Origin of the sequence: Sporosarcina obsidiansis, from assembly GCF_009651005.1 — a bacterium.
GTDB classification, from domain to species: domain Bacteria; phylum Bacillota; class Bacilli; order Bacillales_A; family Planococcaceae; genus Sporosarcina; species Sporosarcina obsidiansis.
This window is the reverse complement of the sequence record NZ_WHVW01000017.1, coordinates 1-57,671: the sequence shown is the minus strand read 5'-3', so window position 1 is coordinate 57,671 and position 57,671 is coordinate 1. Positions and strand designations below refer to the sequence as shown.

General features: G+C 41.3%; 56 protein-coding genes and 2 pseudogenes (1 of these 58 running past the window's edge). 21 read left to right on the top strand and 37 right to left on the bottom strand.

The features are described 5' to 3' along the window. The 7 genes from GD002_RS13385 to GD002_RS13355 form a co-directional block, all read right to left on the bottom strand. Positions 1-14, bottom strand: the beginning of a protein-coding gene (locus GD002_RS13385) for an ABC transporter ATP-binding protein (RefSeq protein ID WP_153732862.1). 766 nt of this gene lie to the left of the window's left edge; the window shows 14 of its 780 coding nt (coding positions 1-14); the start codon lies at positions 12-14; its stop codon lies off the left edge, out of view. Positions 15-19: 5 nt separating this feature from the next. After that, positions 20-838: an ABC transporter permease gene (locus GD002_RS13380; RefSeq protein ID WP_153732861.1), complete on the bottom strand. Its 819-nt coding sequence runs from the start codon at positions 836-838 to the stop codon at positions 20-22. A gap of 351 nt (positions 839-1,189) precedes the next feature. Further along, complete coding sequence (locus GD002_RS13375; protein ID WP_153732860.1) at positions 1,190-2,122, bottom strand: aminopeptidase; 933 nt, start codon at positions 2,120-2,122, stop codon at positions 1,190-1,192. A gap of 34 nt (positions 2,123-2,156) precedes the next feature. Continuing rightward, positions 2,157-2,822, bottom strand: coding sequence for an AroM family protein (locus tag GD002_RS13370; protein WP_153732859.1), 666 nt, complete (start codon positions 2,820-2,822; stop codon positions 2,157-2,159). Beyond that, the gene (locus GD002_RS13365; RefSeq protein WP_153732858.1) at positions 2,819-3,982 is read right to left on the bottom strand and encodes an amidohydrolase family protein; all 1,164 of its coding nucleotides are present in this window, start codon (positions 3,980-3,982) and stop codon (positions 2,819-2,821) included. Before GD002_RS13365 ends, GD002_RS13370 begins: the two co-directional genes overlap by 4 nt. After that, positions 3,982-5,073: an amidohydrolase family protein gene (locus GD002_RS13360; protein WP_194841606.1), complete on the bottom strand. Its 1,092-nt coding sequence runs from the start codon at positions 5,071-5,073 to the stop codon at positions 3,982-3,984. The genes GD002_RS13365 and GD002_RS13360 overlap by 1 nt, the downstream gene beginning before the upstream one ends. A gap of 78 nt (positions 5,074-5,151) precedes the next feature. Beyond that, positions 5,152-6,759: an ABC transporter substrate-binding protein gene (locus GD002_RS13355; RefSeq protein ID WP_153732856.1), complete on the bottom strand. Its 1,608-nt coding sequence runs from the start codon at positions 6,757-6,759 to the stop codon at positions 5,152-5,154. A 247-nt stretch (positions 6,760-7,006) separates the two neighbouring features. On the opposite strand from GD002_RS13355, the gene GD002_RS13350 reads away from it, so the two are divergent. The 8 genes from GD002_RS13350 (at position 7,007) to GD002_RS13315 (ending at position 14,718) form a co-directional block, all read left to right on the top strand. Continuing rightward, on the top strand, positions 7,007-7,972 hold the full coding sequence (locus tag GD002_RS13350) for an ABC transporter permease (protein WP_153732855.1): 966 nt from the start codon (positions 7,007-7,009) through the stop codon (positions 7,970-7,972). Beyond that, positions 7,972-8,871, top strand: coding sequence for an ABC transporter permease (locus GD002_RS13345; protein ID WP_228548386.1), 900 nt, complete (start codon positions 7,972-7,974; stop codon positions 8,869-8,871). The genes GD002_RS13350 and GD002_RS13345 overlap by 1 nt, the downstream gene beginning before the upstream one ends. Before the next feature lie 18 nt (positions 8,872-8,889). Then, positions 8,890-9,903, top strand: coding sequence for an ABC transporter ATP-binding protein (locus GD002_RS13340; protein WP_153732854.1), 1,014 nt, complete (start codon positions 8,890-8,892; stop codon positions 9,901-9,903). Beyond that, the gene (locus GD002_RS13335; RefSeq protein ID WP_153732853.1) at positions 9,896-10,864 is read left to right on the top strand and encodes an ABC transporter ATP-binding protein; all 969 of its coding nucleotides are present in this window, start codon (positions 9,896-9,898) and stop codon (positions 10,862-10,864) included. The genes GD002_RS13340 and GD002_RS13335 overlap by 8 nt, the downstream gene beginning before the upstream one ends. A 17-nt stretch (positions 10,865-10,881) precedes the next feature. Continuing rightward, positions 10,882-11,832 (top strand): DUF1177 domain-containing protein, encoded by a 951-nt coding sequence (locus GD002_RS13330; protein ID WP_153732852.1) that lies wholly within the window; start codon positions 10,882-10,884, stop codon positions 11,830-11,832. After that, complete coding sequence (locus tag GD002_RS13325; RefSeq protein WP_153732851.1) at positions 11,829-13,097, top strand: M20 family metallopeptidase; 1,269 nt, start codon at positions 11,829-11,831, stop codon at positions 13,095-13,097. Before GD002_RS13330 ends, GD002_RS13325 begins: the two co-directional genes overlap by 4 nt. 53 nt (positions 13,098-13,150) lie before the next feature. Next, on the top strand, positions 13,151-13,906 hold the full coding sequence (locus GD002_RS13320; protein WP_153732850.1) for an IclR family transcriptional regulator: 756 nt from the start codon (positions 13,151-13,153) through the stop codon (positions 13,904-13,906). Between the two features lie 104 nt (positions 13,907-14,010). Continuing rightward, positions 14,011-14,718, top strand: a complete 708-nt coding sequence (locus GD002_RS13315) for a hypothetical protein (RefSeq protein ID WP_153732849.1) — start codon at positions 14,011-14,013, stop codon at positions 14,716-14,718. A gap of 42 nt (positions 14,719-14,760) precedes the next feature. On the opposite strand, the gene GD002_RS13310 is transcribed toward GD002_RS13315, so the two are convergent. Together GD002_RS13310 and GD002_RS13305 are read right to left on the bottom strand one after the other, a co-directional pair. Further along, positions 14,761-15,039 carry a hypothetical protein gene (locus GD002_RS13310; RefSeq protein ID WP_228548385.1) on the bottom strand — a complete coding sequence of 93 codons (279 nt, stop codon included), beginning with the start codon at positions 15,037-15,039 and terminating at the stop codon, positions 14,761-14,763. Between the two features lie 192 nt (positions 15,040-15,231). Further along, positions 15,232-16,311, bottom strand: a complete 1,080-nt coding sequence (locus GD002_RS13305; protein ID WP_153732847.1) for an AI-2E family transporter — start codon at positions 16,309-16,311, stop codon at positions 15,232-15,234. 365 nt (positions 16,312-16,676) lie between these two features. Between GD002_RS13305 and GD002_RS13300 the strand changes: the two genes are divergently transcribed. Beyond that, positions 16,677-18,326, top strand: coding sequence for an SLC13 family permease (locus GD002_RS13300; RefSeq protein WP_153732846.1), 1,650 nt, complete (start codon positions 16,677-16,679; stop codon positions 18,324-18,326). Positions 18,327-18,372: 46 nt separating this feature from the next. Here the strand turns inward: GD002_RS13300 and GD002_RS13295 are convergent, their stop codons facing one another. Then, positions 18,373-19,572, bottom strand: a complete 1,200-nt coding sequence (locus GD002_RS13295; protein ID WP_228548384.1) for an MFS transporter — start codon at positions 19,570-19,572, stop codon at positions 18,373-18,375. Between the two features lie 166 nt (positions 19,573-19,738). On the opposite strand from GD002_RS13295, the gene GD002_RS18070 reads away from it, so the two are divergent. Continuing rightward, entirely contained in the window at positions 19,739-19,861 is a 123-nt protein-coding gene (locus GD002_RS18070; protein WP_255425163.1) for a hypothetical protein, read from the top strand. Positions 19,862-19,944: 83 nt separating this feature from the next. Here the strand turns inward: GD002_RS18070 and GD002_RS13290 are convergent, their stop codons facing one another. Further along, a complete protein-coding gene (locus GD002_RS13290; protein WP_194841605.1) occupies positions 19,945-21,681 on the bottom strand; it encodes a methyl-accepting chemotaxis protein in 1,737 nt (578 codons plus the stop codon). Positions 21,682-21,873: 192 nt separating this feature from the next. Between GD002_RS13290 and GD002_RS13285 the strand changes: the two genes are divergently transcribed. After that, the gene (locus GD002_RS13285) at positions 21,874-22,689 is read left to right on the top strand and encodes a flagellin N-terminal helical domain-containing protein (RefSeq protein WP_153732843.1); all 816 of its coding nucleotides are present in this window, start codon (positions 21,874-21,876) and stop codon (positions 22,687-22,689) included. A 66-nt stretch (positions 22,690-22,755) separates the two neighbouring features. Further along, on the top strand, positions 22,756-22,968 hold the full coding sequence (locus GD002_RS13280; protein ID WP_153732842.1) for a CsbD family protein: 213 nt from the start codon (positions 22,756-22,758) through the stop codon (positions 22,966-22,968). A 91-nt stretch (positions 22,969-23,059) separates the two neighbouring features. Here GD002_RS13280 and GD002_RS13275 read toward each other — a convergent pair whose 3' ends face one another. Continuing rightward, a complete protein-coding gene (locus tag GD002_RS13275) occupies positions 23,060-23,533 on the bottom strand; it encodes a general stress protein (protein ID WP_194841604.1) in 474 nt (157 codons plus the stop codon). Between the two features lie 135 nt (positions 23,534-23,668). Here GD002_RS13275 and GD002_RS13270 point away from each other — a divergent pair, with 135 nt between their 5' ends. The 3 genes from GD002_RS13270 to GD002_RS13260 all read left to right on the top strand — a co-directional run bounded on the left by GD002_RS13270 (position 23,669) and on the right by GD002_RS13260 (position 25,319). Further along, the gene (locus GD002_RS13270) at positions 23,669-23,995 is read left to right on the top strand and encodes a DUF3243 domain-containing protein (protein ID WP_153732840.1); all 327 of its coding nucleotides are present in this window, start codon (positions 23,669-23,671) and stop codon (positions 23,993-23,995) included. A 16-nt stretch (positions 23,996-24,011) separates the two neighbouring features. After that, the gene (locus tag GD002_RS13265) at positions 24,012-24,251 is read left to right on the top strand and encodes a hypothetical protein (protein WP_228548383.1); all 240 of its coding nucleotides are present in this window, start codon (positions 24,012-24,014) and stop codon (positions 24,249-24,251) included. 162 nt (positions 24,252-24,413) lie between these two features. Beyond that, positions 24,414-25,319, top strand: a complete 906-nt coding sequence (locus tag GD002_RS13260; protein ID WP_153732839.1) for an EamA family transporter — start codon at positions 24,414-24,416, stop codon at positions 25,317-25,319. A 50-nt stretch (positions 25,320-25,369) separates the two neighbouring features. Here the strand turns inward: GD002_RS13260 and GD002_RS13255 are convergent, their stop codons facing one another. From GD002_RS13255 to GD002_RS13210, 10 genes are all read right to left on the bottom strand, one after another. Beyond that, positions 25,370-26,410: a DUF4179 domain-containing protein gene (locus tag GD002_RS13255; RefSeq protein WP_194841603.1), complete on the bottom strand. Its 1,041-nt coding sequence runs from the start codon at positions 26,408-26,410 to the stop codon at positions 25,370-25,372. Then, positions 26,407-26,976, bottom strand: coding sequence for a sigma-70 family RNA polymerase sigma factor (locus GD002_RS13250; RefSeq protein ID WP_153732837.1), 570 nt, complete (start codon positions 26,974-26,976; stop codon positions 26,407-26,409). Before GD002_RS13250 ends, GD002_RS13255 begins: the two co-directional genes overlap by 4 nt. A 129-nt stretch (positions 26,977-27,105) precedes the next feature. Beyond that, positions 27,106-28,290, bottom strand: a complete 1,185-nt coding sequence (locus GD002_RS13245; RefSeq protein ID WP_153732836.1) for an MFS transporter — start codon at positions 28,288-28,290, stop codon at positions 27,106-27,108. Continuing rightward, positions 28,283-28,702 carry a MarR family winged helix-turn-helix transcriptional regulator gene (locus GD002_RS13240; protein ID WP_153732835.1) on the bottom strand — a complete coding sequence of 140 codons (420 nt, stop codon included), beginning with the start codon at positions 28,700-28,702 and terminating at the stop codon, positions 28,283-28,285. Before GD002_RS13240 ends, GD002_RS13245 begins: the two co-directional genes overlap by 8 nt. A gap of 388 nt (positions 28,703-29,090) precedes the next feature. Further along, complete coding sequence (locus GD002_RS13235) at positions 29,091-29,633, bottom strand: hypothetical protein (RefSeq protein ID WP_153732834.1); 543 nt, start codon at positions 29,631-29,633, stop codon at positions 29,091-29,093. After that, positions 29,626-30,510 carry a hypothetical protein gene (locus tag GD002_RS13230; protein WP_153732833.1) on the bottom strand — a complete coding sequence of 295 codons (885 nt, stop codon included), beginning with the start codon at positions 30,508-30,510 and terminating at the stop codon, positions 29,626-29,628. The genes GD002_RS13235 and GD002_RS13230 overlap by 8 nt, the downstream gene beginning before the upstream one ends. Before the next feature lie 12 nt (positions 30,511-30,522). Further along, entirely contained in the window at positions 30,523-31,152 is a 630-nt protein-coding gene (locus tag GD002_RS13225; RefSeq protein WP_153732832.1) for an alpha/beta hydrolase, read from the bottom strand. 130 nt (positions 31,153-31,282) lie between these two features. Then, positions 31,283-32,254: a c-type cytochrome gene (locus GD002_RS13220; RefSeq protein WP_153732831.1), complete on the bottom strand. Its 972-nt coding sequence runs from the start codon at positions 32,252-32,254 to the stop codon at positions 31,283-31,285. Between the two features lie 217 nt (positions 32,255-32,471). Further along, on the bottom strand, positions 32,472-33,149 hold the full coding sequence (locus tag GD002_RS13215; protein WP_153732830.1) for an ABC transporter ATP-binding protein: 678 nt from the start codon (positions 33,147-33,149) through the stop codon (positions 32,472-32,474). A gap of 1 nt (position 33,150) precedes the next feature. Continuing rightward, complete coding sequence (locus tag GD002_RS13210) at positions 33,151-34,182, bottom strand: ABC transporter permease (RefSeq protein ID WP_153732829.1); 1,032 nt, start codon at positions 34,180-34,182, stop codon at positions 33,151-33,153. A 264-nt stretch (positions 34,183-34,446) separates the two neighbouring features. Between GD002_RS13210 and GD002_RS13205 the strand changes: the two genes are divergently transcribed. The 3 genes from GD002_RS13205 (at position 34,447) to GD002_RS13195 (ending at position 37,273) form a co-directional block, all read left to right on the top strand. Then, entirely contained in the window at positions 34,447-35,397 is a 951-nt protein-coding gene (locus GD002_RS13205; protein ID WP_153732828.1) for an ABC transporter ATP-binding protein, read from the top strand. Continuing rightward, positions 35,390-36,907, top strand: a complete 1,518-nt coding sequence (locus GD002_RS13200) for an ABC transporter permease/substrate-binding protein (protein ID WP_153732827.1) — start codon at positions 35,390-35,392, stop codon at positions 36,905-36,907. The genes GD002_RS13205 and GD002_RS13200 overlap by 8 nt, the downstream gene beginning before the upstream one ends. A gap of 165 nt (positions 36,908-37,072) precedes the next feature. Continuing rightward, complete coding sequence (locus GD002_RS13195; RefSeq protein ID WP_153732826.1) at positions 37,073-37,273, top strand: KGG domain-containing protein; 201 nt, start codon at positions 37,073-37,075, stop codon at positions 37,271-37,273. Positions 37,274-37,406: 133 nt separating this feature from the next. Here the strand turns inward: GD002_RS13195 and GD002_RS13190 are convergent, their stop codons facing one another. The 3 genes from GD002_RS13190 to GD002_RS13180 all read right to left on the bottom strand — a co-directional run bounded on the left by GD002_RS13190 (position 37,407) and on the right by GD002_RS13180 (position 40,922). Then, the gene (locus GD002_RS13190) at positions 37,407-38,639 is read right to left on the bottom strand and encodes an acyl-CoA dehydrogenase family protein (protein ID WP_228548382.1); all 1,233 of its coding nucleotides are present in this window, start codon (positions 38,637-38,639) and stop codon (positions 37,407-37,409) included. A 287-nt stretch (positions 38,640-38,926) separates the two neighbouring features. Further along, positions 38,927-39,652: a LytR/AlgR family response regulator transcription factor gene (locus GD002_RS13185; RefSeq protein WP_153732825.1), complete on the bottom strand. Its 726-nt coding sequence runs from the start codon at positions 39,650-39,652 to the stop codon at positions 38,927-38,929. Beyond that, a complete protein-coding gene (locus tag GD002_RS13180) occupies positions 39,633-40,922 on the bottom strand; it encodes a sensor histidine kinase (protein WP_153732824.1) in 1,290 nt (429 codons plus the stop codon). Before GD002_RS13180 ends, GD002_RS13185 begins: the two co-directional genes overlap by 20 nt. 169 nt (positions 40,923-41,091) lie before the next feature. Here GD002_RS13180 and ccsB point away from each other — a divergent pair, with 169 nt between their 5' ends. Continuing rightward, positions 41,092-42,264 (top strand): c-type cytochrome biogenesis protein CcsB, encoded by a 1,173-nt coding sequence (gene ccsB, locus GD002_RS13175; RefSeq protein ID WP_153732823.1) that lies wholly within the window; start codon positions 41,092-41,094, stop codon positions 42,262-42,264. Between the two features lie 106 nt (positions 42,265-42,370). Here ccsB and GD002_RS13170 read toward each other — a convergent pair whose 3' ends face one another. Continuing rightward, positions 42,371-43,963 carry a DUF4179 domain-containing protein gene (locus tag GD002_RS13170; protein ID WP_153732881.1) on the bottom strand — a complete coding sequence of 531 codons (1,593 nt, stop codon included), beginning with the start codon at positions 43,961-43,963 and terminating at the stop codon, positions 42,371-42,373. Beyond that, the gene (locus GD002_RS13165) at positions 43,941-44,507 is read right to left on the bottom strand and encodes an RNA polymerase sigma factor (protein ID WP_228548381.1); all 567 of its coding nucleotides are present in this window, start codon (positions 44,505-44,507) and stop codon (positions 43,941-43,943) included. The genes GD002_RS13170 and GD002_RS13165 overlap by 23 nt, the downstream gene beginning before the upstream one ends. A gap of 269 nt (positions 44,508-44,776) precedes the next feature. Here GD002_RS13165 and GD002_RS13160 point away from each other — a divergent pair, with 269 nt between their 5' ends. Next, positions 44,777-45,379, top strand: a complete 603-nt coding sequence (locus GD002_RS13160; RefSeq protein ID WP_153732821.1) for a hypothetical protein — start codon at positions 44,777-44,779, stop codon at positions 45,377-45,379. A 364-nt stretch (positions 45,380-45,743) separates the two neighbouring features. Here the strand turns inward: GD002_RS13160 and GD002_RS13155 are convergent, their stop codons facing one another. Then, positions 45,744-46,181: a GatB/YqeY domain-containing protein gene (locus GD002_RS13155; protein ID WP_153732820.1), complete on the bottom strand. Its 438-nt coding sequence runs from the start codon at positions 46,179-46,181 to the stop codon at positions 45,744-45,746. 230 nt (positions 46,182-46,411) lie between these two features. Between GD002_RS13155 and GD002_RS13150 the strand changes: the two genes are divergently transcribed. Continuing rightward, positions 46,412-48,604, top strand: a complete 2,193-nt coding sequence (locus tag GD002_RS13150; RefSeq protein WP_153732819.1) for a DNA topoisomerase III — start codon at positions 46,412-46,414, stop codon at positions 48,602-48,604. A gap of 231 nt (positions 48,605-48,835) precedes the next feature. Here GD002_RS13150 and proS read toward each other — a convergent pair whose 3' ends face one another. The 9 genes and pseudogenes from proS to GD002_RS13100 form a co-directional block, all read right to left on the bottom strand. Further along, on the bottom strand, positions 48,836-50,272 hold the full coding sequence (proS, locus tag GD002_RS13145) for a proline--tRNA ligase (protein WP_153732818.1): 1,437 nt from the start codon (positions 50,270-50,272) through the stop codon (positions 48,836-48,838). Positions 50,273-50,475: 203 nt separating this feature from the next. After that, positions 50,476-51,762 carry a cation:dicarboxylate symporter family transporter gene (locus GD002_RS13140; protein ID WP_153732817.1) on the bottom strand — a complete coding sequence of 429 codons (1,287 nt, stop codon included), beginning with the start codon at positions 51,760-51,762 and terminating at the stop codon, positions 50,476-50,478. A gap of 90 nt (positions 51,763-51,852) precedes the next feature. Further along, positions 51,853-52,740 carry a response regulator gene (locus GD002_RS13135; RefSeq protein WP_153732816.1) on the bottom strand — a complete coding sequence of 296 codons (888 nt, stop codon included), beginning with the start codon at positions 52,738-52,740 and terminating at the stop codon, positions 51,853-51,855. Then, positions 52,737-54,011, bottom strand: a complete 1,275-nt coding sequence (locus GD002_RS13130; protein WP_228548380.1) for a sensor histidine kinase — start codon at positions 54,009-54,011, stop codon at positions 52,737-52,739. Before GD002_RS13130 ends, GD002_RS13135 begins: the two co-directional genes overlap by 4 nt. Positions 54,012-54,506: 495 nt before the next feature. Beyond that, positions 54,507-54,992 (bottom strand): BCCT family transporter, encoded by a 486-nt coding sequence (locus tag GD002_RS18065; protein ID WP_194841602.1) that lies wholly within the window; start codon positions 54,990-54,992, stop codon positions 54,507-54,509. Between the two features lie 26 nt (positions 54,993-55,018). Next, positions 55,019-55,348, bottom strand: a pseudogene (locus GD002_RS18190) (BCCT family transporter). 28 nt (positions 55,349-55,376) lie between these two features. Next, positions 55,377-55,631: a BCCT family transporter gene (locus GD002_RS18060; RefSeq protein ID WP_153732812.1), complete on the bottom strand. Its 255-nt coding sequence runs from the start codon at positions 55,629-55,631 to the stop codon at positions 55,377-55,379. A gap of 165 nt (positions 55,632-55,796) precedes the next feature. Further along, entirely contained in the window at positions 55,797-57,143 is a 1,347-nt protein-coding gene (locus GD002_RS13105) for an APC family permease (RefSeq protein WP_153732811.1), read from the bottom strand. Positions 57,144-57,277: 134 nt separating this feature from the next. Next, positions 57,278-57,671: pseudogene (locus GD002_RS13100) on the bottom strand (iron-containing alcohol dehydrogenase); the annotation flags it as partial.

The following is a 57,671-nucleotide window of genomic DNA, read 5'->3' as shown; positions in this document are numbered from 1 at the left end:
GGCTTCCCCTCCAATTCAATCACCTCCATGGCAATAATTTATTTTGAAGAGCGCGCAAGATAACCGAAAATAAATAGCCAAAAAAGGAGATGAGGATCAGACCGACATACATTTCGGGTAATAAAAAGGCCTTATAGGAAGTCCAAATTAAATAACCGATTCCTGAAGTAGCCCCCATCATTTCCGCTGCTACGATCGTCAGCAGTGCAATTGCCTGCCCCATTTGAATCCCTTCGAGCATAACCGGTAACGATCCCGGAAGCGCGATCTTGAAAAAGAAATTCCATCGACTTGTCTGATAATTATTTGCGACATCCAAATAAATTTTATCAATGTTCAACACACCAGCCGCCGTATTTATGACAACCGGAAAAAACACACTTCCCGCAATGGTTACGACTTTCGATAAATCCCCAATTCCGAATAAAATAATGATGATTGGCAACAACGCCAACGTGGGAATCGGCATGAGAGCCATGACAATCGGCTGAACAAAATGGCGAATGGGGGAGTATAAGCCCATCAGCAAACCGATGATCACGCCCGGAACCACACCTGCCAAAAAGCCGATAAAAATACGATACAGCGACACTCCTACATGTTGTGCCATCGTTCCGCTTACGATCATGTCATAGAATGTTTGAACAATGGTACTTGGAGGAGGGAAAAATCGAATGTCTAACATACCTGACCTCGACAATACTTCCCACAACAGCAAAAGAAATATAGGCGACACAATCGTCAATAGCTGCTTTCCTCGCTCCTTACGCTGCCGTAGCTTCCACTCCCGCTGTTCTACCTCAAATGATTCATTGCGAATAAGTTGTTGCTTTTCCACTCTTCACCACCTCTTCACTGCCTATATTATGTGATTGCCTAATGAATTGGTTGGGCTGGTGCGGAAAAACGCCTTTTGATAAACGCTCAATGCTTCATAATTTTTATTTAACTAGTTGTGGGATAAGAGCACAGTTAGTAAGCTATTGATCAGAAATTTATACAAAAATAAGGAAAAAAAGTAGATAAAATAAGAAGTAAAATGATTATGGTGGATGATACAATTCCCCGATAACTTTAGAAAATAAAGTTTATGGAAGATGGTGAAATAGAGGTTGAAAAAGGTTTTCCTCATGTAAATATAGAGTGGTCCGAGAAGTTAGATGAAACTTCTCAGACCACTCCTCCTAGATTATTTAGTTGTTTTTATCCACTCAATTCTTGGATGCTTGGTAACACAATCGATATGAACATTTGATTCAATTGTGCCACCAAATGTATGATTAGAGCCAAATGCAACATGTATGGTTTTATAGGCTTTTTCATCCTCCAGAATTTTCCCAGTTAAACGTGCGGCATGATTTGTGCCAATTCCTAGTTCGCACAACAATCTTCCGCTCTCTTGTCCTAATAAAGCCAGTAACTTTTCACCCTCAACCCCAGTTGCCTCTTCTAATCGACCTTTTTTAATTGTTAAGACAATGGGCTCTTGAACTAAACCAATTCCTGCAATGGAGCCATTAATTTCAATAGTTCCTTCAGCTTGCCCTTCCAGTGGAGCAATATATGCCTCTCCAGACGGCAGATTGCCTGACATTCCCTTCTCCTTGAACACGCCTGTGCTTGCAATCCCTTGTCTATCTCCAATTGGAATATTCAATTCATAATGTTCACCCGTATAAATTGTGACCTGTTGATGGACATTCAGCTTCTCTGTCATTTCTTTTGTTTCTTGCTCTACTCGACCATAATCTGCGCGCAAGGCTCCGTTTAAGAACATATCCTCCGTAATTCCCGGCATGGTGATCACACTAATTCCCTTCGCATTCGCTCGTTTACGTGCAACCGTATGAGTCAAGGAATGTTTGGTTAGACAAAATACCATATCGTAGTTCAGCATGTGATCTGCGGCTTCTTCTGGTGGTTCTTCGCCTGATTTCGAACGATCTTCCATTATATATAACTCTGATTTCCATTCATCCGCTTTTAATGCTTCTGCAAATTTTCGTCCTACTTCTTCTGTACTTCTATCGGTCAATACCAATATAGACGCAGACTTCTCCAATGAAAAATTCGTCTTCATGAGATCACTTACAATACTTTCAAATTGCGTCATTTTCAACATCCTTTCGTTGGTCCTGCTTAGTTTATAAAACTACCTAAAACAATTCAGCCACTGCAGCAAACACCAAATTCCTAGAAGGCAAAATAGGTTTAGAAGTAAATTCAGACATATGTCGTTTCATTTCATCGTCATATCCCATACAATCCAGCACAATCGCCTGGACGGGCAAAGCGTCCATATGCTCTGCTACCTCTTGAAATTTGTTCCATTCTACTTGATATGGGGTGCATGAATCGATCGAACAATCCACTCTTGCTTCTGCCCACTTCCCTACGATCTCCGATTCCTGTTCAGGTAGTGGAACAATTACACCGATTTCCTCTTCACGGAACAGTCCTTTTACCATCTGACTGACCAAATAATCCGGATATAAAACGGGTTTCTTTGATGTGAATAACTCAAACTTCCCAGTACAAGCTACTAAGATTGCGTCCACGTTATCACCTTGGCAGTCAGCCACCAGTTTTCTTAGTTCTTGATCGACAAAATTCTTATCTAGTCTGACTTTTGAACCGTCGCGTAAACGGGAGACGAGTGTTCTTCCAGGTTGCAAAGGCACTAGTTTCTCTATTTCATCAGAGGTATATGAATCCAAGATCCCTCTTTCTACTATGTTCACATGAGGTAGATACTTTCTAAAAGTATCATGCATATCGGTTCGTGGGCTTTGGCCAATCGTTAAGACACATAGTGTTCTCAATGGTTCATCCCCTCTAGTCGATAGACTTCTTTACCTTCTACATAAGTTGCAAGGATTTTGGCTTTTGTTTGGAAAGGCTTATGTGACCAAATGGCAAGATCGGCATCTTTTCCCTCTTCAATAGAACCTACCCTATCAGCTATTCCCATAACGTTGGCCGCATTACTTGTTATACTTTCAAGTCCCGCCATTTGATCCAATCCATGTTTAACTGCTTCTACCACACAATAATAGAGATATTGTATAGGGATAAATGGATGATCCGTCATAATGGCAAAAGGTATCCCCGTCTCATGAAAATGCTTCGGACTCTTTGCAGTAGAGAAACGATTTTCATATTTTGTTGCCGGGGTCATATAAGGACCTAGTGTTACCGTAGCACCACTTTCTTTTATGGCATCCAGCATGAGAAAACCTTCCGTGCAATGTTCAAGTGATAATTTGACATGAAACTCTTTAGCGATTCGAATGGCTGTTGCAATATCGTCCGCTCGATGACAATGTAACCGAAGAGGCATTTTATGTTCCAATACTTCTGCAAATGGCAATAACTCCGAATGTGTTTCAGCCAACCGTTCCCTTTCAGCGTCTGTCAGTTTCAAAACTTCATAAAAGCCTTTGCGAATCAAATGAGCCACTGCCATTCTTGTCATTGGCATCGTGTTGTATTGATGACCAAACACATTTTTAGGGTTTTCTCCTAACGCGCCTTTAAGTCCACTTCTTTCTATCAGTAGCCTTTCATCATAGGAGTTGCCTGCCGTTTTTAAAATACTCCACACGCCGCCAATCGGGTTGGCACTACCTGCACCCGTTTGAACAGTTGTTACGCCACCCATTACTGCTTGTTCGAATGAAAAATGTCGCGGATCAATTCCGTCTTTGGCATTCATTAAAGGAGTCCAAGGACTAGAATATTCATTGGCATCATTTTGTTTTTCCGTTACTTCCGCCCATAACCCTACATGTGTATGTGCGTCAATTAACCCAGGCGTAATGATTTGACCTGTACAATCTATCATCTGTACATCTGAAGGTACGTCTGTGTTTTGGCCTACTGCTATAATTTCCCCTTCACTTATCCAAATATCTGCGTTCTCTAAAACCTCATTGGACTTGTTCATCGTATACACTGTACCGTTACGCAATACTGTAACCATTAGCAGTCTCCTTTACTATAAACTTCAGTTCCTTTTATGAAAGTTTTCTGTACTGTGGCGGTTAAATTCATCGGATGTTGATCCCAAATCACGATGTCACCAAATTTCCCGGTTTCAATAGTTCCCGTTATGTGATCAATGGATAGAAGTTCAGCCGCACCTTTCGTTAATGAGTAGAGCGCCTCATTCTCAGGCACACCTTCTCGAATAGCTAAAGATGCTTCTAGTTTCAAGTTAGAAACACCACTTTTGGGATGATCCGATGCAAAGACAAACTTCTTTTGTTGCTCATGCAATATTCGGTACATGGATGGATGAAGTTTCATTAACTCGTTGCGCTCGATCGGTTGAAAAGCCGGACCCACTATGACTTCTTGGATTTGATTAGCCCAGCGTGAATCCATAAGTGAATATTCTGTAGCGTGGACCAGTGTAATGGTTCGATCCACTTCTTGTGCAATTCGGAGGGCGGTTTCTAAATCATCTGCCCGATGACAGCGAATGAATATGGGCTTATCTTTTAAGTATGTAGATTGATTCAGTACTTGCATCATCTTTCGCATTTCTGCAGCAATTCCCATTCGCGTAAGTGGTTTGCCCGTTGCGTTAAAGAATGCTTGCTTGGGTACATCCCCCATTGAAAATGAAATACCTAGGTCCTCTACCATACACATTTCTTCAAACGTACTCCCCGTAGAATGTATAACAGCCGTCACTGCACCCACTACACTTTCTGGTCCTGACATAACATGACTTGCTGTTACTCCTGCTTCCAATGCGTCTCGAAATGAAGTATCAAAAGGGTAAATCCCATCTCGCACATGGAAGATCATTCCTTCCTCGGCAAATGGTTCATAGCTGTCATTCCCTTCTCGACCAATCCCTGATTCTTTCAAACCAATAGAAGAGCAAGTGTCAATCAATCCTGGTGTCACATACTTGCCACTTACATCTAGTAACACATCAACTTCTGGATCTTTGATTTCATCTAGCACTTCACGAATCCGTTCATCCTCAAGTAAAATATCCTTTTTGAAAAATTCCTTATGTTCTGTATCAAATACAAGCCCATTCGTAATTAATACTTTCAACGCGTTCCCCTCACTTTTCATTGGTAAAAAGAAAAAAGCAGAGTCACTTGCACTCTACTTTTTCCTTCGCTTCATATATTATTGTTTCAACCAAACGTTAGCGCCATTTGGGTGAACAATTTGAATAGAGTTATCTGGTGACACTTCAAAACCTTGTACTTTTTTATTAACCCCGGCAGTTGCTTCTTGTACATCAATTTCAAGACGAGGTACATCTTTTAAGATGATTTTCAAAGCTTCTTGATACAACTTTGCACGTTCATCTTGATCTGCTGTATCAGAAAGTGCGCTATTCAATAATTTATCTACTTCTGGATTTTCATATCCTTTACCGTTACCCAAAGCATTTAACTGATCTGTATGGAACAGCTGATACAAGAAGAAATATGGGTCTGGATACCATGACCAGCCACCGATGGACATTGGTGCATTTCCTTTAGACACTGTATCGCTATAAGTTCCCCATTCAACTACTTTAATCTCCACATCAATATTCAAGTTTTCTTTCATTTGATTTTGGAAGATCGTTGCATAAGGAACACGGGCTTCTGCTACGTAAATCTCTGTTTTGAATCCATCTGGATATCCTGCTTCAGCCAACATTTCTTTAGCTTTTTCTGGTTCAAAAGTCGGCACTAACTTCTCTAATTCTTTATCATAACCCCAAGAACCTGGAGGTAATGGAAGATAAGAGCGAGTAGCTCCTCCCCATTGGTTTACACCTTGCACTAACTCATCTACATTCGTCGCTTTATAGATTGCTTCACGTACTTTTGGATCGGCAGTCGGGCCTGTTTTGTTGTTTAAGTCTAAGTACGTAATTGACAATGCTTGTTGTGTAAGCAATTCAAGATTTTCATCTTGTTCCACTAACGCACGATTTTGTCCTTTTACGTCCATTGCGATATCAATATCGCCAGAACGCAATGCATTTGTCATCATGTTTGTATCAGCAATTACCTTCATCTTCACAGAATCTACGTGAGGTTTTTCACCCCAGTATTTATCAAAACGATCGAGAGTAAGCTGTTGATCTTTCTGCCAATCTGTAATTTTGAAGGGGCCAGTCCCAATCAGGTGTGCGCCAAAGTTGTCGCCCCATCCTTCTACTTCTTCTTTCGGCACAATGACATTTCCTGCGTCTGTCAATACGGCCAATAATGCTGCATTGGCTTTCTCTAAATGTACTTCTACTTCATTTTCGCCTGTTACTTCTACTTTTGTTACTCCGCGTAAACGGTTCATAACAGACTCTTTTGCTGATCTTTCTAAACTATACTTAACGTCTTCCGCTGTCATTTGACGTCCGTCTTGATATTCACCTGGCTGAAAATAGACATCGTCACGTAACTGGAATGTATATACTAATAAATCGTCTGAAATCTCCCAGCTTGTCGCAAGTGACGGTTTAATTTCCGATAAATCCTTACTGTAAACTACAAGTGTATCCGCCACTGATCGCATGACTTGGGATTCATACACACCTGTATATTTCACAGGATCTAATGTTTGTGGATTAGCAGATAAACCAATTTGCAATACTCCACCATCTTGTGGCTCCCCACTGTTTGTATCTCCATCACCTGCTGAATCACCATCAGTCGTAGATTTCTTTCCTGAACAAGCACTTAGGACTAGCAATAACGCCATACCAAGTAAAAACATTCTCAATGCACGACTTCTCATTCTTTTCCCACTTCCTTCTGTTTCATATTGTGAATCAATGATTCACTCAATAAGATAATTTATAATTTATCACAGAGATCTTTTCATGTAAAGAGATACTTTTAAATATTCTGATCCTTCTTACACTACATACTTTTACTAAGAGACAGAAAATTTATCGTTTACTTTTAATTCTTACGATGATAGAATTACGAATATTCACATTGTGGACCAGTGGTTCAAATTTATGAAACAGAGGTGAAAGCGAATGGGGAAATATATCATCCGACGATTATTTGATTTGCTACCTACCGTTTTTGTGGTAGCGGTGATTGTATTCATCATCACACGACTCATCCCCGGTAATCCTGCTGCTGTCATGTTAGGGCCGACAGCGAGTGTAGAGGATATTGAAAAACTAACTGCTCAACTGGGACTGGATCAACCTCTTTATAGACAGTTCCTCGATTACTTAGGCGGTTTGTTACAGGGAGACTTTGGAACCTCCTTAAGTTATAACCAACCCGTTGTCCAATTAATAATGGAGCGTTTCCCTAATACCGTAATTCTAGCTTTGGCTGCATTAATTATTGCACTGCTCATTGGAATTCCTGCTGGTATGATCTCAGCTGCACGTCAAAACTCTGTATTAGACTACGGTGTTATGCTCGTTTCATTACTTGGTGTTTCTATGCCTATATTCTGGCTGGGCGTCATGTTAGTACTTTTCTTCAGTGTAAATTTAGGTTGGTTTCCCGCTACAGGCATGGGAACGCTCGATGATGGTTGGCTTTCATATATAAAGCACCTTATACTTCCAAGCATTACACTTGCGACCATTCCAATGGCCACATTCGCCAGAATCACTCGTTCGAGTATGCTGGAAGTTATTTCACAAGAATACATTAAGACTGCACGCGCGAAAGGTGTTGCAGAGTTTTGGGTCATTTCAAAACACGTATTCAAAAATGCATTAACACCGATCTTGACTGTTCTAGGAATGCAAATCTCCATGCTATTAGGTGGTGCTGTTTTAACAGAAACTATTTTCAGCTGGCCAGGCATGGGTCGACTGATCGTGGATGCAATTGATAAACGAGACTTTGTTGTAGTTCAAGGAACCGTACTGTTCATAGCCATTATTTTTGTATTGGTGAACTTGCTCGTTGATATCTTATATAAAGTTGTGAATCCAAGAGTGAACTATGAATCTAGCAAAGGAGGAGGACAGTGATGATGAATGTCCAACCGAATACTCCTGAAACGATTGCTGTAGAAGAAGGAAATGTACCTGTTAATGAAAAAGTGTTCTTAAAAAAATTATTAAAAAACAAATTAGCCGCTATTGGATTAGCCGTCACTATACTAATGATTCTCGTAGCTGTCTTTGCACCTTTTATTGCTACACATCCACCAAACGAAATGAATGTTGGAAACTCTTTGAAGCCCATTGGCACTGACGGTCATTTTCTAGGCACCGACAATTATGGTCGCGATTTGTTTAGCCGCCTCGTATACGGCGCTAGAATATCCCTACTAGTTGGAGTCTCCGCTGTTTTATTCGGAGCCATTTTAGGCACATTCCTAGGGTTGATTTCCGGCTATTTTGGTGGAAAACTAGACTCCATTATCATGCGTACAATGGATGGACTATTTGCATTCCCATTCATTTTACTCGCTATCACCCTTATGACTGTGCTTGGACAAGGACTTGTGAATGTGATTATTGCGATCGGTATTGCAAATATCCCAGGATTCGCCCGTATCGTACGTGGACAAGTATTAAGTGTGAAAGAAGAAGAATATATCGAAGTCACGCATTCACTTGGTGCCACCCATTCGCGAATTTTATTTCAACACGTCTTACCTAACTGTCTAGCACCACTAATCGTTTATGGAACAATGAGTGTAGCAGGAGCCATCATTTCAGAAGCTGCGCTTAGTTTCTTAGGACTTGGCGTTCAGCCCCCTACCGCTTCATGGGGAAGTATTCTGAAAGATGGAAAAGACTTCTTAGTGTTAAATCCACAAATGGCAACATTCTCAGGTCTCGCCATTCTAATTACCGTTTTAGGTATTAATTTATTTGGTGACGGCTTACGGGACGCTCTCGATCCAAAAATGCGAGTGTAACTGATAGGAGGAATTGAAATGTCGGAAAATTTGCTATCCATCGAAGGGTTGGATGTGGAATTCCGCTCTTCCTCTTCTACTGTCAAAGCCGTAAACGGTGTAAATCTGACATTGAAGAAAAAAGAGACGCTAGGAATTGTAGGGGAATCAGGCTCAGGCAAAAGTGTAACAGCTACCGCTTTGATGCAACTCATCCCCTCACCTCCCGGAAAAATTAGTAACGGAAAAATTCTATTCAACGGCACCGACTTATTGACATTGTCTAAAAAAGAAATGCGATCTATACGGGGAAATGAAATTGCCATGATCTTCCAAGACCCGATGACAAGCTTAAATCCTGTGTTCACTGTAGGTAATCAAATTATCGAAGCTATTCGACAGCATAAAAAGCTTACTAAGAAAGAAGCAAAATTAGAAGCCATACAGATGTTAAAAACGGTGGGTATACCCGAACCGGAGAAACGAATTGATATGTATCCACATGAATTTTCTGGTGGTATGCGACAGCGAGCCATGATTGCGATTGCACTGTCCTGTAACCCAAAGTTATTGATTGCGGATGAACCAACAACCGCACTAGATGTAACAGTACAAGCACAAATTTTAGAGCTGATGAAAGATTTACAACAAACGAATGACACGTCTATCATCATGATCACTCATGACTTAGGGGTTGTCTGGGAAATGTGTGACAAAATAATTGTCATGTATGCAGGCACAACGGTGGAGTCTGGAACAGTTGAAGCTATTTTCAAAAATCCTTTACACCCTTATACGTGGGGATTGCTAGAATCGCAAATTACAAAGGATGTCCAACATAATGAAAAGCTTCCGGCCATTCCAGGAAGCCCTCCTGATTTACGAAAACCTGTACTCGGCTGCCCATTTGTTGATCGATGTCCATATAGCGAGGAAATTTGTCATACAAAAAAACCAGAATTTATCGAAGTAGAACCTGGACATTTTGCCGCTTGCCATTTCCAAAACAAAACAAGTCGACTGGAGAAGAAGGAGGGAATGTTCATTGGCTGAAACAATTATTAAAGCAACAAATTTAAAAAAACACTTCCCTATTTCCGATCCAATCCCATTTAAAAAGTCCACTCAAAGCGTTAAAGCCGTTGATGGCGTTAGCTTTGATGTGTACAAAGGAGAAACTCTTGGAATCGTAGGAGAATCAGGTTGCGGTAAATCTACATTAGCGCGGTTGATCAACCAACTCATCAGCCCCACAGCTGGTTCTGTTGAATTTAATGGGACAGACCTAGCTTCTCTCGGCATTAAAGAAATTCGTAGTGCTCGAAAGTCTATTCAAATGGTTTTTCAAAATCCTGATGCTTCTTTAGATCCACGTAAAACTATTGAATCATTAATTGCTGAACCTTTAGTTATTCATAAGATCGGCACAAAGGAGAGCCGCAGAAAACGCGTTCATGAGTTATTAGAGATCGTTGGACTGAGCAGTTACCATGCTAGTCGATATCCTCATGAGTTTTCAGGCGGGCAAAAGCAGCGCATTAATATTGCACGAGCATTGACTCTAAATCCAGATGTCATTATTTGTGATGAACCTGTTTCTGCTCTTGATGTATCGGTACAAGCACAAGTTATTAATTTACTGAAAAGTCTTCAAAAAGAATTTAATTTAACTTATATATTTATCTCTCACGATTTGAATGTTGTCCGTTATATGTGCGACAGAATTGCGGTAATGTATCTAGGAAAAATAGTCGAAACAGGTACATTTACAGAAATATATGAGGATCCAAAACACCCTTATACAAAGGCTCTTCTCTCTGCTATTCCAAAAGAGAATCCCTACGATCAAAGAGAACGAATTATTTTACAAGGTGATGTTCCGAGTCCTGTGAATCCACCTTCAGGCTGTCATTTTCACAAACGTTGTCCATTTGTCATGGATGTTTGTAAGACTACCCCACCTGAATTAAAAGAAATAACTGAAGGTAATAAAGTGTCTTGTCACCTATATTAAAACTGGAGGAATTATAAATGTCATTAAAACACGTAGTTGAATTATTAGAAGTTATGGATCACCACACTGTATCAGGGGAAGATGTGAAAGCTTATTTACACCAAATTTCACCATCTGCTACTATTTCTGTTTTAACAGTGGAAGGTGAAAAAGGCTCGACAGATTTCATTAAGGTCATCATCCCCGGTGTGAACGGAAAAACAAACGGTGGTTCTGCGAAAACACTAGGCATTATCGGTCGTCTAGGTGGAATTGGGGCACGTCCAGAAATGACGGGCTTTGTATCTGATGGCGATGGAGCACTCGCTAGCATGGCGACTGCTGCTAAATTATTGGATATGGGTAATAAAGGAGATCGTTTGCAAGGAGATATTATTTTGACTACACATATTTGTCCTATTGCACCGACGTCCCCTCACGAACCCGTTCCGTTTATGGGTTCACCAGTAGATATTTTAGAAATGAACCAGCATGAAGTCACGGATGATATGGATGCCATCTTGTCTATTGATACAACAAAAGGAAATATGATTACGAATCATAAAGGTTTTGCTATCACTCCTACTGTAAAAGAAGGCTATATATTAAAAGTTAGCAACGATCTTTTACATTTATATACTCAATCTGCAGGTATTTTACCAGTTACTTTACCGATTACAACCCAAGATATTACGCCATATGGCAATGGTGTTTACCATGTGAATAGTATTCTACAACCCGCTGTCGCTACCACTAGTCCAGTAGTTGGTATTGCATTAACGACCCAGACAGCTGTAGCTGGTTGTTCAACAGGGGCAACTCATCCTACAGACGTCGAACAAGTGGTTCGATATGCAATTGAAGTGGCAAAGTATTATGGCGAAGGAAAATGTTCATTTTTTGATGAAAAAGAATTTGAGCATCTGGAAGCATTGTACGGAAAAATGAGTCACTTGCAAACTAAAGGACACGAGGTGAATGCAAAATGACAAATCTAGAAGAACTCAAGAAATTAGTTATTGAAGAAGTAGAAAAGAATAAAGACGAACTGTTACAGCTATGTAGTTCACTTATTCAAATCCCTAGTGAAAACCCTCCTGGAGATTCAACAGAAATTAGTCATTTCATCACCAACTACTTAAAAAAATCTAATGTAGAATTGGATTGGCATGAGTCAGCTGATAAGATGTATAACCTATTAGCTTCTCAAGGTGCAGACGGAGGTAAAGAACTAATATACTGTGGTCATACGGATGTAGTTCCGGCAGGCGACCTATCTAAGTGGGACTTCAATCCATTTTCAGGTGAAATTAAGGACGGCTGGATGCTAGGTCGAGGCGCTAGTGATATGAAAGCAGGTCTAGCAGGATTAATTTTCGTCTTTGGTTTGTTTAAGCGATTGAATATTGAGCTACCTGGAAAATTAACACTTGCCATCGTACCCGATGAAGAAACAGGCGGAGAATACGGGGTTCCTTGGTTACTTGAAAACAAGTTAATCAGCGGAGATGGTGCCCTAATTGCGGAACCTTCTTCTCCACTCAATCCAACCATTGGTCAAAAGGGCTCCTATTGGTTTGAACTTGAAGTGTTCGGTGAGCCTGGACACGGCAGTCTCTCACCAATTGCTGGTAACAATGCCATCACAGATGCCATCAAAGCAATTGAAAAAATTCAAGGTCTATGGGAACTTGATGTACATATTCCTGAAGAAATCCAGCCCTTAATTGAAGTTTCAAAACGTTATATGCGGGAAGTAGAGAAAGATCGTCTTAAATATCAACCAGTTTTAGAAAAAATCACTGTAAATATCGGAACAATTAATGGCGGGACGAAATCTAATGTGATTCCTGAAAGTTGTAAAGTACAAGTAGATTGCAGATTACCATTTGGTGTCACACATGCCCAAGTCTCTGAATACTTGAAAAAAGAGCTTGATAGTCTCAATATCCGTTATTCCATCCGTTTGTTCGGTTTTAGAAGCGAAGCGAACTATACGCCAGCAGAAGACGCTGTATGTCGAGCCATCGTAGATAATATTAGCAGTGTTACAGGTAAAGAAGCATATGGCGTTATGCAGTGGGCAAGCAGCGATGCCCGTCATTTCCGTGACCATAACATTCCTGTGCTGCAATATGGACCTGCTTACTTGCCAAGTATCCATGGCTACAACGAAAAAGTGCAAGTGGAAGACATTATTCGCTGTGCCAAGGTCTATGCAGCTGCTGCCATTGATTTCCTTCACAATAATTAGTATTATAGACTTATATATTAGAAAAATAAATAAATTTATCAAAGGAGTCATCTATGTTAAAGACCGTCAATTTGGCGTTAGTCATTCTAAAGATGTTCACACGCGAAAAAAATGTGTGGGGTGGCAGAGAATTGGCTGCAGAAATGGGACTGAATCATACGAACGTCTATCGAATACTGGAAACATTAGAAAGAAACGGCTTCGTCTCGAAAGATCCTATTACCAAACAATATAAGCTCGGTTCTGTCGTTTGGGAATTAGGTACCGTTTTCTATGAAAATTTAAATATTCAAGAGATGATTAATCCCCACCTGCAAGAGCTATGTGACCAAACGGGGGAATCCGTATTTTTCACGGTCTTAGATGGAGAAGACACGTTATTATTGACAGTCATCGAGCCAGAAAATAAAGTCCGATTTCCTGTCTCCCCTGGAAGTCGTGCCCCTCTATATGCTGGCGCTTCTTACCGTTCTATTCTTGCTCATCTATCTGAAGAGAGAATCGAACAGGTTTTACAAGGTGATTTGGTCAAGTATACAGAAAACACCATGACAGACCCAGAAGAGCTACGAAAAGACCTCCAACTGATTCGAAAAAGTGGTTATGCAATTAGTCATAGCGAGTACACTCCTGATGTTGTGGCTATGGCTGTACCCTTAATCGTCGAGGAAGAAGTTTTCGGCTCACTAACCGTAGCGGGACCTTCCTACCGTATTGATGAAGAAAAGCACTCTCAATTTATACCGTTACTCTTACAAACGAGAAATGCGATTTTATGGAATATGAAAAAGTATAGCTTGAGTCTTTAATCAAAAAAGCATCGGCACCTCCCCTGCTGGTGCTTTTTTTAATGGGAATATTACAGCAAACACATTCAGTTGTTTCTATGAAATCAATTGTCTATACTTAACATATGACTATACTTACAGCAGATCAAATCAGACAATTAAATAGCTATAGCATCTATGTAGATTCACCAAAACAACCGCTATTCACCTTGGCAGATCTACAAAATCCAGCCAAGGTTCCTGACGTAATACAACTTATGAAAATCATAAGCCAAAGTCCAAATGAAGTGGTGGCCACATCATTTTTCATGCGCCGGATTGGTATGTTTTTTGCCATGCAACTATATAACCTAGCTACTTATGATGAAATGTGGAATGGCTCAGCAAACCAACTATGTTTCGGAGCAGTGGAAGAGTTCGGTAATCGAACGATTAGTACATTTATGGATGCGTCAGATTGGCATTTAGTAGAGGATGAGAATCGTCAAACTATGATTCAAAGTGTTTTATTGTCAGTACATGCAGTCATCACGTCTCTGCGCACAGCGGTCTCTATTTCCCCACTCACGTTATGGGAAAATATTTTCGGCTTCTGGCTGTGGCAGTACCACGTATTACTTTCAGATCCCAGCACTGAAACGGAAGCTCGGAAAGATTTAGAAACATTGAAGAATGACATCGTATGGTCTGGTATCTCTAGTTACTCACGATTTGCCAGCTACTTAAACGGCTACGAACCGACGGCTTTATTGAACACCACCGTTCGAAAGACTTGTTGTTTTTCAAAAGATGTCCCTGGCTTGATACAATGTGGGTTTTGCCCATTAAAGTAATTCCAATGAAAACAGAACTCTCTAACTCGGAGGTTCTGTTTTTTAATTTCCACGATATGCATAGAACGTTTGCTTTATGGAATAAATAACCCCCATTGCGGCACCACTATAGAATAACCCCATAAAAATTCCCGCAGACAAATTGCCAGGGTGAGTAATAAATATAGACAAGAGTAACGCGGTGAAAGTGGATACGGTTGAAAGCCAACTGGATCGGATCTTGAATAACAACTTAGCCAATAGGAGCAAAACTAAAACAACAGGAACCGCCCAAATTGCATCCCATATATTTGTATGAATAACAGGAAACTCCGTTGACATGCCATACATCCTTTCTTTTTAAATAGGATGTGCAAATTGTGCATCTTTATCCACCTTCTAAATTTCGTAAAAGGTTTTGATGCGACATAACTTCAGATTGGTCGGGTACTACCATCGCTCACTCCAACCTAGCTTTCACTCGTAACACACCACAAAAACCCCCTCGTCTAAAAAGACAAGGAGGCTACGCGGCTACACTTCCTTCGTAGCCGCCCGTCGTATTTCTTTTCGTCGTTCATAAATATTTTGCACGATGACTTTACCGACTGCATAAGCAGGAACGGCCACCAATATTCCGAGGAAACCAGCAAGGCTTCCTGCTACCAATAATACCGTGATAACGGTGAGCGGATGAATATCGAGTGACTTGCCCATAACGTTCGGAGTGATGAGATTACTGTCAGTCTGCTGAGCAATTAGCGTTACCACACCGACCCAAATTGCGAGTTTCGGATCTTGTAAATAAGCAATTAACAAAGCTGGCGCAACAGCGATCCACGGTCCGATAAACGGAATTAAGTTCATGAAAAGCGCCAAGATAGCCAATAGTAACGCGTACTCCAATCCAATGATCAGGTAACCGATCAATATGATGGTTGCCAGAATAGCACTGATTAGTAATTGACCTTGGATATAAGAACGCAGAACTCTATCAATGTCCTCCAGTGTCTTTTTCACCCACACATGACGCTGACCTGAAAATAAATTATAAATTTTCGGTGCAAATTTTTCATGATCCTTCAACATGAAGAAAAAGAAAAATGGAACAAGCAACAATAATACGACCGCCTGTACGAACGACTGAATGAATTGGACAAACCATTTCCCAAATTTCACAGCAAAGGATTGAACCGAATCAATTGCGGAGTTCAGTGAGTCCTGTAATCCATCTGGTAAATTATCCTTTTGATTGATAACTTCATTCTTCAGTTGATCTAGCTGGCGAGTGAGCGCGGGCCCATTGTCCACTAAATTATTCACCTGTTTCGTTACAATCGGTCCAATAAGTGCTACCAAAATCCAAATAACAGCCACTAGGATTACCATAATGGATAGAATACTGCCCCACCTTGGCATTCCACGTTTCTCCAGCAATCGTTGGATGGGTTCGGTAATGTAATAAAGCAACCCACCAAAAATTAAAGGCAGCATTATGGTCTGCAAAATGATTCCGACCGGTTTAAAGATATAATTCACTTCTAAAAAATACTTAGTAATTAAAAGCGCCAGTAAAACACCAATGGCCACTTGGAACCATACCTTTTTCGTCAAATTCTCACTTCCCTTGAATTGAGTTATACAGTTAGCTTTAGTATACGTTGTTGAGCTGCTCCTGTCGAAATTTATATCGTATTAGATCCTCAAGCGATTGGTAGTTGATTTGCTCCATATACAATATGTATTACTCCATAGCCTCATCGCGTCTGTAGATTGAACTCCACTGAACTGAAAAAATTCTTGCATTTATCGCTCAACGTATAGAAGTTTGGTTCTTCTGCTGATTGCAAATAAATTATTTTAATATATGAAAAAATCGCAATTGCCCTTGTTCACACAGTATATCATCGGTAAAATAGGATTGTCCTGGTAAGAATGCCAACTTACCAACAAATACAACTTAGAAATGAAGGGATCTCATGTTACAACACACTTGGAATCGTCTTTGGACTATACACGATCAAACCAAAGACGTTTTCCGCTTTTTCACAGCACCTAACTCTTCGGAGATGGCAAAAGGTGAAGACGGAGGAAAACCCATTGGCATCAAAAATGAAGGAGGCGGTAGAGACTCGCGCAGTTATTCTATTACGCAATTGATCGGCCTCATACTCGGTCCATTATTATTTTCCCTTACCTTACTATTCTTTAAACCTGCTGATCTTTCTAGTAGTGGTGTTGCCATCTTGGCGAGCACGATATGGATTGCAGTTTGGTGGATTACAGAAGCCATACCGATTCCAATTGCTTCTTTACTGCCTCTTGTTCTATTTCCACTAACAGGCGGACTAGAAATGAAAGAAACCGCTTCTTCTTATGGAGATGAAACGATTTTTTTATTCATGGGCGGATTTATGATCGCACTGGCGCTTGAAAAATGGAATTTACATCGGCGAATTGCTCTAACAATTATTTCAGCAATCGGAACGAATATGGACCGAATTGTTCTAGGTTTCATGGTAGCAACTGGATTTCTCTCTATGTGGATTTCCAATACGGCTACAGCCATGATGATGGTGCCAATTGGTCTTGCAATTATTACGCAAGTCACGTTGGCCTTGAAAGACAACCCATCAATCGATACATCCAAAGAAAACTTTGGGTTCGGTAAAGCTTTGATGCTAGGGATTGCCTACTCTGCTTCTTTAGGAGGTATCGCTACATTAATCGGAACACCACCGAACACATTACTAGCCGGAGCTGTAAATAAAATTTACGGAATTGAGCTGTCATTCGGAAAATGGATGCTGTTTGGGGTACCATTTGCGTGGGTGTTCATTCTGCTGACTTGGTGGTATCTTGTGAAGGTTGTCTATCGATCACCTGTGAAAACACTACCCGGTGGACGCGAAGTCATTGATCAGGAAAAGAAATTATTAGGACGTCCTTCTATTGAAGAAACTCTGGTGTTCATCGTATTCGTACTGGCTGCATTTTCGTGGATCACTCGTTCCTTCTTTTTATCTAAATTTATAGATGGTCTTAGTGATGGCGTCATTGCGATTGTCTTCGCAATGATCCTATTCATCATTCCGTCTGTCAATAAAAAAGGAGATCATCTGTTAGATTGGAATACTGCCGTCAAACTTCCTTGGGGCATTTTGCTTTTATTCGGTGGTGGACTGGCCATTGCAGCGGGCTTTGTCAGCAGTGGGTTATCAGAATGGATCGGCGCCCAACTCATCGGACTAAAAGGTGTTCCGTTGATGTTCATCATTCTTATTGTTGCAGCGCTCGTTATTTTTTTAACCGAAATTACATCAAACACCGCAACAGCTTCGATGATGTACCCGATCATGGCTTCACTGGCAGTGGCGCTGGGCTTTCACCCATACGCCCTGATGATTGCTGCAGGTGTGGCTGCTTCCTGCGCATTCATGCTCCCTGTAGCTACCCCTCCAAACGCCGTCGTGTTCGGCTCTGGGTATTTACGGATTCCCGATATGGCTAAAGCAGGCTTTGCGCTAAATTTATTGGGCATTGTGCTCGTGACTCTCTGTATTTACTTCTTGCTCCCTCTATTATGGGGTATTGATCTAAATACAATACCAGAAGTTTTTAAGGACTAAAATAAAAAACAGGTGCTGGAATTATTCCGCGCCTGTTTTTCTGTTCTCAATGCACCATACTTATTTTCTTCTGCCGCAGTCGAATCATCAATACATACACCACCGGCACGCCAGCTGAGAATAAAGCAAGACCTGTCCAGCCTGCTACTTGCCAAAGTGGACTAATGAGTGTGCTGCCTGCCGCCATACCAACATAGTAGGAAACTAAGTACAAGCTAGAAGCGCTCCCTTTATGGTGTGTCGCCTCTTTACTGACAGAAGCCGCAGTTAGTGAGTGCGCAGAAAAGAAACCGAGACAGATGACACAATATCCAATTACGATGAAAGGAAGCTTCATCGGAATGGTGAGCAGACAGCCTACCGCTAGCAACACGATTCCCATCAGCCGCACTTTTTTCATTCCATACTTTGCAGCGATTGACCCAGCAAGAGGTGCACCCATAATTCCAAACGCATAAGCGAAATAGATATACGAAATCTCATCAAGAGTTAACTGAAAAGGTATAGCTGTCAAATGGAAAGGAAGAAATGTCCACATTCCTGTGAAACATAGCTGTAATACAATTCCAAGCCCAAAGACGATCAGTAGAGTGGGATTCTTCAAATGATAGCCAAATCCCTCCATATCTTTTCGTATGGTTTCGGTACTCGGCTGGAAGTTATTTGACTTCGGCAAGACAAATAGCAACATAATGAACACTGCCACTCCAAGTACCATTAATAATTGTAGGGACAATTCCCAAGACCAACGTTCTGCCAAATACCCCGTCACAAATCGACCAAACATGCCGCCCGTTCCATTAAATGAAATGTAGAGTGCTGTTGCTACGCTCACTACGCGCTCATGAACTTCTTCGTTGATATAAGCTAACGCTGCAGCCAATATCCCAGCCATAGCAAAGCCTTGGATGAAACGTAGCACTAGAATCATCGTAAACGAATGACTTAAAAACATGGGGATAAATAATAGAGCTGTCAGCAGGATCGACGTTTTAACAAAAATCGATCTACCAAGCCGATCCGAATAAAACCCTAAGATGACGAGACCGATAATCAGCCCGACTGTATTAATGGACATTGCCAAACTTGCTGTCGCTACAGATACGTCAAATTGCTCTGTAAAAATCGGTAATAACGGTTGCATGGCATACATCGCCGCAAAGATAAATACAGAAGCGATGCCCAGACCGATGACAATACGCCAAAATCGCAGCTGGCGAATTGTTGATTTAGTAGGTAGATTCATGATGCCACTTCCAGTCATTATAATGAGAATAATGAAATTATATCATTATAAAGAAAATTTTACATGACCTTCTGTAAAATTTGGGGAATTTCAGAAATTGTTTCTTGCATCCATACGTATAATTTTTATTAGGAATGCCATCTTATCTATTGGAGGTGGAAGACGAATGAATAAAATGGCGATGACAGCTTTAGGACTTGGCGTTGCATATTTGATGCGTAATAAGCAGTCACGAGAAAAACTCATGGGGCAATTCAATAATTTTGCAGGAATGAAGAATTCTCAGTAATGCCAGACATTTGTTGGACACACCAAAAAACCGGGACCTTAAAAAGGGGGCCCGGTTTTTCATGCACATCTGCCGCAATTCCTCTAATATTTGAATGTCCGAACAGCCGCTTGCAAATCTTCCGCCATCTGTGCCAGCGTATCGGAGCCCGCTGCGATTTCTTCAATCGACGCAGTCTGTTGTTCAGCTGCCGCTGCAATTGTCTGCGTATGATCCGCCGATTGTTCAGCTATCTCTGTTGTTAGATCAATTGTCTGTACGATAGAATTTGTATCCACTGAAATCTGCTGTACACCATCCGAAACCTCCGTAATATCCCTGGTCACTTCATTCACGCCCGTTGCAATCGTACGGAACGCACTACCCGCTTCATTCACAAGACGGATTCCTTCCTCGACAGACAAGTTTCCTTTGTTGATTGCTTCTACGGATTCTTCAATTTCTTCACGAATTTCTAAAATAAGATGATTCACTTGATTGGCCGCCCGCGCGGATTGTTCCGCCAACTTCCGAACTTCATCTGCTACGACCGCAAAGCCTTTCCCATGTTCCCCTGCTCTGGCCGCTTCAATCGCTGCATTAAGTGCAAGTAGATTCGTCTGTTCCGCAACGTTCGTAATCATGGATACCATTTCACCAATTTCGTGTGATTTATTCCCTAGCTCATTGACTACAGTCGCCGTGACAGCTGTTTCCTCTTGGATTAAATGGATGCATTGAATCGCCTCTTCCACAACTCCTACACCTTCATTCGCTAGTATTGATGTATCTTTGGCAGCACTAGTGACATGTTGAACATGTTCATTCAACTCGGTGACTTCCTTGGAAATATGAGCAACCAATTCATTTGCTTTTAGCGTTTGAGCTACTTGATTCTCTGCTCCATTTGCCACTTCCTGAATGGAACTCGCTACTTGCTCAACAGCTAGACTTGTTTGCTCACTGCTTGCAGAGAGTTCTTCACTAGTTGCGGCCACTTGCATAGATGCATTAGATACTTGGTCAATCATACTTCGCAAATTGGTGGTCATCTTACTGATCGATGCAGCCAATTCACCGACTTCATCATGATTGTGGACGACAATTGCTTCATTGCGAAGATCTCCCTCCGCCACTTCTCCTACATGCTGCGTCAATTTATGAAGAGGATTTGATAAATGACGTGCAAACCAAACGATGAGCACGGTACCTAACACTAACGACACGATTAATACGATCGCCAATACCATCAACACACCATTTGCACCATCATTAAAATCCATTAGGTACGCACCCGCATTGACAACCCATCCCCAATTCGGATCTACTTCTGTATACACTATTTTAGGGGCAATTTGATTTTCCACGCCTGGAACTGCAAAATCAAATTCCAAGAAGCCTCCGCCATCTTCGGCTTTCTTGATCGTTTCGCGTGTAGTATACATACCATCAGGAGCTTGAGAGTCAAACAAATTTTCCCCTTCAAACATCGGATGACCGACAGCATTTCCCTCTTTGTCTAGAATAAAGAAATAGCCGTATTGCCCCATATCGACAGTAGATTCAATCGTTCGTTTCCCATCAGCTTGCATGGGTCCAATCAATTTTTGCTTAACCTGTTCCTGGGCGTCTTCCAGTGTCATATTTCCTTTTTCCACTTGCTGATTGGCGAATTCAATTATTTGTATCGCCAGTTGAACATCATTTTTAAGCCCCTTCGCACCTATATCATCCAAATTACTTTTAGCGGTACTATAACCCATGATTCCAATAATTAGACTCGGTACAATAAGAAGTATAGTAGTAATTGCAATTAACTTTCTACGTATTGTTAGTTTCATCATTCAACCTCCTATCCTTACCTTTATTATCGCCTATAGATTGGAAGTATCAATGTATTTATTAAATTTTTTAGCATTTTTTTGATATATACTAGATAGTTTGTCACACTTCATTTCATGCGTCACTATTCAGTTAATTTATTTGCAACCGATAGTAAAAGGAGAGATCTTTTAATGAAAGGAGGTCATAGTATGCTCGGCCAGTGGAATGCAATGGGTTTGACTATTTTACACAACATGAATATCCATAACCAACAGGCGATGCGATCAATGGAACGTTTGTCTTCAGGAATGCGGATCAACCGGGCAGCCGACGATCCGGCAGGCTTGGCGATCTCTGAGAGAATGCGTGGACAGATCCGTGGTCTACAAATGGCGCAGCGTAATATCCAAGACTCTATTTCGATGTTCCAAACGGCAGAAGGTGCTCTGAATGAAACACATGCTATGCTGCAAAGGATGCGAGAATTGAGTGTACAAGCAGCCAATGATACATTGACGCCTGAAGACCGAAAACAACTGTCCTTAGAATTCGAAGAACTGAAAAAAGAGATTCAACGTACTTCAAAAGATACCCAGTTCAACACAATGCCCTTGCTTGATGGTTCCCGAAATTCATTTAAAACACAAGTAGGACCCAATGCTGGACAATCCATTGATTTCACGATTGGTGATATGGGAATGGGTGCATTAGGTATTGAAAATGCATCGATTGAAACACGAGAAAAAGCAGATGAAGCGTTAGGCTTGTTGGACGGAGCGATTTCCAAGGTATCCTCTGAGCGTGCCCGAATGGGTGCCTATATGAACCGTTTAGAACATGCTTACAGTAATGCTCAGACTATGGAAGAAAACTTGACTGCAGCCGAGTCGCGGATAAGAGACGTGGACATCGCTAAGGAAATGATGGCGTTAACGAAAGCAAATATCTTATTGCAAGCTGGTCAGTACGTTCTATCGCTTCATATGCAACAGGCACAATCGGTATTGCAGCTTCTGCGTCAATAATTCATAGGTTTTCATCCGTTTCAAAGTGGGTATTTATATACTAACTATAGAAACGGAGGAGATCTCATGGATCACAAAGATCATGGTACAGAAGATAAATTAAAAGGCGTTGGAAATAAAATTAAGGGCAGCATGAAAGACGTGGCTGGCGATGTCATGAATGACTCAAAAATGCAAGTAGAAGGTAAACTAGATAAAGCAAAAGGTGAAGCTCAACAGAAAATCGGCGAAGCGAAAGATCACTTCAGCGATACAGAAGCTCGCCGTGACCGCCTATAAATCGTACAAACCAACCTGCTGAGCAACAGCAGGTTGGTTTTTTCATTCAAACAGAGAAGGATCTGCCATCTTTACGGTAGATCCTTCTTTATTATAAATTATTGGTGTCAATTCGCGGACTATTAGGAATGGGACTTCCCACTTCTTGATTGGGGTCGCCTTCTAAGCTCTCTCCACTAGTTGTTTGCTGAGAAGCACTGTCATGTGGGTCGATGGACTTCGCTCTTTCTTCATCTGTTAGTTTATCTACAAATAACGCAATGCCGCCTTCTTTTAAATCATTATAGAAAGTTTTGGACTCTTGCTTCGAAAATCCCATTTTAATAAAAATGGTCAGCATTTCATCTTTAGAATTAAACAGTCTCCGTGTATGATCCCAAAGTGAGCCCTCTTGAATTCCAATTAGTTCAATTTCTGTATCGTTTTCTAAAATCTTTAAATCATCACGTACGTTTGACACTGCGCACATATGACGTTTCTTATATCCTTGCGCTTCGAGCTCTGTAATTTTATATAGGACATTATCCACTGAATGAAACGTGCCCGCATATTGTTTATCCGCCACTTCTACACCTCCTTTTTGTAATGATATGTTTTACTTCTACCCATTGCAGGTTCTGTTTACACCTAAAAAAATGAATGATGTTCACCAATCGGGCACGTATAGATTTTCTGTTCCGACACACGCTAGTTGTATCAAATGGAAAGGAGTGTTGATATAGTGGAAATCAAAAATAAAGTGGCTTCCGAAATCTCGAATATGGGTGAGGAAAAGAAAGATCAAATCCTGCAAAACTTTAATCATTTCAAGGGCTTTTTGGCAGATAAAGTTGAAAAAGGTGAAAACTTAGGATTGAATGATGAACAGCTTGCGAAGACAACCGAATTCGTCGCCAACTATTTATCTCGTCATGAAGAGCCTCGCAACCGTGAGCAGTATCTTTTACAAGAACTTTGGGATTCAGGTTCCAAAGAAGAACAGCATTCTCTTGCACATATGTTGTTGAAGATGGTTCGCCAAGCATAAAAGGGGGCCACATGTAATGACTTATCAAGGGAAATCGAGTCCTGAGAAGAAATTGGACATCTATCGACTTATTCAAACACATCCCGAGAATTTGAATACCAATACAGTCAGTTTGTTCGATTTGCATGAAGATATGCAAACTGTCGATTCTATTTCTTTGCCCGATCAGCGCGAAGACCTCATGAAAGAAAAAATTAACCACTCCCCTCGTTATAGTGGCGGCAGCCGGACTACTGACTACGGCGCGCCAAAATGAATTCTCAAAAAAGCTGTACAGTGAACCCCACACTGTGCAGCTTTTCCTCATTTATTCCCGAACCATGTCGATATTTCCCGGGAAATGTACTGTGAAATTTTAATCAACCAATCTAATATTTCCGTGCTATACTATTATCCGATGGGAACGGAGGTTTAGCAGATGAAACCATGGATGTATCCACTATTCATCGTCATTGGAGCAAGTTGTTACGGCATTTTATCAACGATAATCAAACTGGCAATTCACGATGGCTTCACGGCTTCTGAAGCGGTGACAAGCCAATACTATACAGGCTTTATTTTAGCTTTTATTATTTTCTTATTTGCCAGACGTGGCGTACCAAAACTTCAAGGAAGCGGTCCTGTTTTGATTGCTGGATTATTTACCGCGATCACGGGAACAGTATACGGGAAATCTGTCGAGTATATGCCCGCGTCATTGGCAGTGGTGTTACTGTTTCAATTCACGTGGATTGGAATGTTATTTGATTGTGTGGCGGCCAAACGACTGCCAAAACGAGCTGAAGTGATATCGCTCCTGTTTTTATTCGGAGGTACCATTTTAGCGGCAGGTCTTATTGATGTAGATGTCAGTGGCATTCCGTGGCAAGGCTGGGCTTGGGGGTTGGCGGCAGCGGTTAGTTTTGCCGCTTTTGTTATGGCTAATCAAACACCTGTGCCTGGCATGGATGTTGTGACCAGACTCTTCCTTATGTCACTCTTCGCTACGATTGCGATTACTTTTTTTCAATCTCCAGAAATCATTTGGAACGGAAAATTGGCTGAAGGACTCTGGCTATACGGTGCCATATTAGGTGTCTTCGGCATCGTGCTTCCTATTTTTCTGTTTTCTATAGGTGTTCCGAAAGTCGGTGCGGGTATGTCCTCTATTTTGAGTGCCATGGAACTACCCGTGGCGATTATGGCATCCATGTTGTTACTTGGCGAACGACTGACTTTACTGCAGTTTCTTGGCATTTTCCTTGTACTATTTGGGATGACATTTCCTGCTATGTTGCAGCGATTATCACTACATAAAAGACAGCGGATAAAACAGCTGGAATGAAAAAGAAACATGTCCGACAAACTGGACATGTTTCTTTTATGAATTGACTATCATTTGTCCAATATAACTTCTATAGGATCCAAAATCAGTGTTTCATGGCCATTTCCACTACCTTTACTTAAGATGACTTCAGGTATAAAGATTAGAGATGTTGCCTGCCCATTGATTTTCCCCATCGTGGCACTCCAGTAAAAGTCTTGATTATTTTCACTATGTCCGCCATTACCATTTACTAAATACTCATTCCCCAGATTATCGGTTACAGACAGTTCCGCAGTGACCCATTCCCATTTATCACTTACGAATCGATCGACTTTTTGGTTATACTCGATAACAGTTGAAATATCTGTTGAACGAATTTCATTAATTTTCACTTCAACTCCATCTTTTGCAGTAGACTCTGTCACTGTCTGGACTTCGCCTTTCACTTCTTCCAAAGTGAAATCAAAGTTCCACTCTCCTTTTATTTCTTCCTCTGTGTCGTACTTCACAATGCTTTCCGGCCGCCAATTTACCGTAATGGATTGTTGGGTCTGTTTCGAGTCAAAGTTCGGAGTCGTTGTGACCATCCCGATGTATTGATTATCGCCAACCTTTTTTAACATAGTCGAGGTACCAGAAGCACCTGATTCATTCTTCACTTCAGGTTGTCCGTTTACTCCTGTGTTTTGTCCTAATTCCTTTTCTGTTTCTACTGAATACGTGATCGTGACGGTCTTTCCATCATATACCGCATGATCAACCATCATCGTAACACCATTGCTGTTCTGTACTTGCCCAATGCCTGTCGCGAACTCTTCATATTCCGCATAAAATCCATCTTCCTCGTCAGTAAAATAGGAAAAGATATTATTGACAATTGGAATTTGGTTTGCCAATGTAGGAAATCCAATCCCAATTGTTGCAACTGAACCAACCATAATGACCGCTGCAGCCGCCACATTACGCCATACTTTTGGCACGCGTCTTTTCTGATGAATTTTCTGGCGGACTCTCTTCTTCATTGCCTCTTTTTCTTCATTCGACACATCCATCGGCTCGATGTCCTCCTCAATATCCAACTGACTCAATCGCTTATTAATCGTTTTCATATACATTTTTCCTCCCATTCATTTCTCATAAATGTTGACAACTTTTTCTTTCCTCGATACAGTCGATTATCAACGGCAGCCTTCGTCACGCAAAGAGATTCCGCAATTTCACTATTCGTCATATCAAGAAAATATTTCATTGTGAAAATGTCTCGATCCATTTCAGTTAGCTTACTCATCGCCAACAATAATTCTTCCTGTTCTTCTTTCGCAAGAAGAATACCAGTGACGTTGCTTTCACTGACAAAAGGTATTTCATCCATTCCCTGTTCTCGATTTCTTCGTTTATCCATCCGGCGATATTGGTCAATCGCTTTGTACTTTGCTACCATGCAAATCCATTTTTTGAAATCAGCTGACTCACCCTCAAACTGATTACTATGTTCCCATACCGACAGAAAGACATCACTGATACATTCATCCATCTCAGCGTCCGTCTGTAAAGGACCAAGTACTTTAAACACCACTGCCTTGACGACAGGCAAATAAACATCCACCACATATTCAATGGCATCTTCCTTCTTCCGTTTCAATCGCCGGATAAAATTTTTCTCTGTAGATTTCATTTGACTGTCTCCTTAAAAAATGTTCTTACCTACTACAACGAATGTGCTTTTATACTATTCTCACAGAAAACAAAAAAAATCTCACCTAGAGGTTCATTTCCTCCAGATGAGATTGCAATATCCTTATAATTAGTTCTCAACTATGTCTTGTTCTTGCTGATGTGCTCTTCTTTTATAAAGCACATAGAAAATACCTACTGCAAATAGAATGACAGCAGACATGAAATACATCCTTTGATAGCCAGCATAAACGGCAATCAGTCCTAACACATACGAACCGATTGCCAACCCAGTATCGAATAATGTGAAGAACGTAGCGGTCGCATAACCGCTGCGTTCGTGACTTGTTGATTGCACAGCCAAGGTCTGCAAGCTTGGAACCAACGCGCCATAACCTAAACCGATAAATGCAGCAGCCACTAAAAAGAGCCAAGCAGAATTCATGACAGCTAGCAAGAGCAATCCGATCATGAAGAGAAACATTCCCGGAATGATAATAAAATTCGGCCCTTTCTCATCAAAAATCCGCCCTGTAAAAGGTCTCGTCAACAACATGACCGCTGCGAATACCAAGAAAAACGTACTCGCAAAAGCTAAAACTCCTTTTTGCTGAGCAAAAATCGATAAGTAAGAAAGTACACTCGCATAAGCGAATGAAATAAGGCTTGCCAGCAAGGATACAGGCAAGGCATTTTTCTCAAATAAATCGCCAAGCTTTATTGTAAAAGATTTCTCGTTGCTTAATGGTCGATCAGCAGGTAAAAACAACGCAAACATTGCACCTACTGTCACTAGAACCGACATAGTTAAGAACAAGGCATCAAATGAAAAAGACTGCACGATAGATAAGGCAATCATCGGGCCCACAACGACTGCAAGATTCGTAGACATCGTATAGTAGCCAAGTCCGGCGCCTCGTCGTTTCATCGGAACAAAATCAGCCGCCAATGAACCACTAGCCGTCGTAGCAATACTAAACCAAATCCCGTGAACAAAGCGCAGAACGAGCAAACCTGCAAATGGCTCAATGAAATAGTAAAGCGAAGTACATAGTAAATAGAAGATTAGACTGATCCATAGCATCTTCCGTTTCCCAAAGACGTCGAGAATCTTTCCAGAAAACGGTCGAACGAGTATCGCAGACAATAAATAAATCGTCATTAATAAACCCGCATCTTCATCAGTTCGATTTAATTCGCCAGTGACAAATAGGGGCAAAGCAGATACCAAGCCATAAAATACAATAAAGACAGAAAAATTGGTACAGAAAATACTGAGGAACGCCTTCGTCCAAATTGGTTCCTTTTTAGGCAAAACGGTTTCCTTCTTTCTTATCGAGCTTTTGCAATAACGCGAGAAGCGTCTCTTGCTCTTCTTTTGACAACTGTGTGAGGAATTCTTGTTCAAATTCTATAATAGATTGCTCGATAGCGGGAAATTCTTTTTCTGCTTTTTCCGTCAATCGGACAATTTTCTCACGTCGGTCCTTACCAGGCATAGTCTGCAACCAACCTAATTCTTCCATTCGATTCACTGTACGCGTAATAGTCGGTGCCTCAACGTGCAAATACTGCCAAATATCCGTCAAGCTTACTTCCTCCCAATGCCGCACACAATACAGAACTGTCCATTGCGTAGCAAATAAGCCGTACTCTTTCAACACGACATTTAAATCTTTACTAATAAAACGTGTTTTTTGAAACAACACGTGAAAAAGTGGATTCATCTCAATACCCCCTTGTTTACCTAGGTAATTATTAATTGTACAGAACGATGGATTGTTTGTAAAGAAGGAGGTTTGTTGAGATATTGACGGAAAAAGGGAATTCCCTTTTAGTTGCTGACATGTTTTATGAGCGAATGCTTGAGTTCTATGAGCACTTGCGTGGTGTCTATGAGCGGATGCTTGAGTTCTATGATCGCTTGCATGGGGTCTATGAGCGGCTTCAGAGTTCTATGATCGCTTGCATGGGGTCTATGAGCGGCTTCAGAGTTCTATGATCGCTTGCATGGGGTCTATGAGCACTTGTACAGATTTATAAACATTAGCACCGCAAAAAAGAAGCTATCCGTGTCAAGTCATTTTCGAATGACTCACTGGACAGCCTCCCTTCTTATATAGGTTCTTCCCAACCTACTCTGCGCAATGCGGCAATCAGCACAAGCAATACGATATCCATCGCGATGACCATCAGACTGAGAAATAAAAATAGTGATGACCAAGAATTGCCACCTACGTTTAAAGAAAATGAAGAGTATAGCATCATTAGAAAGTGAATTCCCATATACCAGACATACGTCATCTGCACTCTATCACGCAGTCGCGCATGCCCCAATCCTTGAATCGCAGACTTCCACGTGCCGAATAAATAATAGACAACGATCACTTTCCAGACGAACAGTCCTTCCGCATACAAATCCCATATACCGCTGTTCACTTCCGCTAAATTTACAAATATGCCCGGCACAGAGATCAGCATCCCGATGAACGCAACAATTTCTACTTTCTTCGCTACTGGGAACCGTTCCGCCATCAATCTGCCGCCTGCATAAATGAGGTAGTAGCCGATTGGATCTGCCAACAAGTCGAAGCCGATATGAATGCGGAAAAAGATAAATAGATATCCCCAGAATATAAGCTGAAACGCTTTATTCATTGGACCCCGCCCCCGTTCTCTCGCGGATGATCGTTTGTACCGCCTGTTTATCAAGATGAGGATAGTACATATAGCCAGCCGGCACGGTAAACGGTTCACCTGTATCCGTTTTACCCTTCAGACCAATAGCCATGTCTAGCACTGCATGTAACTCTGGATCTATAAAACTTTTAATAGCGAGCCAATCATCTGTTTTCAATTTGACGGGAAATTTCACTGCTCGTGCATCGGTTCCCTTTACTTCGTTCCATTCCTTATCACCATATTCATATGCTGTCTGCTCACTCGCAAAATCTTGAGCACTTTGCAATTTAACAAATAGATGATCGCGCAACTCATTCTCAAATGAGTTATTCACTGACTCGATCATAATCGGTTCAGCAATACGCACGCGCTCTTCCATATGTATCCCGGCATGTGTGGAAACAAACGTAAACGGTTGAACTTGCTCTTCCCATGGATGAAACACGATTTGGCCTATTGGATAGGTAGTAGGTTTCTCTTCTGAAAAATAGACATTCATTTCCGTAAACCGCTGTGGCGCTGTTGGTGTACCCGACATTTCAGGACTGAACTGAACTGTCACTTCTCGTAACGAATAGCGTCCAAACTGATCTATTTCCCTCACACCATCGTTCGATCCTACGCGTTCCGGAAGCCCGCGTATATCACCCAGTTCTACAACTTGAATGAACGATTGATCTTCTTTATTTGTCAAATAATAAAATGTTACATACTGATTATCGTACGTTCGAACGTCTATAAAGTGATTCAAAAATACCGGTTGCTCCAACTTCTGTGACTGCGCATAAATAAAATTAGCGACCCAGCTAATGCCAATGAGCGCCATGATGACCCAAAACAATCTGACTTTCATCTACTCACTTCCTTACAACGTGTGCAAGAACGCCACCAAATCACGCTGGTTCTCCGGTGTCACGCCATGACCATCGTCATATGTCTTGAACGTCACATTCGCTCCTAACGATTCAAAATAATCTTTGCTTTCTGCGCCCCACTGAGAAGGAAGAATATAATCATAAACGCCATGTGAAATGAAGACCTGTTGTTTCTCCACCGACTGCTTCGCATATTCATTCTTTACAAAATCCGGCACATAACCGCTCAACGCCACCACTCCATGAATAGCAGGACCCATTGTTAAACCAATCGTCTGTGCAAGTACCGCCCCTTGACTGAATCCAGCAACCGTCAAACGTTCCGGATCTAAATCAAACTCCCGAATTGCCTCACGAATAAACGATTGAATGTAAATTAGTACTTTATCAAACACTTCGCGATCTGGTTTTCCTTCCTCTTCGATTGTAAAGAAGGCATACCCTGGAGCATACACGATCGGTCCACGTAAGCTAAAAATATGATGGCTATCCGTGAAATCTCCAACGAGCTGCGGCAAATCTCTTTCATGACTACCCATGCCGTGCAGTAAAAATATTGCGGGCTGCTTTCCTTTATCTATTGTTGGTGCTGTATGTGTAAACGTAAATGGTGATTGCACGTACCTCTCCCCTTTTCTCTTCTTTGTTTCTATAGTTTACCATAGCGATCTGTAGATGTAAGGTAGATTGGCGGGATATTTCCATACAAAAAACGCCCACCACCCAGAGGTAGCAGACGTCTTCATTCGTTTACTTTTCAGGCTTAGCTAACACTTCATCCCAATTAATCGTGCCGTTTTTCACTTGCTCTCGGCGTTCTTTCGTCATTGTATCATTTGGACGTCCACCATTTGGCCAATCTTTGTCATGGTTTTTCCATTCAGGACGATCTTGTGACAGGATGAACGCTGCCAAGTCGCTTGCTTCCTGATCGGATATCGTATCTTCTTGACCCACCGGCATGTTGTTCTGAATATACCCTGCCATTTTCGTCATACGCGCAATTCCTGCCCCATCATTGAATGAGCCGTCACCCCATAAAGCTGGACCCGTATTGGAGCCAGTTCCTTGACCTTGGTCCCCATGACAAGCAACACATGATTGCTGATACACCGCTTCTCCATTTTCCACGTTAGGTGTCGGTAAATCGTCGATGCTGTTTTTATGGCGCCAATCCAATTCAGCGCCTACTGGAATACCCTTGGAAATGTATGTTAAGTACGCTACCATTGCATCCAAATCTTCGTCATCGTCTGCAAATTTCTGGCCGTTCATACTTCTGACCATACAGCCGTTAATCCGTTCTTCCAATGTAACCATTTGTCCAGATCTGCCAATATACATCGGATAGACCGCAGACATGCCGACCATGGAAGAAACACCTTCATCCGTTCCTGCACCTGCGTGACAGCTAGTGCAAGACAATTCGTTAACGCGTGCAATTCCATCTTCTACTGAAGACGCTTCTGAGCGCAATACATTTGACGTATCATCAAATAACAGATGACCACGTTTGATTGCTTCCCCTTCTGGCCCTTCTGGTACATCATCCATTGAAGGCGGATTATGCTGAACTCCTGCTACTTCTTCCGTCGTTGCTTCTGTTTCGGGAGTTTCTGATGCTTGATCCTTATTGACGCGGATTTGATTGGCCATGAGAGCTATGACGACCAAACAGATAACGACAATAAAACCTAAGGCTAATGTCGTTGTTCGTTTCATGTGAACTCCTCCTTTTTTCTATAAATTAATTATGTATCTCACTTATAACTTACCATATACAGGGTAAGTAAACCAGATATTTCTTGACCTAGGTAATTAATATTTGCCTGAAATTTTAATAAATTGACACTTTCTTAGAATTCGTTACAAAAAACCTCTCTTTCCTCCCCAGTTATTAACCAAAAAGACAGATAGCAGGACAAAACCTGCCATCTGTCTATTCCACAATATATCCGTCTCTCATCGTAATGATACGGTCTGCATACGGTAACATTTCTTCATCATGTGTAACCATTAGCGTCGTTAAGTTTAAAGTCCGCGTTAATTCCTGTAGTAGCTCCATTACATCTTTTGAACGCTTGGTATCCAAACTGGCTGTTGGTTCATCTGCAAATAGAATTTTCGGACGGTGGATGATCGCACGGGCAATCGCCACCCGTTGTCGCTCACCTCCTGATAGAGAAGAAGGATATGCCTCTTTGCGATGCTCCATATCTACTAGCTTCAAAATTTCCGCTATGGCTTTCGACTGTTCTTTTTTACTGAACTTCGTCTCCGACACATCAAGCATCAGTTGTAATTGCTCCTCTACCGTCAAGAACGGCACCAAATGAGAAGACTGGAAGACGAAGCCAAAATCTGTGGCGCGTACTTGTCGAATTTCTTCTTGGCTCATTTTCGTCATATCTTTTCCTTCAAATATAATTTCTCCGCCAGACGCTCTTTGCAAGCCGGCTGCAATGGTTAAAATTGTTGACTTCCCAGAACCAGAGGGACCTACCAACGCGGTGATCTCTCCTTCTTTTAAGGATAAATTAACACCCTTCAATATTTCCTCTTCAATCTCACCATTCGAAAACGTCTTTTTCACTTCATCAATAGTAAAGGTAGACATGTTACATCTCTCCTTGTTGAATCGCTTGAAGCGGTTCGATTTTTTTGATTTGGAAACCTGAAATCGTTGCACCAATGAAACCAACTACTACAAACACGCCTGATAACATCAAGACAGTATCTAGCGTCAAGTGGAACGGCATTCCTTCAGGTGCAACTAAACTGAATCCTTGGCTGAGCGCAATAGATAGGGCCAGCGCAACGACAGTTATCACGATCATTTGATACCAGATCATCTTGAACAACGACAGAGTTTTCATACCGATCGCTTTCAAGATTCCGTATAAGCCGATTTTTTGAACGTTCATCATATAGAAGAAAATCGCAAACAACATCCCGCTTATGACGACTAAAAACCAAACGATCATATTCAGCGACATTTGCTCCGCGCTGTAACTTGGAATTGCATTTAAGAATTCTTTATTTGAAAAAGATTCTAGTCCACTAATGGCTGGTGAATCTTTGCCTGGAATGAAGATGGTCTGCATTTCCATGACACGATAGATTTCTTGATAGTTTTTCATCTGAATAAACGCAACAGGGGCGTGACTGTATTTCTGTTGATCTACAAATCCTTTGACGACAAATTCGCCGCTGAATTGATTGTTGGTCAAAACATCTCCAACCTTAATGCCTTCTTCTTCAAGCGTACGGTCGAGCACAATTTCGCCTTCTTTGACGTTTTGGAACAGTTCGGAATCTGTAGATGTGACAAAAGCTACGCTATGTTGTTTATCTTCCGAATCGTTGACGAAGCCCATTTGCACGGAAAAAGCCGTGGCGTCCGGATTGTCTGCAAGTGTTTTCTTTTGTATGTCTTCATCTATTTTCGATAGGTTATACGTTTGATTAGCATCTTCGTTCAAGTAAAACTGTCCGTCTGGCAAGTCTTTAATCAATGCCGCATTGTCTTGCGACAGTCCATTGGCAAGTCCTGAAATGATAAATGTCAGGAAGCTAACTAGGAAGATAATCGAGCCTAAGATCAAAAATTTTGCTTTACTTTTCTTCATTTCTTTCCATGCAATCTTCATGGATACCGCCTCCGTATTTTCTTTATGCCCTTATCTTACCTAGTGAAGATGAACGGAGAATGAACTGGAAATTACAATTGAATGCCTCCGAAACCGTTCCAGGGTTTGCGTTCAGCATATGAAAATTCGGTAAATCAGTAAAAGCCATATTGACGATAAAGTCTAACATCCAATTCAACTATATATAGAAACAATAAATAAGGGATATTATTTCCTATTAACCTTTCATTATGTAAAAATCGGGATAACGAAGGAGTGATGTTGATGATACGGTTCGAAGACGTTTCAAAAACCTATGACGATGAACATTTAGTAGTAGACTCGCTCAACTTACAGATTGAACGTGGGGAATTTCTTGTACTTGTCGGCCCGAGTGGCTGCGGGAAAACGACGACTCTCAAGATGATCAATCGATTAATTCCGTTATCTAATGGGACGATTTGGCTCGATGATAAACGGATTAGCGACTACCCCATTCATGAGCTTCGGTGGCAGATCGGTTATGTGTTGCAACAAATCGCCCTTTTTCCTCATATGACGATCGAGGAAAATATTGCGGTGGTTCCTGAATTAAAAGGATGGAAAAAAGTCCAAATTCAGACGCGGGTCACGGAGTTGCTCAATATGGTCGGTCTCGATCCTGCTATTTATCGTCATCGCAAACCTAATGAACTATCAGGCGGTCAGCAACAACGAATTGGCGTGGTTCGTGCACTGGCTGCAGATCCAGACATTTTATTGATGGACGAGCCGTTCAGTGCGCTTGATCCTATTAGTCGTGTCAAATTGCAAGATGACATTTTGGAGTTACAACGCGCCATTCAAAAGACCATCGTGTTTGTTACACATGACTTGCAGGAAGCTTTTAAGTTGGGCGATCGTGTGTGCATTATGAATAAAGGAAAAATCGAACAGGTGGCTACACCGCAAGAAATTCTAACCCAGCCCGCTTCTCCATTTGTTCGAGAGTTTACCGCTACAGCCATAGCACGCACCTTTACAATTGCAGAATATATGGAGCCTATTCAAGAAGGCTTTTCACCTTCGTTTGCAATTCCGTTAGATTCAGAATGGGGTCCTCTGGTTCAAATATTGGAAACTAATGAGCATGTTGCCATCGAAAAGAATGGAAAGTATGTCGGGGTCATGACAAGAGAAGGCATTCTTCGCTTTCTAGCAGAGCAGTCACTAGAAGGGGTGGTGCCACATGACTAATTTTATGGAAGTTTTTCAGGATCGTCGCGGCCAATTACTAGAATCGCTATTGGAGCATATCCAAATTTCATTGATTTCCTTATTATTTGCTGTGCTTATTGCCATTCCGATCGGTATTTATTTGACTAATCAACGGAAAATAGCGGAAACCGTCATCGGAGCCAGTGCGGTGTTGCAGACTATACCTTCATTAGCTTTGCTCGGCCTGCTCATTCCTTTGTTCGGTATCGGCAAAGTACCTGCCATCATTGCATTGGTGGCATATGCACTGCTGCCGATTTTACGCAATACGTACACGGGCATTAAGGAAGTTGACCCTTCCTTACGAGAAGCAGCTACTGCGATGGGTATGAATACATGGAAACGGCTGATGAAAGTCGAGCTGCCGTTAGCGATGCCAGTGATGATGGCAGGGATACGGACATCGATGGTACTGATTGTTGGAACAGCGACGCTTGCGGCATTGATCGGAGCGGGTGGACTTGGAGATTTGATTCTGCTTGGGATTGATCGAAATAATCCTTCGCTTATCGTACTTGGTGCAATACCTGCTGCTTTGTTGGCGCTATTTTTCGATTACTTGCTGAAGATATTTGAAGGACTGTCATTTAAGCGAGCGCTTACTGCCTTTGCCGTATTTATTGTGGTAGCTGTTTTCATGATTGCTGCACCTTTGATTGGCGGAAGCTCTAAAAATCAACTGGTGATTGGAGCAAAACTTGGGGCAGAACCTGAAATTCTCATTAATATGTACAAACTGCTCATCGAGGATCAGACCGATATAACAGTTGAATTAAAACCGGGGCTCGGTAAAACTTCATTCGTTTTCAATGCCCTACAGTCCGGAAGCATTGATTTGTATCCCGAATTCACAGGCACTGCCTTGTCCGAGTTTTTGGAAGAAGAAGCTGTCAGTAATGATCGAGAGGAAGTATATGAACAGGCGAAAAAGGGATTAGAAGAACAATTTGATTTAGTATTATTATCACCCATGTCTTATAACAATACGTATACACTCGCTGTTTCGAAAAACTTCCAGCAACAGTATAACCTAGAGGCGATATCTGATTTGGCAGCAGTGGAACAAGCCGTTAAGGCAGGGTTTACATTGGAATTTAACGACCGCGAAGATGGCTATCTCGGAATCCAAAAGCTGTATGGAGTCACGTTCCCTTCCGTCCAGACAATGGAGCCGAAATTACGCTATCAAGCAATGGAAGCAGGCGAAATCAATTTGATGGATGCTTACTCAACGGACAGTGAGATCCGAGAGTATGACTTGACGGTTCTCGAGGATGACAAAGAATTATTCCCTCCATATCAAGGAGCCCCGCTGTTGCGGAAAGATACTCTAGAGAAGTATCCTGAATTGCAGGACGTGCTCGATTCGCTCGCTGGTCTGGTTACTGACGATGAAATGCGCGAAATGAATTATCAAGTGAATGTGGAAGAGAAAAATGCGAAGGATGTGGCGGAAATTTTCTTACGAGAGAAAGAATTGCTAAATTAATTTTTATTTTTTCGACCCGCAACCAGAACAGATATCATAGGACGTTCCAGTTACCTAGCAAGACTTCTCGCGCGTTAGTTTTCAAGAAAAAAGTTTAGAATGATGTGTACGGGCTATACAGAGGATGTAACAAACAATACTTCAAAACGAGGAGAGATTTTTATTATGGCAAAACGTAACAACAACCAAGAGAACCAAAACAACCGTAGCAAAATGTCCCTTGAAGAAGCAGGTCAAAAAGGTGGAGAAGCTACAGCTAGAAACCATGACAAAGATTTTTATGAAGAAATCGGCCAAAAAGGCGGAGAAGCCCGTGCTAAGCAAAATAATAACAATAACAACTCAAACAATAACAGCAATAAATAAAAACGCGTGCTAGCTGATGAAATGACAAGATTCCCCCTCTTGCATTTCTCTTCACATAAGCAAACAGGAAAAAGCAGTGTAATCACTGCTTTTTCCTGTTTTTTACTAGCGTTCAATTTGATGAATTCTAGCTTTAATCCATCCAAGGCACCTCAATCAACGTACGACCGATCCACTCACGCAATACTTCATTCGTCGGCCCCATGATAGCACCCGCACGTCCATCACGCACGAATTTCTCTACTTGACCCGTCATATACCCACGGCCCCCTGATACTTGTAAGGCTGCATTCGTTACATCAATCACCATATCAGCTGCATGTGTTTTGAGCTGCCATAATGGATAGAGACATTCTGATAACTCCAACCCTTCTTTAGCGCAGCGATCCATTGCTTCCGCTGTACGGTACAACATACTGCGGGCACTGTCGATCTTGATCTGCGACTTGGCTAATTCATGGCGAATCACTTGATAATCCGCCACAGATGAACCCGTATCTGCATGAACTGTGCGTTTCGCTCCATTTATCGCCATATTCAATGCACCTTGTGCGATACCGACCCAACATGCTGCTGAACCTAGTAAGAATAAAGGGTCAATCGTATTGTCATTGAAATAGCCCATTCCGCCTTCGCTACCGATTCGGTTTTCAAGAGCAACTTGTACATTTTTAAAATTCATTGGACCGCTGGCATTACCGCGTAAACCCATTGCGTCGAACGGGAATGCTTCTACGCCGTTCTGGTCGTTTTCCACTAATAAGAACATTAGGTTATCTGGATTTTCTGTTTCAGGTGACGTAGTCGCAACTAAATAAAAATCCGCTTCTCCTCCACTTGTGACGAATGATTTTTCAGCGTCCAATAAGTAACCGCTTTCATTTCGTTTTGCTTGGCTTCCTACATTCCAAAAGTGTCCGCCAGTTGCTTTTTCACTGAATGCCAATCCTCCAACTTCTCCATTCAACACGCGTGGAATGAAACGCTGACGTTGTTCTTCTGTTCCTGCTTCGTAGATTGTATGAGCTGTTGTCATATGCATCACCCAGCACATTGTCGTCGATGGGCAATAATGCGCAAAACTTTCTGAGAGCACGGAAAAAGCTGTAAATCCATTTTTCAGACCCCCCGCCTCAACCGGGATGGTGACAGCTGAAAAACCTGCTTTTGCAATTTCACGTAAACTTTCGCGCGGATAACTTCTCTCTTGATCTGAGATGAATGCACGCGGTAACAGCTCTTTTTTCCCTAAAGCATGTGCCATTTTCTGTAACTCTTCATGCCCTTCTGGACAGCTCCACCACTCAGGAATTTGCATAATTCCTTCTTGATTCATTTCTTTTTCTTTTACCAGACTTTTTACCAAAACCTTCACTCCAATTTATCATTTGCCAAGCTTTTAGTAAGAAAAAAAGCTAGCTGCACTCCTTCTACTCTATCACATTTTACTAAATAGTAAATATTTATATAAAAACGAATTATTAATTTAATTCATTTCAACTTGATAAATTAAGTTATGTATAATTAATACACTTAATTCACATTAATACTATCGATGAATCCCAACAAAAAAAGGACTTAGTAACAGTCCTAATAGTGGTTCATGATAGTAAGATGGGCAGCGTTTATTTACAATATTTTAGACAGCCAGGATCACAGTCTACTTTGTAATTCCCGAAAAGCACGAAATGAAATATCACATTTTGCTCCATTTGGCATCATGACTATGCGTTTCTTTTTATCCACTTCTCTCACATGCCGCAGGTTTATCAGAAAGCTTTTATGACAACGATAAAAAGAGGTGCTAATCGCTTCAAAATCTTTTAATCTGCCATAAAACTCATAAAAACCATTCTTCTCATATAAGGTGATCTTATGGGGAACTGTGGAAGTTTCCAAATAATAAATGTCCTGAAGATGTATATTTTTAATACGTTCTCCAATTTTTATTTGAATGACTTCCGATGAATTCGCTTCACCAAGCTGCGTATATTTTTCAAATGCAACTTGCAATACTTCTATGACTTGGGAGGCTATTTGTTCAGGTGTATCTTTCACGATGAAATCAAGAGCTGCCAATTTATAAGTAAACGTTAGCTTCAGACGATCCGCGTGAGTTGTAATGAAAATAATATGAGCTACCGGATCTCTTCTTCGAATTTCTACGGCTAATTCCATCCCGTCCAGTTGATGATCCAACTCAATATCCAGAAAGTAGCAGTCGGCTTGATAATGATCAAGATAGGTTACTACCTCGTCCGGTGTGCTTGTACACAAAACCACTTCAATACTCGGCTCATGGAAACTTGCATAGTTCATAATTTCTTTATAGATGAATTCTTTCTGAACTAGATTATCTTCACAGATGACCACCCTCACTCGTATCCCTCCCATCGATAATGATTTCATGTATAAACCATTGATTTTCAATACGTGAATTCCAAGTACTATTCGGATACTCTGCTAAGATTCTTCTAACGGAGGGTAGACCTAGTCCTCCATCTTCCCTTTTCGTCGAATACCGTTCTGTAAATAATTGCTGAATGCTTACTTCACTATCCAACAGTCGATTCTCGATCACAATAATGACCTGATGCTCCACGGAAAGGAATGCTAAATTAATTTGAGGGTCGTCCAAGGAAGTAGACGCTTCAATTGCATTATCTAAGAGAATGCCCAATACCCGCGACAAATGAAGACGATTTATAGAGATATCTTCAATCACATCTGGGATCTCTACAGAAATAGGTATTGATAATTCATTCGCAAGTAATAATTTTGTAGAAATCAACCCTTTTATTTCAATTAACTGAAGCCGATCTAGCTGGCTAAACACTTGATTTTTATATAAGGTCCTCTGCTCCACTTTTACAATTTGTTCATCAAAATATTTTCTAAGTCCTTTGACGTCTTCACTCTCAATATAGCCGCGCAATGAAAGAAGTATATTTGCATGGTCATGTCGGAAAGTCTGCATGTCTCGATTTACTTGTTCAAGAGTTTGCATGTAGTGAGTAAACTGTTGTTGCTCGATAAATTTTTGGGTTATCTCCTGCTCTTTCATCATCGTATGTAATACAATTCTAGTTAGGATGATCATGATCACAAAGTAAAAAAATAGGATTACTAAATTGATGGCAGAAATTTGGATATCTGCAGGCATAAAAATTAATACATAAAAGACGATACCGGTACTAATTGCGATAAGCAATAATACCATTTGAGAACATTGCGACAGACTCATACGGTCCTCGTAGTGAGTTAATAACTTTTTGTATCCAGCCACGATGACAACAATTTGCAACACGATTAATCCACTATGTATGAAGAGTGATAAATGGAGAGCCTCGACCAAAAATAGCGCCATATATTCTGCCAGAGTGCTGAAAAGATAAATAACAAGTAAATGAAAAAAGACCATTGATTGTCTTGAAAACAAATAAAATAATCCACCACTTACCACGATACTGACAACCATCGGAATCCAAAGTGATTGTGGATAAGTAGCGGCCAACACGGAAACAAACGTATTGACAAGCAAGCATAAAACTAGTCGCTTGATTGTTACCTGTAAATTCATGATATAAAACAGAGGGCCATAGATGATAACGAAATTAAATAGACCAAAGAAGAAAAATATAGTTGTCATTCCACACCTCTGTGTTTTGCTGTTTATTTCTTAAGTGAGCACGCTCAAGATGGATTTGTCGACGTTTAGGATAAATTTGCCCAAAACCATTCTAACATGCTTATAATGAGCTTTGATCAAACCTATGATCATCTTCATTAATTCGTCATCGTGTCTGGAGGTTTTTCAAATGAACACAGAATATTTACTAGCAATAAGTAATCAATCATTATTTGTGGCGTTCATCTTCTTATTAGTTGCGATCGTGCCAGTCGGACTCTCCGTAACTTCAAAAAATAAATGGGCGAAACGACTGGGTATGGGATTGACTTATTGCTCTTTATTTTTGCAACTGACTTATTTTGTGCTTAGATGGCTAGCGATTGGTCATGCCCCAGTAAGCAATATGTATGAATTTATGACGTTTTTCGGCATCATGCTTATGGCGAGCACATTATTACTATATCAACTATATAAACAAATTGTAGTCGTATTATTTTCAATCCCTACCTCGTTACTCATTATAGGATTGGGTGGTGTTTTTACGAGAGAGGCTACACCACTTATTCCCGCTCTACAAAGTAACTGGTTATCTATACATGTGATCACTGTAGCCTTTTCCAGCGCAATCCTATCTGTAGCGTTTGCAACGGGCGTTATTTACTTACTGCGTGTGCTAGATGTAGATGCGAAAACAATGCACACAAAGAGCCTGGAATTCGTCATGTATTGTCTAGTGGTGGTAATTGGATTTATCATGAGTTCGGTGATTTTTTCCTTTACCTCGGATGAGATGTTGATTCAATTTGATAATAAAGAACAGCAAGTGGAACAAGTTACATATACCATGCCTGTAATTATTGTGAATCAAGGAGCTACACTTGTGAATGGCGAACATTCAGTTGGGCTCATGGAAATAACTAATTCTATCGATGCAAAAAAGACCAACACCATTATTTGGTCACTTTTGGTAGGTACCGGGTTATATATGATCATACGAATGATATCTAGAAAGAAACTTATTCAATTACTAAAACCATTCACTAAAAAAGTGAATCCTACAGTAATGGACGAAATATCTTATCGAGCCATCATCGTCGGCTTTCCACTATTCTCGTTAGGCGGTCTATTATTTGCCATGATATGGGCGCATCTTGCATGGGGTCGTTTTTGGGGATGGGATCCGAAAGAAGTGTGGGCTCTCGTTACTTGGTTATTTTATGCGGCTTTCTTACATTTGCGAACATCACAAGGATGGGAAGGAAAGCGTACTGCCTGGATGTCAATTATAGGGTTTGGTTTCATTGTGTTCAATCAAGTTTTTGTCAATCTCGTCATTGCAGGACTACATTCTTATGCGTAGACTACGGCCTAATTACCGGTTTACTGGTTGTGCTGTCTAGCAGTATGGGCACAAATCAATCAAAAAGCCAGCTCACTCCTATAATTCAGGAGCAAGCTGGTCGTTTTTAATATAACGGAAATTTCCAAGACTCATTTACTGGTTCATAACGTTTCACAGAAAATAAATGCAACGTCAATTCTTTTGGTTCTTCTTTAAATCTAGGCAAGGTGAGTTCAAAGCTAACCTTTTCGTTTACGACAGAACCACTAGGACCAGCCTGATAAACGTTTCCTTTATCGTCCTCGACTAGCCACCAACCTAGCTCACTAGCTCCCGGTTCTCTATTACCTTCCATTTCAATAATAAACGTTGACTCTTTTGCTATCGGTAATAATGATTTTCGGAATGAATAATTTGTTTCATTCTTCGCTTTGACGACAGTCAGATCATTACCTTCAAATTCAAACGAATATGGCTTATCTTTCAACTCATTCGGTTTAATCTTAATAGAAAAGTCTGTTGGTACTGTTTTGTACACACCATCCAACACAAACGTTACATCGGGCTGTTCTTTTTTCGGTATGAATGAATTCACCCACTTAACGTGTCCTAGTGTATCCAAGTTTTCACCCGATCCCGACAACATGCCAATAGCTTCTTCATGTCCTTTTTCTTCATTCATTCGATTCCATGCGTATAATACGTTTCCGTCATGATCTTCTAAATGATAAGCAATAGCCGTCTCGTAAGCATTGATAAGAGATTCCACACTTTCTGAACCAAAGCGCAGCATAAACTCTTTTCTCGCCTTTTCAATACTTGCCTGTTCTTCTTCCATAAAAGATGTTTCATAAAACAGCTCCGTGGATGACGGGGCCATTTGCGCTTTTTGCAAATCAATTTTCACACCATTTGTTGTAATGGTTGCATCATTCAGCGGAAGTGTTTTAGTTAATTGTCGTTTCTCTCTAAGGTCAACTGGAACCTCTAGCTGCCAATTCCCTTTCACTCCATTCAATTCCACTACATCAAATCGGATAGTCAACTGATCTATTTCTTCATATTCACGTAATGAGAATTCGAATAGACCATAGTCGCCTCCATCCCACCAACCACTACTGAGTCGAGTAATTTCATTCCCATTTGCATCGAAAGCTGTAACTTTATTGGCTGAATCACCCGAATCAAAATACGTATCTTGCGGTTTACCGTTTTTCAATACTTGATAGGAAAGCGAAACACGGGAAGAATCCGCCATCACATCCTCCACTTTTAACGTAATCCCTTGATCTTCTACTTCCAAATCAACCCGTTCCGCAAGACCAGCCTCCATCGCCAAGCGAAGTCCGTCATCCACTTGTTCAGATGAAAAGAAGCCCCCGATTAACTGAGCAAAACTTGGACTCAACGCAGCACTTAGTCCAACAGCCAATACGACACCCGCTGCTGATAGCATGACCTTTTTCCAAGGTGTTTTCCGTCTGGCTACTTTCTGCTCAAACGGTTCAAGTTGTCCCAGTACCTTGTCCGCAAAATCATCAGGCAACTCAGGATTTTGGAGTGTTTCCATCACAAATCGCTGCTCTTCTAAAAATGCCTCTACAACCACTTGGCAATGTGAACAAGTTTCCACATGTGCTTGCACACGATCAGATTCCTTTTCTGTTACTAGATCATCCACATATTTTGATAACTCATCTATTGTTGGACAGTTCATGAAAATAGCCTCCCTCTCGCTTCACTGTTTCCCTCATTTTTTTCTTCGCACGATGAAGCTTATTTCGAACAGTAGACAATGGCACATCGGTCAGCTCACTGATTTCCTCATAGCTCAATTCATTTGCATAGCGCAGCAACATGATCAATCGCTCGTCCTCAGGCAGCGTCGCGAGTAGTCGTTCCAGTTGCCGATGTCTTTCTTTTTTCAAAAACACCACTTCGGGATGATTACGGTCTACTACCTGCTCTTCTCCAAGCTCCGTTTGTGTCGATTGATACCGCTTTTTACGGAATTCGTCCATACAATGATTGATCGCCACTCGATACAGCCAACTAGAGAATGAGCCCGTTTCCTTATATTTGTCCAACTGGTTATAGACTTTTAAAAATGCATCCTGTACGAAATCTTGTGCATCTTGCGGATTTTTTGTCATTCGTAAAATCGTGGCGTATAACGGATTTTTATATTTATTGATAATATGGGCATACGCTTGTTTATTTCCAGCCAACACTTCATGCACCCATTGCACATCCTCTTCCATAGGAACCTCCTTAATCAATTACGCCTCGGCGTAATTGCGTCGGGATTTTGAATTGCGCTTGCGCAATTCAAAATCCCTGACATCCGCCGGAGGCTTTATCTGGAGACAGATAAAACGACCATGCGCATGTTTCGTTTTTCTTTTTCATTCAGTATAACGGGGGGAAGGTTGAAAACATTTCATTTTTGAATAAAATTATTTTGCAGACGGTAACAGAAAGTTCAGGAAACATTTATACTAGAGGAAAGTAACTGAAGGAGGATCGTGTAATGAAAAAACAAATACTTCTACTCTGTCTAAGCTTCGTACTGATTCTAAGTGCCTGTGCAACTGCCGAATCCAATAAACTGACAATCCCTGAACTGACAGACCGTGAAAAACAAATACTTGCGACCTCATCCAATCAAGGATTTGTTTTTGACTATTCGGCTGATCAAACCTACACAAGTATTTCAATGTGGCTCGATAAATACGAAAAGGGGAAGAAGACAGCCGAACCGATCAACCTTTTATCTATTCCCTTGCCCGGTAAATCAACGAAGGGAACTATGATCCTCACCCTAACAGAAATAAACGATCAACAATTGCTGTTTTCTACAAGTATCAGTGATACCAATGGATCTGTTGGTACACACGTCCAAGATGCGAAGCCAGGTGGAGAGAACTTGGCAATGCTTTGGGGAACGAATCCAAAAGAAAACTTGTCACTTTCTGAAGAGATGTTGCCCGCCAGCATCATCTACACCGATTCAACAGAAGGCGTGAGCACTAGCTCCTTATCAAGCGACTTTTATGAAAAGATGGAAGATCATATGGATGAGCTGAAGGAGTATGATGTGGTGTATTTGTTGAGGGCTTCATTTAAGAAGTGAAAAAAGCAATCGCTGAAAGTCAGACCTAACTTTTATTGACAGATTTTTTCACGTGATCGAGTAGAGAAGTCAAGAAGCACGCCAAAGTATCATGGCACTGCTCCAAAATATTTTCGAACCGAGCCAAAACTCTTAGGGGCGCACAATAGGCGAATCGAACCGATCTAAACCATTCAACCAACGAACCAAACTAGCCGCTAACCGTGCATTTATTCTTGCTAGAAACTATATCTAGGATAAAAAAGGTTCCCCACATACAAAAAAAGAGTCGTCCGAGAAGTTAGGTGAAAATGACTTCTCGGACAGCTCCTGATGTATTTAAGAGATATATGGGATCACTACATCCTATATACATAGTATTTCTTTAGGCCTGCAAATACTCTTTCACTGCCTGGGAAACCGTTTTTCCTTCCGCGCGTCCGGCCACTTCTTTCATCACGACACCAATTGCCTGCCCCATCGGTGTATCTTTCGAAATACCAAGTGTGCCGATCAATTCCTTCACTTCTTCCACACTCATCTGTTTTGGCAAATAAGACTCAACGATTGCAATCTTCGCCTTTTCCGCTTCAACTATATCTTCACGGTTTGCTTTTTGTCCTTCTTCGAGTGACTGCTTTGTTTGTTTTAGCTCTCGTTGAACGATTTTGATTTCCTCTTCTTCCGTCAATTCACGCTTTAATTCAAGCGCTTCATTTTGCAGTCCAGCTCGCAATAAATTGATCACGCCTTTTTTCATCTGATCCTTTTCCTTCATTGCAGTTTTCATATCTGCCATTAAACGATCTTTTAACTGTGACATTGCGATTCCCCATTTCTAAAGTGTTAGTACTAGTATACAAAATAATAAGGCTTTCAGTCAGTTTTTTTATAGTTAGTGGTACACAGACATACTAGTGCCTGAATTGACGAAACCTCCCTACTAGTTTACACTTTTCACTAAGCAGCTCCTTTTGATAGCATAAGGTCGACCATACCCTTATCTACCGGAGGAGTTTTTTGACATGTATGTACACAAAGGAGTTCAACTATATGAAAAAAAGTGTTGTATTAGCGGAAAAACCTTCCGTCGCGCGAGATATTGCTCGCGTGCTCAACTGCAATAAAAAAGGGAACGGCTATTTAGAAGGAGACAAGTACATTGTCACCTGGGCCCTCGGACATTTAGTGACACTCGCAGATCCCGAGAATTATGATACTAAATATAAGACGTGGAAATTAGAAGATTTGCCAATGATGCCTGATCACTTAAAATTGACGGTCATTAAGCAAACTGGTAAGCAATATAACGCAGTAAAAGCACAACTGCTGCGCTCTGATGTATCGGACATCATCATCGGCACAGACGCAGGACGCGAAGGTGAACTTGTCGCTCGTTGGATCATCGAAAAAGCAAAGGTCAAGAAACCCATCAAGCGCCTTTGGATCTCATCGGTTACCGATAAAGCTATTAAAGACGGATTTGCTCAGCTGAAACCCGGTAAAGCATACGAAAATCTATATGAAGCAGCAGTCGCTCGTTCAGAAGCAGACTGGTATATCGGCTTAAACGCAACACGTGCTTTGACGACAAAGTTCAATGCCCAATTGAACTGCGGACGTGTACAAACGCCCGTTGTCGCGATCATCGCACAGCGCGAAGAGGAAATTAACACCTTCCGTCCGAAAACGTACTACGGAATCGAAGCACAAACTGATTCCAAACTTAAGCTAACATGGCAAGATGCCAAAACAAATGACACTCGTTCATTCGACCGTGACAAGCTGTCGGCTATCGTCAAAAAAGTCGATGGCAAGCCAGCAGTCATTGAGAATGTCGATAAAAAACCGAAAAAGTCCTTCTCCCCAGGTCTCTATGATCTGACAGAACTGCAGCGTGACGCCAATAAACTTTTCGGATACTCAGCGAAAGAAACGTTAAATATCATGCAAAAGCTATACGAACAGCACAAACTGCTCACGTATCCACGGACTGATTCACGTTTCCTATCGAGCGATCTCGTAGCGACTCTGCCAGAACGCCTGAAATCTTGCGGCATCGGTGAGTATCGAACACTCGCAAATAAAATATTGAAGAAACCAATCAAAGCGAATAAATCATTTGTTGACGACAGCAAAGTATCCGATCACCACGCCATCATTCCGACTGAAGAAATCGTGTTGCGTGACAAACTGTCTGACAAAGAGCGGAAAATCTATGACTTGGTCGTCAAACGATTTTTAGCAGTCCTATTCCCTGCCCATGAATACGAGCAGCTGACAGTTCATGCGAAAATTGCAGACGAGCAATTCACAGCACGCGGTAAAACGATTGTAGTAGCAGGCTGGAAAGAAGTCTATAACCATCAATTCGACGAAGAAGAAACAGAGCAAGATACGAAAGAACAGCTATTGCCGAAGCTTACAAAAGGTGATTCGTTGAACATCCAATTCGTCAAGGAAACTTCTGGACAAACGAAGCCACCTGCTCGATTCAATGAAGCAACACTTTTATCTGCAATGGAAAACCCTACGAAATACATGGGAACGCAAGATAAGAAACTCGCAGAAACATTGAAATCTACAGGTGGTCTCGGCACAGTCGCAACCCGTGCTGATATTATCGATAAATTATTCAATTCCTTCCTCATTGAAAAACGAGGTAAGGATATTCACGTGACCAACAAAGGAAAACAGCTCCTCGAGTTAGTGCCAGATGAATTGAAATCTCCTACCCTAACAGCTGAATGGGAATTGAAGTTGGAGCGAATCGCAAAAGGCCAACTAAAAAAGGAAGCTTTCATTAATGAAATGAAAGGCTATACAAAAGAAATCGTCTCTGAAATTAAAGCAAGCGATGCGAAGTTCAAGCATGATAATATTTCCACGAAAACGTGCCCAGACTGTGGTAAACCAATGCTAGAAGTGAACGGCAAACACGGCAAAATGCTCGTCTGTCAAGATCGCGAATGTGGGCATCGTAAAAACGTCTCGCGTGTAACCAATGCACGCTGTCCTCAATGTAAGAAGAAAATGGAATTGCGTGGTGAAGGGGAAGGTCAGATCTTCACGTGTAAATGTGGCTATCGTGAAAAACTATCCTCCTTCAAAGCTCGACGCGAAAAAGACTCTAAAGGAAAAGTAAATAAACGTGATGTACAGAAATACTTGAAGAAGAATAATGATGATGAACCGGTCAACAATCCATTCGCAGATGCATTGAAAGGTTTGAAGTTGGACGATTGATAAGTGGTAGTGATCAATGTAAGGGGCGTTGCTCGGCTGCTTTGGCTCGGTTCGACAAGGGTTCGGCTCGCTGCTCAGCCGCTTTGGCTCGCTTTTACAGTATTTTGGCGCGGATGTCGCTAGGATTCGCTCGGTTAAGCACATTATTGGTACGGTCCCTCCTAAGTTTCGCTCGCTTACACAAGAAAAGGTGCTACACGCAAATCGCGTGTAGCACCTTTTCACTTCCTATTAGTAAGCTCTAGCAAACCAAACCGTATGCTTTGCTTCTTGGCCACAATTGATGCAAGTTGATTTCTTTGCCGGTGGATTGAAAGGAATATTACGTGTCGTAAATTTCGTTTCGTCTTTCACATGCTCTTCACATGTATCGTCTCCACACCAGCCTGAAAGAATCCAACCAGGGATCTCTTCTTTCGCAGCACTGTCTTCAATATGCTTCTTCAACTCATCTAGGGTATCAATATGCGTATGGGAATGTTCTGCACGGAACGCACGCGCTTTTTCAAGCAGACGTGTTTGCATCGTTTCTAGCTCTTGCTCGATGCTAGACACAGCTTGTGCCAAGTCCACTGCCACTTTCTCTTCGCCGTCACGCGCTTTCATCAACGCTTGATTATTCTCAAGATCACGTGGTCCAAGCTCTAGTCGAACTGGCACTCCTTTTAATTCCCATTCATTGAATTTAAAGCCTGGTGACTGATCGGAATCATCCAAACGTACACGGATGCCTTTTGCTTTCAGTTCCGCAAATATTTCATCCAACTTCTCCATGATAGCCGGATTCTTTTTCCACGGACCAACCGGAATGAGTACCACCTGTGTCGGAGCAATACGCGGAGGCAATACAAGCCCTTGCTCGTCACCATGTACCATAATGACCGATCCAATCAAACGTGTAGAAGTTCCCCAAGACGTTGTATGGACAAACTGATGCTTATTTTCTTTTGTTAAGAATTTGATATCGAATGCTTCCGCAAATTTTGTTCCTAAGTAATGTGAAGTTCCGGCTTGTACTGCTTTACCGTCTTTCATCATCGCTTCAATCGAATACGTATCAACTGCACCCGCAAAGCGCTCAGAAGGTGTTTTTTGTCCATCATAAACAGGAATCGCCAGTAAATCTTCTACGACTTCCTTATAAATCTCCAGCATCTGCATCGTTTCTGCCCGCGCTTCTTCTTCATCCACATGCGCCGTATGCCCTTCTTGCCATAAGAACTCAGATGTACGGATGAATGGAAGTGTCTTCTTCTCCCAGCGGAATACGTTCGCCCATTGGTTAATCAGTAGCGGTAAATCGCGATAGCTTTTGACCCAATCTGAATACAAATGACCGATCATCGTTTCAGAAGTCGGACGCAGTGCCAAACGCTCCTCCAACTGTTCCCCTGCTGCCTCTGTCACCCACGGCAATTCTGGAGAAAACCCTTCAATATGATCTTTTTCTTTTTGGAAAAATGATTCAGGGATGAGCATCGGGAAATACGCATTTCGATGACCTGTCTCTTTGAAACGACGATCCATTTCATCCTTAATATGCTCCCAAATTTCAAAGCCATCTGGTTTAAATGCGATACAGCCTCGCACTGGTGTATAATCCATCAAATCCGCTTTCTGGATCGTGTCGATATACCATTTCGTAAAATCATTTTGCTGATTGCTCATTACCTAATTTCCTCCTTAGTAAATACCACGCTCTTGTGTAGATTCCATACTGCTAATCATATAACAAATCCAGCATTCCTACAATTGAATACGATGACATTAGATACTCAGTGATCTAAAATTATGCTAAGCACTCTTATTTCTTTACAACCGCTCATACCCACAAAAAAACTGCCCTCATCGAGAGGACAGCTTCAAATTTATCAAACCAATTTTTCTTCAGCAACTACATATTGTTGTTCTTCCTTCACAGACTCTTCCTCTCCAAAGCGACCTTCCCACTTTGACATAACCACTGTCGCCAAGGCATTCCCAACTACGTTGACCACCGTACGAGCCATATCTAGCAAACGGTCGATCCCAGCGATGAACGCCAAACCTTCAAGCGGAATCCCTACTGTTCCAAGCGTCGCAAGCAAGACAACGAACGAAACGCCCGGTACACCGGCAATCCCTTTAGACGTAATCATCAGCACTAATACCAATGTAATTTGCTCCGTAATACTTAGCTGAATCCCGTACATTTGCGCAATGAACATCGCAGCCAATGCCTGATACAGTGTAGAGCCATCCAAGTTGAACGAATAGCCAGTTGGTATAACGAAAGAAACAATATCTTTCGGACAGCCGAACTTCTGCATTTTCTCCATCACTTTTGGCAAAACGGTTTCAGAACTAGATGTGGAGTACGCCAAGATCAACTCATCCTTCAGCACCTTCATAAAGTGGAAGATATTGACACCGACCATCTTCGCAATACCACCCAACACCACAATAATGAAGAAAATCATCGTTGCATACACCAAAAGCATCAGCTTGCCCATTGGGATGAGCGACTCCAAACCGAATTTGGATACCGTCACACCGATCAGCGCAAATACACCGAACGGCGCAAACTTCATGATCATATTCGTTACCCAGAACATCGCATCCGCAACGCCTTGGAAAACGTCTAATACCGGCTTTCCTCGTTCACCGATCGCCGCAACGCCCAATCCAAATAAAACAGAGAAGAAAATAATTGGCAGCATATCGCCATTTGCCATGGAATCTACAATATTACTTGGCACGATGCCGACCAACACATCCATAAATCCGTTATTCTGAACTTCTTCTGTTGTTTGTACATACTGTGAAATGTCACCTTTTTCAAGAGATGACATATCAATCCCTTCACCTGGCTTGAAAATATTAGCCGACATTAACCCAACAATAATCGCAATAGTCGTTACAATTTCAAAATATAAAAGCGTCTTACCGCCTAATTTCCCAAGTTTCTTTATATCTCCCGTACCTGCAACTCCGATGACCAATGTGGAGATGATAATCGGTACCACAATCATCTTAATCATGTTAATGAACATGGTTCCTATCGGTTGCAAATACTTTTCTACGTTAGGATTACCATAAAAAATGGCACCGACCGCAATACCAAGAACTAATCCAATTAAAATCTGATAGGCTAACGACAGTTTAAATTTCTTTTTCATAGATAATCCCCCTTCGATTTACTCCTGAAAACGCTTTCTCGAAGTAACTTAGGAATATCATATAGGGAACCTACAAAATTCTACATCATCCTACAAAATCTTTTTGTACTCTTCCATCGTCTCGATATATAAAACCTGCAAAAACTTCTTACTATTCACCTTTATTGGCTTTGAAAAGACGTCCTCATCCTGGATTTGTTTCATTCGCTGGCTAATTTCTTGGAAATCAAAGAACCTGGGCGCATAATATTCAAACTCCGTAATTGTATAGTCCACCGCGCCAAGCGAAGCCAAATGATCCATCCCGGTTAAAATCGAGCGTCGAATTCGTTGCTCCATCGCTTTACTTTCTTTGGCGATATCTTTTGCCTCTACCCCCATTTTAAGTAACGCCATTTCATACAACTCTTTTAACGGTGGCAATTGAGATAGACCCCGTTCACCTAGAACCTCCACAATCGTTACAATATCACGACTGCCCGCCTCTCCAATAATTCCCATGTCGTGCAGTTTAGCCAACACAATATCTTTCACCGTACGCTTTGTTTTCGGCTGGTCAGGTGATCCAATTTGGGCTAGAGATTCCCGAATCGTCATTAAAGAATTTTTCAAGCGCAACTGTTCAGCTGTTCGCTGCAATACGCTTTGTACCTCGATTTGATTGATCGGTTTATGAATAAAAAATTCTACACCGACTTGATACGCCTCTCCGACCATCTCTTTATTAACGACCTGGCTCAGCATGATAAATTGCCCGTTAAACCCTTGAGACTTCAGCTGCTGAATCGTCTCAATCCCATCAAGTTCTGGCATTAACAAATCAATTAACACAATGTCCGGTTCTAATGACAAAATTTGCGAAATAGCTTTTATTCCACTGTCCGCCTCGCCTATGACTAGCCCGAAATCCTGCTCAGCCAAAATATTCTGTAGCATCAAACGACTCGCCTTGTCATCGTCTACGATAAAATATCTCATACCACTGTCTCCCTCTTAATGGTTAGTACAGGAATTTTCACTTCAAATACCAAGCCTTCCTCTAGACGGTTCACTCGAATAGTACCTTGTAGCGCCTGAATAATTGTCGCCACATGTGACAAGCCGATTCCCGTTGCCGCCACGCCCTGTTCATTAAACTTGGTCGTGTACCCCGGTTCGAAAATTACATCTTCATGATCTACCGGAATTCCTTTCCCTGTGTCCTGTACACGGAAATAAATCCACTCTTTATTACTGTCGACACTGATCATCACTCGGCCTTGCTGCTCCATCGCTTCCACTGCATTGGATGTCAGGTTATTAAGAACGGCAAGTAACGGAATATGCTGATCTGTTTGAAAATCTGTATTGATGGAAGTTTCAATTGAGCATTCTCTTCCAATCAATTCACTATACTTTTCATTTGCAGACACAACCAATTCAAGTAGGTCTGATATATAGAACGTAGTCACTTCTTGCCGACTCGTCCACTTCGAGAGTCCAGCCAAAATTCGCTGCGAGTCCTTTTTCACCTCATGAATTTCCTGTGCAATCTGTAATGCCTGGGTACTGAGCTCCCGCTGCCCCTCTTTCCTTAGCTTACGATACAAATCATGGCTAGAAGCAGTGATTTGCTCAATGTGATTCATCGATTTCTGCAAATATAGCGCTTCTGCATAGAGTTCCGATCCCACGCCTAGCATTTCCTCCACACGCTGCTTTTCTTTAGATAAAGCCACTGAACTATACAGACCAACCGTGAAGAAACTTCGTAGCAAAGCAACACCCAACAGAATGCCCCACTCCTTCGTATTTAATAATGAATCATGCATCCACCAGTTCCGAAGTGCATGTTCTGACGTATTGCCCATCACTTCGAATAAGAAAGCCAATGCGCCCAGTTGCAGTGGAAGTGACTTATACTTCTCGAGATCCACAAAATGCCAACCGACTGCAAATAAAAAATAAAACAAAAAGACTGGTACATGCATCAGTAAACTGTCTACCAACATTGCACCGATCCATATCTCTTCCATCACCCGGAACAACACGACCGTCACCGCTGTTATGAACCCTGTCCGCAACATCGAAATTGGTGGATAAATAAGAATTAGCAAAAAGAATACAATACCGCCAAGCGCAAAACGGAACGTCTCCTCCGCAAACGGCATCACTTTTAACTCACCTGTAAGCGCTGTTAAGATTGCAATGATTGCAATACGTGCTGCCTCCGATTGTAAAATTTGTCTCCAAACCGATTTCGTGTTCATGGCTATACTCCTAATGAAAAATTTCTATTGTATGTAGTATAGCAATCCGAATACGTTTGTACAGTTGTAGACATCGGTCAAAATTCTTCCTATTTTTGGGCAAAGAAAGGCGCTGTCCTGAAAGTTAAATATCTTTCAGTGGCAGTTTTTTTGCAGCTATGAGCGGGGGGTTATGATCGCGTATGCGAACTGGATCTTATGATTGCGTATGTGGTTTGTATGAGCGGTTGGCTGGGGTTTATGATCGCATATGTGGTTTTTCTATGAGCGGTTGCGTGAGATTTCCGACCTTACCATACAAACGAGTCGTTTACCGCATATTTCACCTTCTAAAAAACAGTCTAGGATGAACTTCCTATCCATACAAAAATAAGAGCCGCCCGAAAAGTCAGGTGAAATCGACTTTTCGGACAGGCTCACTATCCATATTCAGTTTTTTAATGGAGTAACTTTGTATTAATTACGGTCGGCATAAATGTTTCTGATATTCTACTATTAGATCAAGTTTTCTTTTTGGATGACCTTGCCTTTGTTTTTGTCCTTCTTTCCTCGCTCAATAGTTATTTCTACCGTCTGTTCTTCAGGTTCATCATATGGTACGCCCTCGTAAATATGAATACCATCTTTTTCACCTTGGTGCACCCACTTCATGAATGAAGCAATCATTAACAACATGATGAAAACGAGAGGCAATGCTGTAATAATAGATAGAGTTTGCAACGCTTCCAAGCCATCCCCGTACATCAGAATGATAGAGATGCTTGTAAGGACGATTCCCCAAAATACAAGATACCAGCGTGCCGGCTCTTCACCCGGTTGCAGATTAATAGACGCTACATCCGATAATGTATACGCAGCCGAGTTGACAGTTGTCGCCAAGAAAATCGCTGGGATCAGTAAGTAGAGCACCATGACGACTCCGCCCTGCGGAAGTGCATTCAAGGAAGCTAGGATGGCTGCGGGTGCACCTTCATTTTGCAAGATATCGAGTACGGGAACGACATTGTTTATTTAGAAATAAATACCTTTTTTCCAAATATCGAAAATGCCAGCCAGCAGCCTAAAGTTCCACCGAGCAATTGTCCAAGGATCAATCCTCTAATTGACCGGCCTTTTGAAATACGTGCAGCTAACATACCTGTAAATGGAGCGTAAGAGAACTACTAACCCCAATCGAAAAGAATTTAAGTCTCACTGAAACCCGACTTTCCTATAGGATCCGTGTATAGGCTCATTCTAAAAAAGTTTTGAAACAATACACCGACACTGTCTGTAAAGTTGGCGATAATGAAGACAGTCGGACCAAAATAAAGATGAAAATCGCAATGGCGATATATAAATATAGATTCCAGTCGCTTAAAAGCTTCAATCTTTTTTTAACCCGAAGAAGTAGAGACAGATACAGAAAAACACCATCAAAATGACCACGATCGTCAAATTAAATGTAAGCGTTTTCTCTACATCGAATAGAGAATGAATTCCTTCAGCGAGCAATGGAGTTCCGAGAGCTAACGAGGTTCCAATGCCACCGATCAGACCGAACATGAAGCATACGTCAATCACTTTCCCTAGCAAACCATCCGCTTTATCTCTGAAAATCCCCAGTAAAAAATTCCATATGTAGAAGCGTAACCTGCAGTTTCAACAGATTCAGCTGTAAGACCGCATGGAGGGTGGGAATAACCAAAAGCTCATTCAAAAATTTCAGAATACATGATACCAAAACTAATGCCTGTATTGAAAATTAAGACTAGCCAGCTAAATGTTGAAAACGTCTATCTTAATTTAGTTAACAGGAGATTCACTAAAGTTAAGACTCGGTGCGGATTTTTTAAAGGATTTTGTAATAAAAATTAAGACAATAAATCCAATTGCGTTCCAAATGATGCCCAAGGTTAAAGCAGTTTTGTCGATGTTATACCACATTAAACCTATGAATGATAACCCTATAATAGGAAATGCCAGATATAAAATCAAAGCTTTTAATGATCTCATTTTTTGATTGATAATGAAATGCATTATTACACATAAATTAACAAAGGTAAAGGCTGTAAAAGCGCCAAAGCTAATGACTGAAGCCGCAACGTCTAAACTTAAAAATAGTGAAATTAAACTAACAACAGCAGTAATTATTATATTGTAAACTGGGATTCCGGATTTTGGATGAAGGTATCCAAAAATCTTTCTTGGAAAGACATTATCTCTTCCCATTGCAAATAAAAGACGTGACGTACTCATTTGTGCCGCAATTCCACCGACTAGAATACTAGCAATAATAATTCCAGTGAAAATTGATGTAAACAACATGCCTCCAACTTGTTGAGCAATTTCTACTGCCGCTGAATCGGGATTGGAGAAGACGGAAGTATCCGGGAAAGAACGTTGCATAAAATAAGTGATCGCCGTGTACAAAATGCCAAGGAATATTACTAGTGCAATCATAGCTCTAGGTAGGGTCTTCGTAGGGTTAATGGTTTCCTCCGCCAATGTACTGATTGCATCAAATCCAACAAAGGTATAAGCAAGGATAACAGAACCCGATAAAATTACCGCTATCGATAAGTTTCCGGAGATAAATGGTTCAATCGAGAACAATTCTCCTGAACCGGTAAGCCCGTTATGATATGTAATTAATAAACCAATGAAAATCCCGGTTATGATTAATTGTAATGTCACTAGGAATGCACTAAATGAAACTGCAATTTTCACACTAAATAGATTGCAGAGACTCATAATTAATAAAGGTCCTACGATCCAGATCCAGATAGGCACGCTAGGAAATAACGGATTCATATAGACAACAATTGATAATACATAAACCATTGGAAGGAAAAGATAATCAAATAACGTCCCCCAACCAACCAAAAATCCCAGATTAGGATTAAAGGTTTGTTGTACATAGGTATAAGCGGAACCCGCTTTTGGAAATACTTTTACCATATGAGTATAGCTTAACACAGTGAACATAATCGCGATGAAAGCAAATATATAAACAGCTGGCACATGTCCATCACTATTAGTAGAAGCTATCCCGAAGACTGTAAAAACTGTAGATGGAGTCAAAAGTGATAATCCAATTACAAAAACGCTGAAAAATCCCAAATTTCTTTTTAGCTCTGTAGTTTTCTGCATAAATAATCATCCTCACTTTTTGAAAAGGAATGTCATACTTAAATCCATTTTAAGCATGGGTGTTAAATAAATAACGGAGGAAAAAGACTAAGTATCTACCTCCAGGGATAGTCTTACATTAATAGCGCAAGCTGTTAATTACCATTGTAAGCTTCCTCCAATATATTCATGTAATCTTCTATTGTCATTTCTTTCGCGTTGTCAGGATTGGAGAAGTTGTTCATTGATTTTTGGGCTATTTGTGGGAAATCTTTTGGATCCACGGAATCAATTTCATTGAAGCTAGGAATATTCAATCTTTTACTTAACTCAAATAGTCTAGCTATGGCTTGTTTTGCGGCGTCTGTATGCGGAAGAGAGGGATCTATCCCCATAGCGTAACCAATCTCAGCGTGCCTCTTTATGTCAGCATCCATATTATGCTTGAACACGTAAGGTAAGAAAATAGCATTTGCTACACCGTGCGGGGTATCATATAATCCCCCAATGGCCTCTGCTACACAATGAACACTAGCTGTATCAGCGTTT

Bases quoted from the DNA above. Each gene is read 5' to 3' on its own strand.
- GD002_RS13375 (WP_153732860.1), bottom strand. From the start codon at position 2,122: ATGTTGAAAATGACGCAATTTGAAAGTATTGTAAGTGATCTCATGAAG.
- GD002_RS13365 (WP_153732858.1), bottom strand. From the start codon at position 3,982: ATGGTTACAGTATTGCGTAACGGTACAGTGTATACGATGAACAAGTCC.
- GD002_RS13355 (WP_153732856.1), bottom strand. From the start codon at position 6,759: ATGAGAAGTCGTGCATTGAGAATGTTTTTACTTGGTATGGCGTTATTG.
- GD002_RS13350 (WP_153732855.1), top strand. From the start codon at position 7,007: ATGGGGAAATATATCATCCGACGATTATTTGATTTGCTACCTACCGTT.
- GD002_RS13345 (WP_228548386.1), top strand. From the start codon at position 7,972: ATGATGAATGTCCAACCGAATACTCCTGAAACGATTGCTGTAGAAGAA.
- GD002_RS13340 (WP_153732854.1), top strand. From the start codon at position 8,890: ATGTCGGAAAATTTGCTATCCATCGAAGGGTTGGATGTGGAATTCCGC.
- GD002_RS13330 (WP_153732852.1), top strand. From the start codon at position 10,882: ATGTCATTAAAACACGTAGTTGAATTATTAGAAGTTATGGATCACCAC.
- GD002_RS13325 (WP_153732851.1), top strand. From the start codon at position 11,829: ATGACAAATCTAGAAGAACTCAAGAAATTAGTTATTGAAGAAGTAGAA.
- GD002_RS13320 (WP_153732850.1), top strand. From the start codon at position 13,151: ATGTTAAAGACCGTCAATTTGGCGTTAGTCATTCTAAAGATGTTCACA.
- GD002_RS13315 (WP_153732849.1), top strand. From the start codon at position 14,011: ATGACTATACTTACAGCAGATCAAATCAGACAATTAAATAGCTATAGC.
- GD002_RS13310 (WP_228548385.1), bottom strand. From the start codon at position 15,039: ATGTCAACGGAGTTTCCTGTTATTCATACAAATATATGGGATGCAATT.
- GD002_RS13300 (WP_153732846.1), top strand. From the start codon at position 16,677: ATGTTACAACACACTTGGAATCGTCTTTGGACTATACACGATCAAACC.
- GD002_RS13295 (WP_228548384.1), bottom strand. From the start codon at position 19,572: ATGAATCTACCTACTAAATCAACAATTCGCCAGCTGCGATTTTGGCGT.
- GD002_RS18070 (WP_255425163.1), top strand. From the start codon at position 19,739: ATGAATAAAATGGCGATGACAGCTTTAGGACTTGGCGTTGCATATTTG.
- GD002_RS13290 (WP_194841605.1), bottom strand. From the start codon at position 21,681: ATGAAACTAACAATACGTAGAAAGTTAATTGCAATTACTACTATACTT.
- GD002_RS13285 (WP_153732843.1), top strand. From the start codon at position 21,874: ATGCTCGGCCAGTGGAATGCAATGGGTTTGACTATTTTACACAACATG.
- GD002_RS13280 (WP_153732842.1), top strand. From the start codon at position 22,756: ATGGATCACAAAGATCATGGTACAGAAGATAAATTAAAAGGCGTTGGA.
- GD002_RS13270 (WP_153732840.1), top strand. From the start codon at position 23,669: ATGGAAAGGAGTGTTGATATAGTGGAAATCAAAAATAAAGTGGCTTCC.
- GD002_RS13265 (WP_228548383.1), top strand. From the start codon at position 24,012: ATGACTTATCAAGGGAAATCGAGTCCTGAGAAGAAATTGGACATCTAT.
- GD002_RS13260 (WP_153732839.1), top strand. From the start codon at position 24,414: ATGAAACCATGGATGTATCCACTATTCATCGTCATTGGAGCAAGTTGT.
- GD002_RS13255 (WP_194841603.1), bottom strand. From the start codon at position 26,410: ATGAAAACGATTAATAAGCGATTGAGTCAGTTGGATATTGAGGAGGAC.
- GD002_RS13250 (WP_153732837.1), bottom strand. From the start codon at position 26,976: ATGAAATCTACAGAGAAAAATTTTATCCGGCGATTGAAACGGAAGAAG.
- GD002_RS13240 (WP_153732835.1), bottom strand. From the start codon at position 28,702: ATGAATCCACTTTTTCACGTGTTGTTTCAAAAAACACGTTTTATTAGT.
- GD002_RS13235 (WP_153732834.1), bottom strand. From the start codon at position 29,633: ATGAATAAAGCGTTTCAGCTTATATTCTGGGGATATCTATTTATCTTT.
- GD002_RS13230 (WP_153732833.1), bottom strand. From the start codon at position 30,510: ATGAAAGTCAGATTGTTTTGGGTCATCATGGCGCTCATTGGCATTAGC.
- GD002_RS13220 (WP_153732831.1), bottom strand. From the start codon at position 32,254: ATGAAACGAACAACGACATTAGCCTTAGGTTTTATTGTCGTTATCTGT.
- GD002_RS13215 (WP_153732830.1), bottom strand. From the start codon at position 33,149: ATGTCTACCTTTACTATTGATGAAGTGAAAAAGACGTTTTCGAATGGT.
- GD002_RS13210 (WP_153732829.1), bottom strand. From the start codon at position 34,182: ATGAAGATTGCATGGAAAGAAATGAAGAAAAGTAAAGCAAAATTTTTG.
- GD002_RS13205 (WP_153732828.1), top strand. From the start codon at position 34,447: ATGATACGGTTCGAAGACGTTTCAAAAACCTATGACGATGAACATTTA.
- GD002_RS13200 (WP_153732827.1), top strand. From the start codon at position 35,390: ATGACTAATTTTATGGAAGTTTTTCAGGATCGTCGCGGCCAATTACTA.
- GD002_RS13195 (WP_153732826.1), top strand. From the start codon at position 37,073: ATGGCAAAACGTAACAACAACCAAGAGAACCAAAACAACCGTAGCAAA.
- GD002_RS13180 (WP_153732824.1), bottom strand. From the start codon at position 40,922: ATGACAACTATATTTTTCTTCTTTGGTCTATTTAATTTCGTTATCATC.
- ccsB (WP_153732823.1), top strand. From the start codon at position 41,092: ATGAACACAGAATATTTACTAGCAATAAGTAATCAATCATTATTTGTG.
- GD002_RS13170 (WP_153732881.1), bottom strand. From the start codon at position 43,963: ATGAACTGTCCAACAATAGATGAGTTATCAAAATATGTGGATGATCTA.
- GD002_RS13165 (WP_228548381.1), bottom strand. From the start codon at position 44,507: ATGGAAGAGGATGTGCAATGGGTGCATGAAGTGTTGGCTGGAAATAAA.
- GD002_RS13160 (WP_153732821.1), top strand. From the start codon at position 44,777: ATGAAAAAACAAATACTTCTACTCTGTCTAAGCTTCGTACTGATTCTA.
- GD002_RS13155 (WP_153732820.1), bottom strand. From the start codon at position 46,181: ATGTCACAGTTAAAAGATCGTTTAATGGCAGATATGAAAACTGCAATG.
- GD002_RS13150 (WP_153732819.1), top strand. From the start codon at position 46,412: ATGAAAAAAAGTGTTGTATTAGCGGAAAAACCTTCCGTCGCGCGAGAT.
- proS (WP_153732818.1), bottom strand. From the start codon at position 50,272: ATGAGCAATCAGCAAAATGATTTTACGAAATGGTATATCGACACGATC.
- GD002_RS13140 (WP_153732817.1), bottom strand. From the start codon at position 51,762: ATGAAAAAGAAATTTAAACTGTCGTTAGCCTATCAGATTTTAATTGGA.
- GD002_RS13135 (WP_153732816.1), bottom strand. From the start codon at position 52,740: ATGAGATATTTTATCGTAGACGATGACAAGGCGAGTCGTTTGATGCTA.
- GD002_RS13130 (WP_228548380.1), bottom strand. From the start codon at position 54,011: ATGAACACGAAATCGGTTTGGAGACAAATTTTACAATCGGAGGCAGCA.
- GD002_RS13105 (WP_153732811.1), bottom strand. From the start codon at position 57,143: ATGCAGAAAACTACAGAGCTAAAAAGAAATTTGGGATTTTTCAGCGTT.